This window comes from Deinococcus indicus (assembly GCF_002198095.1).
Taxonomy (GTDB): domain Bacteria; phylum Deinococcota; class Deinococci; order Deinococcales; family Deinococcaceae; genus Deinococcus; species Deinococcus caeni.
Map to the genome: position 1 here is coordinate 163,845 of NZ_NHMK01000020.1, position 52,722 is coordinate 216,566.

Below are 52,722 nucleotides of genomic sequence, written 5' to 3' on the forward strand. Positions count from 1 at the left end.
TTGAGGATCTCCCCCGCTTCCTTCAGGCCCCGCACCCCGTCAAGCAGCGGGGTGGCCAGCGCGAACTGAATGGGTTCGGGCAGGGTGCTCAGGCCGGTCGTGTCCACCCCGCCGGTGTTGCCGGACAGTGTGACGCCCAGGTTCCCGCGCAGGCGGTCCAGACTGGGTTGCAGCGCCTGCCCGGTCTGCGTCAGGAACTGCTCGGCCTGCCTGACTCCGGCTTCGAAGGCCGCCACGGCCGCCGCGTCATCATCCGCGCCGGGCGTCTTCGCAGCGTCGGTCAGGGCCTTGATGCCAGGGGCCAGGATGTCTTTCAGGGCGTCGTTGAAGACCGCCTCGATCAACCCGTCCACCACCCCGCTGTACGCAGATTCCCGGAAGGTGTTGCTGAAGTCCGTCCAGTCCCCGGTGGTCAGGGCCTGCTTCAGGCCGTTCTTGATGCCGCCCAGCACGCCGCCCTCGATGGTCTGCGCGATCTTCAGACCGAAGTCGTCCACGACCTGCTTGACCTCGGGGCCGCCGCCGAAGGTGTCGGCCAGCCAGCCGCGGCTGCGGACGGTCGTCTTCGCGAAATCATCGCCGTTGATCAGGGTGAAGCGCTTATTGAAGTCGTTCCGGAGGCGTTCTGCTTCCGCGTACGCCTTCCGGTGCCCGTTCAGCGCCTCCCCGATCCCGGACACGATCTTCGTGATGGCACCCACCCAGGCGCCCACGTCGGCGGGATTCGCCACGATCCGCGCGATGTCCCCCGCGAGCGCCGCGACCTTCCCGGCCAGGTTGCCCAGGCCGTTCAGGTTCGCGGCCAGATCCTCGTTCCCGGTGGCTTCCGCCAGCCCGCTGAACGCCCCGGCGAGATCCTGCACGTGACCGGCGTACTCCTGCACGTCCATCAGCGTGCCGATCGCGCCGGCCGCCTCACGGGCCGCGCCGGCCGCCTGCCGGAACTGCGCGGCCAGCTCCGCGTTCCCGGCTGCCTCGGCCGCCTGCGCGTAGCGGTCCGCCTCGGTGGCCAGGGCCCGCATCTGCCGGGCTGCTTCCACCCGGTCGGTCTTCCCGACCGCCACGCCCTGATCGATGTCCCCGGCGCGGGTGACGAGGTCGTCGTACGCGCCTTCCTGCTGCCCCACCAGTCCCAGGTCCGGGGTGACTTCCCCCTTGATCAGGCGGATCAGTTCGAGCAGGCTCTGCAACTGCGACTCGGTGAGTTCCCCGGCCGCGCGGGCGGCCTGCAGGCCTTCCGTGATCGCGTTCTCCTGCATCGGGTCACCCAGGGAATCACGCAGGGCGTACAGCTGATCGGTGAGTTCCACGAAGCGGTTCTCCGGCAGGGGGGTAGCAAATGCGCCTTTCGCACCGCGTTCCCAGCCGTCCACCACGCCGTCTTCCGTGATCTGACTCAGGGCGTCCAGGTACCCCTGCGCGCCCTGCACGCCCTCCTCCAGGCTGGTGCGGACACTGGCCGGCAGGCGCTGACCGATCTCACTGGCCAGCAGGTCCGCCACCTCCCCCATCAGCGCCTGCACCTGGGCGGGGTCGGTGGTTTCGTTCAGCAGCGTCCCCAGGTCACGGGCGCTCGCCACCTCCTTCAGATCTGGGGCGTCCCCGGTCGACACGAACCCGGTGCTGCCGGGCAGGTACCCGGCCGCGTACGGATCGGCGTACTTCGGCAGGTCGGCCCGCAGATCCTTCAGCAGCCCCTGCAACTTGGCCCGCATGGCCGGATCGGTGACCTCCTCGAGGCGGTCCACCACCTGACCGATCTGCTCGTCCACCGTGCCGCTCAGCCCGGCGACGAAGGAGTTGAATTCGTCCCCGAGGTTCAGCGCGGCCCCCAGTTCGTTCAGGCGATCCGTGACCAGCGAGATCGCGTCCGCGACATCCTGACCCTGCTCGAGGCGATCGTACAGGCCGTCCATCGTGCCCGACAGCACGCCAATCGCCCCTTCGGTATCCCCGAGTTCCGCGAGACCATCAGCGGCGGCGAGGCTTTCCTCGGTGACGCGCGAGATCTCCTCCGCCTCCAGTTGCCAGATCACCGCCCGGTCCGCCACGGCCTGCTTCACCGCCGTGACCGTCTCAGCAGCGACCTTCCCTTCAGCGGCGAGTTCCTCGAGGACCTTCATGTACGCGGCCGTCGCGTCCTCACCGGCCGGCAGCAGGGCCAGCGCGTCTTCGAGGGTCACGGTGAATGCCTGACCGGCACGTCCGGCCCGGTCGAAGCTGTCCGTCACGTCCGTGAAGGCGCCGGCAGCCACCTGCGCGTCAATGCCCTGCTGGTAAATCGCCTCCGCGGACTGCCGCGCGTCCTGCACGTACCGGTCCTGCGCGAGACCCGCCTCCCCCGCCGCGCGCGTGAGTTTCTCGAGACCTTCGAGGTAGGCCTGCAGGTCCGCCGCTTCCACCTGTCCCGCCTCGATCTTCTCGCGCATGCCGCCCGCCAGTCCGGCGTACTCGTCCCGCAGGGACCGTACCGCCCGGCGCTGCGCGTCCAGCGCGTCAGCTGGCCGCTGACTCCGGGTGTCCCCAGCGTCCGCCAGTGCCTCCTGGTACGTCCGGTCACTCAGCGTCAGTTGCTCCTGGCGCAGGGCAGGCGTCAGGTCCCGGTTGTTGCGGATGGCGGCGTCCCGGTCCGCTTTCTCCCGGTCGAGAACGCTCTTGCGGGCAGCGTAGATGCGGTCCGCGTAACGCTTCTCCACCGCCAGGCGCTGAGCGGCGCTCTGCCCGGCCGCGCGCAGGTCGTTCTCGCGCATGCGTTCCAGCTCGGTGAGTTCCAGCCGGGCCGCCTCAATCTTCCCCTGTCGGGACAGGCTGTTGATCCGGGCGAGTCGGTCCTGGGCTTCCTTCTCCCGGCGTTCGTTCTCCTTGCGGTCCGCGTCGGCTTCCCGGCTGGCCCGTTCGCGTTCCGCCTGCGCTTTCTTCGCGGCGTCCCCGCTCAGGGACAGCAGTTGACGGTACTTGTCCGTCTCGCCGTTGCGGCGTTTCTCGGCGTCCGCTGCTTCCCGCGCGCCCCGCGTCACGGCGTCCAGGCTCTTGAGGTAGGCGTCCGCCGCGCCGCCCATGTCCCGCAGGGACTGCGCCACGTCCAGTTGCCCTTTGAGCCGGTCGAACGTCTGCCCGTACTGCGAGACGGTCTTGTCGGCGGTCTTCACCTGCGCCTGCACGTACTTCACGGCGGCGGCCGCGCGTTCGCTGCTGTTCGTGAACCTCTCCAGCTCCGCTTCTGCCTTCACGGTCCCGGTCAGGTCACCCGCCTTGCTGGTCTGCTCAATGCGGCCCAGGATCCGGCGGGCCTCGGCGATCAGGGCCTCGTTCGACTTGACGGTCGGGCCTGCCGGGACGGTCAGGTCCGGGCGGGTGACCGGCGCGGCGTTCCCGAGCCGGAACCGGTCGAGGTTCTGCACGCGGCCCTGCGGGTCACGCACCTCCACGTGCAGGTGCGGTCCGGTGCTGTTCTGGCTGTACCACGCACCCCGCGCCCCGCCGGTCGTGCCGAGCAGATCCCCGGCTTTCGCCACGGCGAACCCCCGCTGCTTGATCTGATCGAGGATGGCCTTGTCGATGGTTTTCAGGTGCGCCAGGATCATCTGGTACCCGTCCCGGTCCGTGAGTTTCAGGTACTGACCGTACCCGCCCTTCTCGAACCCCGACGTGACCCGCACCGTCTGATCCGCCCGCAGTGGCGTCCCCTCGGGAGTCCGGACGTCCTTCCCGGTGTGCCCGGCGTAGTCCGCGCTGAGCCCGAACCCGCTGACGCCCAGACCCCGGAGGATGCTGTTCAGATCCCGGAAGTTCCCGAGGTCCTGCCCGGCCGGGGTGACCCGCGCCGCGATCGCCCGCTGAAGGGCGGTCAGGGCGACGCCCATCTGCCCGATCTGGCGCAGACCGTCGAGTTCCACGGCCCGCGCCTTCCCTTCGAGGTGCAGTTTGCGCCACTGCTCGGCGTTCTTCGCGCTGAGGTTCGCGGCCTGCTGCATCTGCGTCAGGAGGGCCTGTGCGCGCTGCACCTCGCTCGCCGTGAGGTCCGCCTGCTTCAGCCCGGTCTGCGCGAGCCAGCTGGGCAGGTCGTACGTCTGCGCGCCGAACGCCGCCTGACCGCTCAGGAGCTTGCCGTACTCGCGGGAGATGCTCGTCAGGTTCTGCAGGAACGACGAGGACCAGTCGAGCATCTTCGAAGCGGCCGGCAGGAACGACTGCCCGGCCTGAATCTGGAAGTTCTTCAGGGACGCGTTGAACTGCTCCTGCGCGCCGGCCGCCCCTTCGAGTTTGCGGGTGGCGGCGTCCGTCATCTTGCCCGCGCGGTCCAGGACGGACACCCGCTGATTCAGGCCGTCCGTGCCGGCTTCCACCAGAGCGTTGTACACGCGCTGACCGTCACTGCCGAACATGATCTCGGAGGACAGCAGCCGCTGCTCAGGCGTGAGTTTCGCGAAGGCGCGCTGCAGCAGCCCCGCAATCTCACCCATGCTTTTCATGTTCCCCTGCGCGTCGAAGAACTCGAGGTTCAGGCGTTTCATCTCGGCTTTCGCGGCGGCGGAGTTCGGCGTGAGGGCCATCAGGAACGTCTTGAAGGCCGTGCCGGCGTCACTCGCGCCGAGGGCCTTGTCGGTCAGGAGGCTGATCACGGCCGTGAACGTCGCGAAGTCCACTCCGCTTGCCCGCGCCTGACTGCCACCGGCGGCGATGGCGTCACTGAAGCTGTCGATCTTGACGGACGTGCCGTTCACGGCGTTCGTGACGACGTCCCCGACGCGCGCCAGGTCTTTCGCTTCCAGCCCGAACGCCTTGGTGGACGCGGCGGCCACGGCGGCCGAGGTGGCGACGTCAGTGTTCACGGCCTTCGCGAGGGTCAGCGCGACCGTCAATCCCCCCCCGATGATCTGCGTGGTGTTGAGGCCCTGACTCCCGAGTTCCTCGACAGCGGCCGCCGCTTTGATCCCGTCGATGCCGAGCTGGGCGAGCTCGTTACTGCGCGCCACTTCGTCCAGGGCGCGCATCTGGCTGGCGGTCGCTTCAGTGGTCGCCTGGGCCGCGAGCATGGCCGTCTGGTAATCCCGGGCGGCGTTGTAGTTCACGATCATGGCCGCCGCGGCGGCCGTGGCAGCGGCTGCGACTGCCGTGAAGGCGAGTGCCGTTTTCGCGTCGTTCAGGGCGGCCTCGCGCTGTGCGGCGTCCTGTTCGTTCCGGGCGTCCGTGAAGGACTGGATGTGTTCAGCGGCGCCCTCGACAGCCCCGCCCAGGGCCTCAGTCGCCACTTCGGTAGCGGCGCCCGCCGTGGCGGCAGCGGCACTCGCGACGGCGTTCTCCTGCAACTGCTTGTTCAGGCCGTCGAGCGCGGCGCTGGTAGAGCTGACCTTCCCGGCGTCCAGAGCGCCGCCGGCCGCGCTGCCCAGGACGCGCCCGCCGAGGGACAGGCCGGCCGGGAGGACGTTGGTGTTCACGCCGCTCTGCGCCGCGTCACTCAGGCCCGCAGCGGCCCGGCGGGCGTCCGCCCAGCGACTGCGGATGCCGGACGCGAACCCGTCCCCGACCATCTGCCCGAGGTACTCCATGACGCGGCTGGGGCTGTGAATGTCGAGTTCCTGGCGGATGGCCGCCTCGATGCCCTCGGCGGTCTCCTCGGCCGTGCGTTTCACCTGCGCCTGATCGGACTTCATGCCGCGGATCAGGCCGGCCATGGTGTCCGACCCGAGTCCCTCTGCGGTGTTCACGGCGGCCGCGCGTTTCGCTGCGATGAGCTGCACGAAGCCCGCCAGGAGGTCACCGCCCACGCCGAACTGGCCCAGGGCTGCCTGGATGCCCTGCGTGACGCCGTCTGCAAGGCCACCCCTTGAGTTGATACCTTCGGCCCGGTCAATGGAACGCTGAGCACCGGCAGCTACCTGCGTCAACCGGCGGTAGGCGTCGGTAGTCCTGTCCACAGCCTGTGCCTGCAAGATCGCCTGACTGTGAATGCGCCGCTGCGCCTCAATCAGTTGCTGATCGCTGATCTGCCGTGCCTGCCACATGTTCCGGTAGGCGACCATCTCGTTTGAGAGGGCAGTGATGCTGACCTGCGAGCGGACTTTCTCTTCCCGCGCTGCCTGCTGCGCGAGGCGGGTGGTGAGGCTCAGCTGGGCCTGCTGTTCCCGGATCCGGGCGGTGCGTTCCTGGGCAGCCACAGCCTCAGCACGACTGGCAGCCGTCTGACTACGGTAGGAGGCGATGGCAGCGGCGTTCTGTTCCTTGATGGCCTTCGCGCTCGCCTGATACTGGGCCCCGAGAACGCGGGCATTCCGCACCTGTTCGTCGGCCTGCTTACCCGTGAGGGTGCCCAGCGCCTCAATATCCTTTTTGACCCGGTCCGTGGCGGAGAGGGCGGCGCGGTCGTCGATGCGAAGCTTCACGCCCTGCTCGCGCTCAACCTGCTGGATCAGTTGATTGAAGTCCGCCCAGAAGCGGGAATCGTCAAGGGTCGGCGACAGCGTGAGGTCGCCGAGGCTGGTGGGGTTCGTCATGTGAGATCACCTCCTGAAACGGGAATGAAAAACCGCCCCCGATACCAGGGGCGGCTTCATTGATGCGAGAGTTAAAAGTCTCAACGACGGTTCAGAACAGAGTCGTGCAACACCTTAAGAGCAGGGATATCCGTCCCAGTAAACGGGCGGATAAGTCGGTTGGCACAGATCTGCACTCGCTAAGTTCCCTGTAGCCACGAAGGCAGTAGCAGCGATGACACAGACGGACAAGATGGTGCGCAGCACTCTCTTCATAGTGAACCTCCTATGTTGTGGAACGAAGACCAGAATATGGTTTTCCATCCTGGGCGGAAGCACATTCAATGTTGCAAAACCGAATCTTATCTGCTATGTGAACGAGGATCATAGGCTATCTTCAGCCAGCGCAATGCGCTCCCACACCTGAATGAGCGGGCGGCCGTCGCGCGCGGCGGGCCAGGACGTCCATACCGGGCCGTGCAGCAGGCCGGCTTTCATGGCCTCGCTCAGTCCGGCGGCCACATCGCGCGGCACCGGGTAGGGCACGGCGCGCGGCGCAGCAGGGCGGGTGCGGTCGGTGAAGTCCGGGAGGATCCGCGCGTTCAGGTCTTTCGGGGCTTCCGCACCCCAGGCAATCGCACCCGCCCAGACCTGCCGCTGCCACTGCCGCTGTTCCGTGGCGGTCAGGGTGGCGAGGGCATGCTGGACGCGGTCGAGGGGCGCGTCGATCCACCGGACAGCCGGGCACGCCAGGGCGAGAGCCGCGAGGGCACCCGCCCAGTCGAAGGGGGGCCGTTATCGCCTCCCTCCTGGTCCGGCGGGATGGGCGCGCGGGTGGCCTGCCACCACGGGCTGAAATGCTCCGGGGCGGTCAAGTCGAGGAAGTCGTCGAGGGTCAGGTCCGGCAGGCGGCGCGCGAGCAGGGTGTAGATCACCTGCGCCTGCGTGTCCAGTTCCAGCTGGCCCAGGCTGCGCACGAGGCCCAGTTCCCGCCAGCTGGGAGCGAGATAGGGCACCAGTAGCGGGCCGAATGCGTCGACATAGTCGGGGTTCGGTTCCCCCAGAGCCGCTTCTGGCGCGGCGACACGGGCAATATGTTTCTCTTGTTGTTGTTCGAAGTCCATCAGCGTCCCCTTCGGGTGATGGGCAGGGTCAGGCCGGCGTGCAGGCTGACCTGGGGGTCCGTGAGGCGGGGTGCGCGGGCCAGCAGCGCGCCGCGCGGGACGCCCCACTGCCCGGCGGTCTGGTGCAGGCGGGCGAGGGTCCGGGCGCGGTTCAGCGGGGCGTACAGGATGAAGCCTTTCGCCTCGATGCGGTCCTCGTGGACGGTGCAGCCCAGCAGGGCCAGCTGGGGGAGGCGGCCACGTTCCCCCAGCACGATCAGCGGTTCTTGCATGGCTCACCTCCCTTCAGTGGTTCAGTTGCCGTTCACGGCCTGCCAGGTGGGCGTGGGGTCATTCAGGTTCGCCCAGAACAGACCGCCGGACAGGTTCGCGCTGACCTGCACCCGCTGGCTGTTACCGGCGGCGGCCTGCCGGGTGGGCGCGCCGATGTTCACGGTGGCGAGCAGCGCGAAGCCGTCGGGGTACACCCAGATGACCCGCTCGCGGTTGTTCGGGCTGATGCTCATGCCGCGCGTGATCAGGCGCTTGACGACCGGATCGTCGATGCCGCCCAGCGTGCGGATCGTGGCGGTCATGTCCTTGCCGTTCACCACGCGGATGGGCGTGATGCGGCCGTGCACGTTGATGGTCTCCTCCTGGTCGGCCAGGGTGGGGTTGCTTTCCTCGGCGATCGGCACTTCGAGCAGGTTGGTGTACGTAGCGGTGGTGTTGATGGGGACGGCGGCGGGCGCCGCCTGGATGGCGACGGCCGTGCCGGCGTTCGTGACGGTGGCGGCGGCGGTGGTGGTGACCTGGGTGGTGCCGAAGGTCAGCACGGTGCCGCTGGGCAGGTCCACGTTGCTGGGGGCGCTGATGGTCATGGTGGTGGCGTTCGCGGCGACGGCGGCTGCGTTGGTCAGGGTGGTGGCCGGGATGATGGTGCTCGCGCCGACGGCCAGCAGGTACGTGACGAGCCTGGTGCCGCTGTACACGTTGGGCGTCTTGTCTGCGGGCAGGGTGGTAGGCAGTTCAGCCATGGTGGGGCTCCTTTACGTGCGCTGCACGTACGTGAGGGCGAACCGCTGGCCCGCGTAGTGCGTGCGGGTCGCGGCGTCGAAGCGGGTGGGCATCCCGTCGGCGGGAATGGCCCCGCCGCGGCGGAGCTTGAGGGTGGGGTGCCGGTCGATCTCCCCGGCGCGGCGCTTGAGGTGCGCGAGGAGCAGGTCGAGTTGCCCCTTCCCGGCGGCGGTGGGTGCGGCGCCGTAGAGCATCACGAGCACCAGCCGCTGCCGCTCCTGGGCACCGTGCAACTGGCGGACCAGGGTGTCGCCGGTGTCGCTGGTCACGGCGTAGACCGTGCCGGTCGGCGGGAGCGGGGTGGGCACCAGGTGGCTGGCCACGGCGCCGGTGTCGTCGCGGGCCAGTGCCACGCCCAGCTGCGCGAGAAGTTGATCGATGGTCAGGTCGGGTCACCTCCGGAGGGTGGAGTTCACTGCAGGGTGGTCAGGGCCGCGCGGATCCGGGCGTGCAGTTCCGGGTCCCCGTGCGCCTTGGAGAGCCAGGGGCGGGCGCCGTATGGGGTGGCGCGGTTGACCGGTGAGGTGGGGGGCTCCGGGAATTCCAGTGCCCAGGCTTCGACGGGAACGGAGGCCACGCTGTTCAGTGCGCCCACGACCCAGGAGCCATCGGTGAGCTGGGCGGCGCCCAGGCAGGCGAGCAGCGCCCCGCTCTGCCTGGCCGGGTACTCGCCGGGGTTGCTGCTGGGGTGCGGCAGGCCAGGATGGTGAAGGCCGCTGCCGGGCTGGTTCAGCTTCTCCTGCAGGAAGACGAGCGTGGTGTTCGCCACGACTTCCAGCGCGGGGTGCAGGTGCCGGCGCAGGCGCTCGCGCGCGTCCGGGTGAAGTTTCAGCGTGGTCATGCGCTGCGGCCTTCGGTGGCGCGGGCTGTGAGAACCCACGCAACCCGCTGGGTGCCTTCGTCTACCACGTCACCGACCGGGGCCAGTGCCAGCGGTCCGGGCAACTCGCCGCCCGACACGAGCAGCAGCAGGCCCGGCTCGTGCAGGGGCGCGCTCCAGTGGACGTACACCTCCCACAGCGGAAGGGCCGTGTCCGCGCCCAGCTCGGCCTTATCCCTGGCGTCCAACTGGAACGCGACGCACGGGTACTCGCCCAGAGGCGTTCCGGGACCCACCACGCCGGGGGACGGGGTCACCACCGGCGGCGTGACCGGCATGCCGGACTCGTCCAGCTCCGGTGGGGGGAGCGCCCCAGGATCAGCGGGCCGCACCTGTGCGCGGAACACCTGGACCCGCTGCCCGAGGCCTGGGTAGATCCGGTCCAGCACCGGGCGGGTGACGTTCTGCAATCGGGCGGTCGTGAGCATCAGAACCTCACGTCCACATTGAGCGACACGCTGCCCCCCTGGACTCGCGCCTGCGCCTCACGGTGAACGTCGGCTTTCAGCGCGCGGGCCCGCTCGCTCCACGCGGCCGCCCGGTGGCGGTCCGCCTGACCCGCCGCCTCGCCGTTCAGCTTCGCCTCGATGCGCCCGACCTTGACCGCGCTGACCGCCGCAGCCTCTTCCAGCGCCTGAGCGGCCAGCTGACCCGCCCGCGCAGCCACGCGGTCCAGGACGTACCCGGCCACGAGGCGCAGGTCGCCGTGCACTTCCAGCGCCTGGTTGAGGTTCGCGGTGCGTTCCGCCGCAGGGATCAGGGCCTCCCAGACGACCCATGCGTCGTCCTGCACCAGGAACTTCACGCGGTCGAGTTGCGTGTCGGTCAGCGGCACGGGTTACGCCTGCGCCGTGAGGGCGTCGAGGGCTTTCTGCGCGAGCTTGTCGCCGATGCCGTCCACCTTCTTCAGCCGGTCGAGCGCGTCGGCGGGGAGCAGGGTCTGCCGGCGGAGCGTGTCGAGTTCGCTGCGTTCCTGCACGACCCGGGCCAGCACCTGCGTGAGCGTCTCCTCGCCCTGGCGCAGCGGGGCCAGCAGACGCTTGGCTTCCTCGGTGACGGTCCTCTCGAACAGGGAGGGTTCCGTCCTGGCTTCCTCGATCTCGCGCAGCAGTCGCCCGATGACTTCCTCCGGGCTGCTCTCGTCCTGCTGGGCGGGGCGCAGCAGTTGCTCGATGCCCATCAGGCGGTTCTGGTAGCGCCGGGCCGAGTCCTGCGCCTCGCTCAGCGCCTCGGTCAGTTCGTCCTCGCTGGCGTCCGACAGGACCGCCCCTTCGGCCGGGGTCAGGCCCAGGGTGCGGGCCAGTTCTTCGGGCACGTCGATGGGGGTCTCGCTGGGGCCGTACGTCCGGCCGTCCAGGCGGATGGTCTGCGGCATCCGCTTCACTGTGATCATGCGCATGAGGTACCTCGTGGGTGGAATGGAACGCGAGTGACCCGGTTCAGGTCACTCGCTGGACGGGGATGGGCTGGCCAGGGCTCAGGTCATGGCCGTGGTCAGGATCACCAGGCGTTCGGGCGCGTCGAAGATCGTCAGGCCGTTGCTGGCGCCCTGCGCGATGGCGTGCATGGGGCGGCTCTGCGGGGTGTACGCGTTCAGCCAGATGCCGGGCCGGCCGTCGCCTTCCACGGTGGGGCCGATGTGCGTGCGGCCCAGGCCGGGGCGGGTCACGACGCTGCCGTCCGTCATGGTGACCATCACGTCGTTCCCGCCGATCACGGCGATCTTCCCGTCCGGCAGCACCTGCTGATCGGCGTAGGTGCGGCCCACCTTGATCTTCACGGTGCGGCGGTACCCGACGAGGGTGTACCCGTCGCGCTGGTCGGTGCTGAGCGTCTGGTTCGGGCCGATCAGGCGGCGCATCGTGACGATCTTGATGTTCCCGCCGGCGCTGGTCTGCTCGCTGGTGACGGCCACGGGACTGCCGGCGCTGTCGATGATCTGGTGCAGGGTGTTCATGGACATGATCCGGGTGCGGGTCGTGCCGAGGATGGCGTCCGCGGCGCGCATGTCCGTCCAGAAGCGGCTGCTGCTGCCGCCGTACGCGTCGTTGCCGGTGCGCGTGGCGAACCGGTTCGCGGCGGGCACGTTGTAGTCGATGGTCCCGCCGCGCAGCGCCAGCTGACCGGTGGTGAGGGCCTCGCCGCGCATCAGCTCGTAGCGGTCCGTGAAGGCCTGACGGATGACTTTCTGCAGCCAGTTCACGACGAACTTCCGGATGTAGTCCAGGCCGTTCCCGGTGATCACGCCGGCGCGGATGTTGATGACCATGGCCTGCAGCTCACGCTGCTGCTGTTCGGTCATGGTGGTCTCGGCCGTCCACTTCGCGATCGGTTTGGAAAAAGCGTCGATCTCCATGCCGCCGACCTGCGCGTACGGGCTGTCCATGCCGGTCTCGCCGGCGGGCGTGGTGATGACTTTCAGGGTGCCGCTCTTCGCTTCGTAACTGGCGCGCAGTTCCTCGGGCAGCACGGCCAGCAGCGCGTACTCGCTTTCCGGGACGGGCTGGTTGGCGAGGTTGAAGTAATCCTGCGGGGTGAGGGTGCTGAGGATGGCGCCGACGGTCAGCGCGTCCCCGCGCGGGCCGAGCACGCCGGTCAGCAGCGTGGCGGCCAGGGTGCGGACGCCCGTGGCGGTCTTGTGCAGGTGGGTCATGGAACTCCTTGGGTGGGTCGAGGGGCGAGAGGGAGCGGCCTTCACTGCAGGTACAGGCGCGCGGCCTTCGCGCGGATGGGCGCGGGCAGCGCGGCGGGACTGCCGCTGCTGTCGGGGAGGAGGGCCTCGTGCACGTTGCCGGCGACGACCAGGCCGTAGCCGCTGATGCTGTCGCTGGTGGCGTCCTCGCGGGCGTCGCTCATCAGCAGCAGCGTGTCGGCCGTGCCGTCGGCGGGGACGATCTTGCCGGCGGCGAGGCTGACGGCCGTGCCGCTGGGGATCAGGCGGCGGCCGGCAGCGCCGAACTTCGCGTCGGTGAAGGCCGCCCAGTTCATGGGGGCGCCCAGGCCGTGCAGGTCGAGGCTGTGGTAGTCCGCGATCCAGGCGGGGGTGGAGAGGGTGCGTTTCTCGCCGCGAATGAGGGCGGCGCTGCCGAGGAGCAGCGCCGTCAGGGGCAGAAGCAGGTTGCGCATGGGGTGGGTTCCTTTCCGGGGAAGCGGAGAGAGAAAGACGAACGGTCGGCCGCGGGGCTTACCTGGGCGCTGCGGGTTGCAGCGGGTCGACGTAGCCACCTCCTTCGCCGGGCTTGAGGATGTCCGTCAGCCAGCTGCCGCCGGAGCCGCCCGCGTTGCCGCCCGCCCCGCTGCCGGCGTCCTGGCGGGCGTAGGGGGCGCCGGCGTTCCCGCTGGTCCCTTCGGCCTGCAGGGCCACGAGGTAGTCATCCCAGTGCTGCTTGGCGTAGGCGGCCAGTTCGTGCTCGGCGCCCTGGGCGTCCTTGACGTACGCGACCTGCACTTTCTTCCCGTCACGTTCGACCTCGCGGCTGGGCAGCAGGGTCAGGCCGTCCGCCTTGACGCGGTCCCCGAGGACCTTGGGCTTGTAGCCGGCGTCGCGCGCGGCCGTGTGGAGGGTGTCCTTGAAGCGCAGGTCGGTCAGTTCGGTGCTGTCCCTGGCGCCCTGATCGAGTCTGGTCTTCACTTCGTCCGGGGTGCCCAGGGCCAGGAAGGCGTCGTAGGCCTTGGCCTCGTCGACGGTGAGGGCGCGGCCGCCCTGCGGCACCTGGTTCGAGGTCAGCGTGTCGATCTTCCGGTTGGCGGCCGCGAGCTTGCTCACGAGGTCCGCGTGGGACGTCTGGGCGTGTTCGCCGGCCAGTTTGGCGCGCCACTCGGCTTCGGACAGTCGGCCGTCGCCGCCGCTGGCGGGGGTGTTCTCGCCTTCACCCCGGACGGTGACGGCAGTGGCGAGCAGCAGGGCGGTCAGGGTGAGCAGGTTCTTCTTCATGGGGTTCCTCCGGTGGGGGGTAGGCGTCCAGGGTCAGCGGGGCGAGCATTTCCACGCGGTGCGCCTCGCCGTACTCGCTGCCCAGGAACGCCGTCCAGTTGCAGTCCAGGGGCGTGGGGAAGTTCGAGTCACTGACGCGCACGGTGTCCTCGTCCGGGTGGATGGGAATGGCCAGCGCCACCTGGTGCAGCCAGCCGGGCGTGCCGCCGGGGATGCTGACCAGCAGCGGCGCGTGCCGTTCGCCGGTGGCGTTGCTGGCCGTGAAGCGGGCGCGCAGGCCCGTCCAGAACTCGGCGGGCGTGCCGGGCAGGGGCGGCTCCGCACAGAAGAGCGTGAAGGCCATCAGGCCCCGCTCGGCGAGACGCACGTAGTAGCGGGGCGCACTGGGGTCAGGCAGGTGCTCGAGCAGCGTGGCGTCCCCGGTGAGGGCGTGCACGCTCAGGTACAGGCACCCCAGTTGCGTGTCCTGCGGTCGGTGGTGGAAGTTCAAGGTCGGGTCTCCGGTGCGCTCAGGGAGCGTTCCTTCTCGATCTGCGCGTCTTCCTGGGCGGGATCGTCGATGTCCTGCCGTTGCCGGGCCGTGGCCCGGCTGATCACGCCGGCCGCGACGTCCTCCCGGTCGGCGCGGCGGTCTTCGGGGCTGGGCGGGATGACGCGGGGCCGGACGGTGCCCTGCACGTCCAGCTGCGCGTACCGGCGCGGCTGGTTCGCCAGGGCGGCGACCAGCGCGAGGAACGTGCTGATCACGCCTTTCACGGCGTTCTGGGCGAGCGTCACGGTGTCCTCGCGGGCCGTGCCGAAATCGGCGAGCGCCACCTCGCGGCTCCGGCCGGACGCCGTGGCGTCCTTTCCCATCAGCACGAAGACCTGCCCCGCCTCGCTGTACATGTTCAGCTGGCTGTGCTCGGCCGCGGTGATCAGGGCGGCCGGGCTGACGGGTTCGAAGCGGCCGTACTCCGCTTTTCCGAGTGGTTCGTCCCCGAGGTACTTCCCCTGCGCGTCCGCTTTCCGGTACGTGGCCTGCCGCCAGAGGACCATGCTGCCGGCGCCGGTGCGGGGCGCCCTATACACCCGGCGGGTCTGCCCGGGCCGGTCCGGGTCCGGGACGACCTCATAGGGCGGTTCGACGTTGATGCCGTAGCGTTCCAGGAACCCGGCCAGTTCGGTGTTCCGGAGGATCATCGTGCTGGTGGTGTTGTACGCCATCTGGTTCTGCAGGAACTGCGGTGTGATCAGGGGATCGGCGGCGAGTTCCAGGTAGTGGACGAGTCCGCCCAGGTCGAGGGCCACGCCCTGGGCTTCCTGCTGGTCGCCGCGCAGGACGCGCAGGTGCGTGAGGCCCGTGTCGTCGGCGACGGTGCTGACTTCCACGCAGTCGCGCTGCGCGGAGTCCTGGTAGGCGTACACGGCGCGGCGGTTCAGGGTGTCCGGGTCCTCCCAGACGCGGGCGTTCTCCGGGTGCTCGAGGCACTCGAGGCGGACGTACCGGGCGATGTCGGTGGGCGTGACGTTCCCCTTGACCCGCAGCGTCCCGTCCTGGCTGGCCTGGAAGAGTCCACTGGCGATCCGGAAGCGCAGCACGCCGCGCCCTTCCCGGCGCGCGTAGGTGAGGGCGCGCCGGATGGCCTGTTCAGTGCTGGCATTCCACCAGCTGCTGGCCAGCGCGTCGGCTTCCTGCTCCAGTGCCGTGCGGGTGCCGTCCGGGGCGGGGCGGTTGGAGGGCTGCATCAGCGTCCAGCTCATGCGGGCGCTGCTGCTGTGCACGTCCCGGCGCACCACTTCCCGCAGGACGTTCGTGCTCGTAAACGACCGCCGCAGGGCCGTCTGGAATTCCGTCACGACGCCCTGCGCGCGGCGTTTGTCCGCTTCGGTGCCCTCGTCCGGGACGCGCACCATCGGGCCGCGCCAGTAGTCGAAGTTCATCTCCCCGCCACCGATCGGCGCGCCGAGGTGATGCCCGCTGTACATGTGCCGCGCCTGCTGCGCCGTGGCGTTCAGGCTGCTTCTGGCGGCGTCGCGCAGTTCGCCCAGGCTGGCGGTGAGCAGGTTCAGGGTCAGGTACTTCATGCTTCACCTCCTCTAGCCGGTCCAGCCGGCCCAGCCGTACGCACCGGTCTCTTCTGGCACTGGTTCGATCTCTTCTTCGAGCATCAGTTCGGTCAACGCCCACACGAGGGCGTCCATCCGGTCAGGGGACTTCTCCCCCGGAACCCAGGTCGTCATCTGCCCTTCCAGATCCGGGAACACACCCACGTGATGCACGAGACCCTGCTCGTACAGCGTGCTGATCGGCTCAGCCCGCGTGTGTTTGCCCCGGCTGGCCCAGACGGGCCTGACGGGCACGCGCCGGTCCACGGTGCTGATGGTGTGCGTGACCATGTCCCCGCCGTTGTTCTTCTCGGGGACGATCGCGTCGGCCCGGTGGTAGTGGTACGCGTCGATGCTGGTCTGCGCCCACTCGCTGGGACTGAAGTTCCCGGACAGGTCACCCAGGACGTACGCGCGCCCGGCGGCGTCCTTCCCGGCGACGATGATCCCGGTCTCGGCACTGTCGCTGCTCTGGCTGGCCTGGGGATCGATCGCCACTACGATCCGGGTGAGGTCCGGCAGGTCCTGGAACGTCAGGCGGAAGCCTTCACGGTTGAACATCGCGTACTTCCACAGCGCGCCAGGTGTGTCCTCGAGGAGTTCCCCGTCCAACTCCTGCCGGCCCAGGCGCGTGCCCTCGTACTTCCGGATCACGTTCCGCCTGAACGTCTCGGACAGGTTCCCGAGGTTCTCGCTGGTACTTCCGCCCGTCAGGACCGTCCCGTCGTCTTTCTTCAGCTCGCGGATCAGGCGGTTCGGTCGGGGCGTGCCCGTCATCACCACGCGCGGATCCTGCCCGAGACGCAACCCGAACAGCAGGTTCGACCAGGTGGTGTCCTCCCCGGTTCCCCGGTCCGCGTCGTTCCACGTGGCGGGCTCATCCCCCCACGCGCCGTGATGCTGCGGGCCGCGGAGTTTGCGGGGCGTTTCGCTGCTGTAGCACTTGAAGCGCGCTCCGTTCTTCAGGTACAGCTCCCCCAGTGAGCGGTTCCAGGAGGTGTCGACGGATCCGCCGCGCAACTCAGCTTCATCCAGCACGCTCAGCAGGCCCGACTCTCCCTCAACCATCACGTCACGGGCGTCCGCTGCGGTCTGCGCGACCAGGGCGAAGCGGCCCCGTGGTGTGTCCCGCGCCCACTGCGCGATGGTTTCCGCGCCGGTCCTGGTCTTCCCAAACCCCCGCCCCGCGAGAATCAACCACACGAACCAGTCCCCGGCGGGTGGCAACTGGTTGAGGCGGGCGGTGGCGAGCCAGGATTGCCGGCGGGTGAGGCCGCTGCGGGTCCTGGGTGCTTTCGGGGTGAGGCGGGCGACGCGTTTCTGGGTGGCCTTAATCCGCGTCACCATCTCCAGCATCGTTCACCTCCCCTGCCCTGAGGACGTCGCGGGTGATGGCGATCTCACTGAGGGCTTTGATGGCTCCGGTGACGGCGCTGATGGTGTCGGCGCTGCTGCCGTCGATGCCGCGGATCATTTCGCCTTGCTTGCGGATGGCAACGGTCAGGGTGAGGTTGAGTTCGTTCGCCCAGTTCTGGGTGATGACGGTGCGGGACAGCTCTGCGTAGAACCGCGCAAGCTCTTCGTCGGTGTTCAGGAGTTTGCGGTAGTTCTGCAGTGTCCTGAGCGCAATTCCGTGGCTTGCGCAAGCTTGCGCGTCTCCCTGGAGGGCGGCGTCGACCAGGGCCCGCGCGGCGCGGAGGTTGTCTCGTTTCGGGGTTGCCATGGGTCACCTCCCTGGGTGGCGCGAAGCTGGGCATGTGCGGCATGACGGACGTGGTCGGGCAGCCAGAATGACGGCATGAATACGGTGGTCAATGGTGTCAGCGTCAACGGCTGGAGTGGGTACCGCTTTACGCGGCAGGAGTTCATGATCCTGTTGGAGACGAACACTTCCTGGATTGCGTTGCCGGTAAACAAGCTGAACGCCGTGGCGTACACGCAGGTCCGTCACCCAGCATTCCTGTGGGCGGCCGTGGCGTGCTTCCTGCTGGGCCTGACGGCCACGACCGACATGCGGCCCTCGATTGGGCAGTACGAGATCGCGGACTGGTACTGGTGGATGTTGGGCTCAGGCGTACTCGTGGCGCTGTACTACCTGTTGACGCGCGCCGCGGTCTTGCTCACATCCGGGTCGTACCACGCGGTCCTGCGGGGTACACCTGATGCGATGCGGGAGGTATTCCGGAGTTCAATGCCCTCTTGAGGGCCACACCCAGCTCCTCAGCTGTGCGGTTCGGTGCGTCAATCTGGGTCACGGTGATCGCCTGCAGGCGTTAGGGTTGAACATGGCAAAAAAGAGAAGGCGTAAATCGCATCTCGACACCTCCGTGACCACCAGAAACGGTTTGAAGGGTCGATGCGGACCTGTTTCCCAGGCAGAATTGCGCGCTAAGTACGGTCATGGTGGCGAGCAAAAACCCGCCCTGATATCTATTTCTATCCAGCGGGATTCTCTGGGCAGTGCAGCCAAAGTAGAAGGCCGCCCAGCGAAAGACCCAAGGTACTCAGGCCTGAAAGTACGAGACAGAGACCTAACGTGATGGAGCTCTCCTGATCACCGGCACTTCCCCCATCTCCGGGACGTTCCCCTGCCAGCACTGGGGCGTGAAGCCCAGCAGGTCCGGCAGGTAGAACGGCTCCCGCACAGGTGGGAACACACGGAGCCTGGGTTCCGGCGGGGGCGGCGGGGACTGAACGAACTTCAGCAGGCGGGCGCGCCGGGCGGCCCGCTGCTGCGCTTTCTTCGACATCAGCGGACCACCTCCCAGGCGGCATGGAAAAGCCCCGCCGGAGCGGGGCTGAACATTCGGACGGTGAACTTACTGTCCTTCTTCCAGGGCGGCCGTGTTGTACCGGTTGGCGAGAATGAAGAACGTCGGTGCCCAGAGGCCCACGAAGATGCCGTACCGCTCTCCGTGCGCTTTGCTGGCTTCGTCTTTCGCCTGGCCGCCGTGGGTGGCCCAGATGATGATCGATCCGATGATGGACGCGGCGCCGACGACAGTTAGGAAGTTCGAGATGCTGCGGTTACTCATGTGTCCCTCCAGGAGTGCACGCTGAGGGGTGTGCCCAGCACCGTGCCGCGCGTCCCTCACCTGGTTTTCAGTGTGCGGGGCGGCGTGCGGGGACTGTGTGTCGGATCGCTCAGGATGAGAGGCGGCATGAAAAAGCCCCACGCGGCGGTGGGGCGGCCCTCCCGCCTTCACCTGGGCGGGTCTGTGTTGTTGGGTGACGTGAGGGTAGCGCGGTGGGCGTCAGGCGCGCGTCACGCTTTTGGCTGATTGAAGAATGACACCAACGTGTCGCCGTTCAGGGTGTGGACGTGAGCAAGCCCCGCACTGGGCGGGGCCGGGTCTTATTGCTCAGCGAGAGAAGGCGTTCCAGTCACCGCTGTACGTCGTCTTCTGCGAAACGATGTCGTAGGTGTACGGGGAAGCCGTTTTCGTTGCGGGGTTGTACGTGTGGAAGCTGACACTCTCGTTCCAGCCGGGCTTCATGACCATGTTGTAGATGCCACTGAAACCTCCCGGGCAGCTCACAGAGCCTTTGATTGACCCGTTGCCTTTGGAGTAAGAGAAGGTGGTTTTCTTGATCTTGACGGTACCGTCAGCGTTTGGCGTCTGAACGGACATCTCGATGAAAGACTTAGTGCCGCCCGTCGTGGTGAAGTTCAGATCCGAGATGCGTCCGTATTCCACGTTAACGATCTGGAGCTTGGAGACATCACAGTTGAGCGCTTTCATGCCGTCGTAGAAGCCCTGAGTTGTGTACATCCCGAACTTACTGATCATATCGGGCGTCACGGTCACCGTGACCGTCTTGTCGGCTTTCAGCGTGCCGAGTTTGCCTTTGCTGAGGTCGTCGGCACTGGTCAGGGTGTATTCGGTGTCAGGCGTGTAGTTTTTGACCGTGCCGCTCCCCGTGAAAGTCAAGGTGAGTGGGTCGGTGGTGGGGGTTGAAGGGGGGTTGCAAGCAGCGAGGGCCAGAGCGGCGAGGGGCAGAAGAGCGAGTGGCTTTTTCATACAGGTCGGGTATAGCAATGTCTTTTTCGCCATCTTGCCTCACTTGCCTCACATGGACTGGCCCACCCGACGGGGGTGTGCTGCAGATCACCGGATTCTATTCAGGGTGTTGGGCAGGGCTTCCGGAGTTGCACCGGCGCGGCAGGCATTCACCTGTCGCGTTCTGCTGGCCCTGACGCGTCCCGGCCGCCACGCCCCGCACTGTCAGGCGTGACGACTGGGTGGAGGTGATCTCCGTCCGGTGACCCTCGAGCGGCCAGCGGTACGGGTGAGGCAGGCCCGAGGCGCAACAAAAAACCACCCCGGAGGGCGGTGTCAGTTACGGTTTTGGGTCAATCCTGCGACTCTACAGATATTGTACGCGCCGATTGCGCAAACGCAAGGGCTTGTGCGTGCACCCTGGCCTGCTTATCCCCCAGCGCGACAGCGAGATCCAGCACAGCAGTGGCGTAGGCCTGCGCCCTGTCACGCGGGTACGCCCATCCTCCCTGCCCGCTGTGATGCAGCAGGCTCGCGATGCCCGCCCCGCGGTGAATCTCGCTCAGCAGCGGGTCCGCGCTGCACATGCTGCCCACGAGGTTGCTGCGGTGCAAGCCGTTCGGGAGGTGCACCATCTCCACCCCGGCCCAGAAGCTGCCGCCCTGACCGGTCCCGCTGGTGCTGTAGTTGCCGATGCCCACGACGCGCATGGTGCTGGCCTTGGCGGGTCCGTAGTGCACCTTGACCCTGTCCGTCTCGCTGGTCTCCCACGCCCGGAGTGCCTGGTACCAGACTTCCGCGTACGCCCGGGCGTCCCGTTGCTGCTGGCGGATGCTGCCCAGCGCCTGCGTGACTTCCTGACGGGCCTGCGGGCTGGCGCGGCGGCGCTGGGCTGTCACAGGAACCACCTATGCTCGCCTGTCGTACTGGTTTGGCAATGAGGCAATCCAGAGTCCCTATCAACGTGCGGCGCATGATTCCTGCCTTGGCCGGTGCGGTTTGCCTCTTGCCGATTCTCGGCGTGCTCCTGTCGCTGAGGCCTACCTGGCTGATTCTCAGCCTTGCCCTGTACATGGTCCTGGCCGTTGGCATCGGCGCACTGGTCGCCACTACGTCCCGACGGATCCCAAGTGCGTTCGACACCACGGCGGATGAGTTTCGAATCCGGGATCATCCTGGCCGTACGACAGAGTTCCGACTGGGGTTGGTGTCGGGGCTCTGCGCCCTGCTTGCCGCCGGCGTGCTGAGCATCTTCTGGCAGAGTTTCTAGGCGGTTCACGCACTGACCTGCACTTCCACGCGGGGGTTGCTCGCGTCGTACTGCGGGAAGTGGTGGTACCCGAACACGAACTTGTCGCCCTTCGGGTACAGGGCATCGACTATTCCCTTGCGGACGTTCTCCGGGTCGTTGTGCGTCCCGTCCGCGAACCAGCACCAGATGTCCACCCGCACCGGCCGCCCCTGCACCGGCTGTGGCAACCCAGCGGGGGCGTGCTCGCGGACGTGGTCCTTCCAGGCGTGGTACTCGTTCATGCGCGTCCAGTTGGGCCGCGCGCCCTTCGTGTAGTACCCGACCAACTTCGGCCGCAGTGGCTTGGTCCGGTCGATCTTCCCGGCGGTCGTGCGGGCGCAGGGCAATGCGGGGATGGTGAAGCGCATCACGGGGTCTCCCCGGGCGTTTCTGCGTGCACGCCTTGGTCATCAGTGATAGGACAGGGGCAATGAGCCTGCCCGTGCAGCAGAACAAGTGGTACTTCGTCCTGACGCTCGTGTACGGGATCGCCGTGCTCGTGGATTGGCTGTTCGTGCCAGATGGGTCCGAGTGGCAATGGGTAAATTTCGGCCTGGGTCAGTTGAAGCTGGCTGCCCTCTTCGGACTGGTGGCCCTGTGGGCGTCGCGCCGCTGGGTGTTCGCCCGCTTGGTCATCGTGTGGGTGGCCCTGGCGGTCATCGGCTGGCCCAAGACGCTGTAACGCCACGCGGTACACGCGCACGCGCTTGCTGTCCAGTTCGCCCAGCTGCTCCAACTGCACCAGGAGCCTGCGGGTGTAGGCGTGCGGCAGGTTCAGCTTCACCGCGTAGTAGTTCGCGGGCCGGCCGGGCCTACGCTGCACCAGCTGCAGCACCTGGCGGGCGTCCTGGTTCATTTGTGCCTGTGAGTGCTGGCCGCTCAGCGCGTACGTTCCGGAGTCGAGGTTCCGCTCATCGCCACTCAGCGTGAATTCCTTCCTCACAGCCTGAACCTGGGCATTTTCGGCTTTCTTCGGGGTGCTGTCGTTAGGGGTCATGAGTCTGGTCCTCCTGCCGTTGGTCTGGTGGGGGTATGTGGTGTCCCGCTGTTGGGGGCGTGGTTTTCCGTGTGGTTGGGGGGGTATGGTGCTTCTTGGATGAGGCGTCTCCAACTGGGGAGTCGGCGTGCCTCGTCCACCATGGGTGGAGCGTCGCTGGTTGGCGCTGGTGTGGTTGTGGGGAGCGGTGTGAGTGGGTCCGTTCTCGAATGCGAGGTGGATGCTGGCCTGCACGTGGGTGTGTGGGGCGTGGGCGATGGCCGCGCTCTTCCCGGCGTGCGGGCATTTGCTGTGGGTGGGGCAGCAGGGGCGTGACTCTGCGTGATTTCGGTCCTGCTGGGCTTCCGTAAGGGTTTGGCAAGGTCAGTTGAACAGTCGCTCACTGGTGTGTCCGTGGGGTGCCGGGTACGGTGGCGGCATGGTGGAAGTGAGTGGTCAGGCTTGGGACGTGTGGTTGCGGTTGGAGCGGCAGGGGTGCGTGGTGGAGACGGAGAAGCACCTGCATCCGAAGTGGGATCGGGTGGTGTTTGTGGTGACGGTCTGTCGGCGGGGTGTTGTAGTGGCGACCGGGTCGGGGCCAACGGAGCGGCAGGCGTTCCTGGCGGCGTTGATTGAGGCGGTGCAGCTGGAGGCAGTGCCGTGTGGGCCTGTGGTGCCGGCGGTTGTGGGTGGTGACAGGGTGGCCTTCCTGGCTTGAGGGCGTGCTGGTGTTCATGCCTGGATTTCCCCGGCGAGGTTCAGGACGGCTTTTTTGAGCCAGTCGGCGGGTTCGCCGGAGGCGATGGTCGCGTGGGTGTGCGTGTCGATCACGAGGGCGTGCGCTTTGGGGTTGCCGCTGGGGTCGCGTTTGATGACGATGCGGAGTTCCTGGGTGTCGGTGAGGTGCTGCTGGGCGTAGGTGAGGCACCAGTCGGTCCAGCCTCCCCGGCCGGTGCTGCTGGCCTGCTGCCGGCTGTCTTCGATGTGCTGCTTCTGGCGTTGCAGTCGTTCGTGCGTGCCGGTGCTGACGTTCTCGGCGATCGCGGCGGCGCGTTGCTCACCGGTCAGGGTGTGCAGGGGGACCTCGGCGCCGGTGTCGGGGTGCTGGACGGTGGCGTGCGCGTCGATGCTGGCGGCCACTTCCGCTGCGGCCTTGACCTGGCTGGTGGTGGGCTTGTCGCTGCCGGTCGCGGTCTTCAGGTACTGGGCGACAGCGACGATCTGTTCGGGTTCCAGGTGCTGAACGACCTTCGCCGCTTCTTTCAGCTCCCGCGCCTGCCGTTCGTTCTCCGGCTGTAAACCGATGGTTGACAGGGCGTGCGTGGTTTCGGCCGCGTCGATGAGTTGCTGGGCGCGCTGGCGGGACCAGCCCCACACCTGCTCGCAGTAATCACCGAAGGTGCGGTGCGCGGCGCGGTACAGGCGCTGGTCGCGGATGGTCAGGAGGGCTTCTCCGACGGTCACGAAGCCGTGCCAGCCGCCACGGATGGTGCTCTCGAGCTGGGTGAGGGTGGTCTGCTCTTGGGTGGTGAGGGGTTCAGGGGTGGGGTGAGTCATCAAGGGTCACCTGGGGGCCGCCAGGTGCGCGGCCCCGTGTGTCTGGTCAGTCGGCGGCGGGGTCGGTGTCGCCCAGGGGGAACGGGAGGTCCTCGCCGGGTTCTTTCGGGTGCAGGGGGATGGTCGGGCGGGGCGGGACGGGGTTCAGGGCGGCGGCGAGGGCTTCCCAGTGCAGGAGCAGGGTGCCCCGCATGCTGGCGAGGTCCTGCTCGGGGGTGGTGGTCTGGTCGTCCCAGTCGCTCGGGTCGATCTGGATGAGTTGCAGCAGGGTGTACACGCCCGCGCGGTCTGCCTGGGCGACGTGCGCGGCCACGCGGTCGTAGGCGGCGTTGCCGGCGGTCGGAGCGGTTGCCTGGGGCGCTTCCCGCGGCGTGTCGGTCAGGAGCGGCTGGGCGCCCAGCTCGGCCATCAGCTGCGTGTGGTCCTGCTCCAACTGCCGGTTCGCGGTGAGTTCTGCGAGGATCTGCGCGTCGGTCTGTTCTTCCAGGGTGGGCATGTCCCCGACCGTGCACTCGAGGCTGCAGCTGGCTTCGAACAGCACGGCGGACGTCAGGCCCGCCTGTTCCAGGGCCTCCTGGGACACGCGGGTGGTGAACTTCGTCTTCGGTCCCTCCGCGACGGTGGTGAGGTTCCCCTGGAGGGTCGTGGTGACCAGGATGCCGGGCAGGTGCTCGCCGGACAGGCGGGGGCAGATCTCGAGTTTCAGGCCGCCCGTGTCGGCCGCGCCGAACAGGACGTGGGCGTGGTCGAGTTCGAACTTCCGTTCGGGCCGGGCGCCGAGCGCGAAGGCCCATTTGATGTCGTGGACCCAGCCGGTCTCGCGGACGTCTTTGGAGGTCAGGCCGAGGAATTCGAGGCTGTACAGGCCGTACGTGCGGTGGGTGGTCATGGGTGGGTTCCTCCAGTGGGGGTCAGCGGGGGCAGTGGTGGTGGACGGGGATCCAGACGGTCACGTCTCGCCCGGCGGGGCTGACGTGGTGGTACAGGCGGGGTTCCTGGCCGCACCTGGCGCAGGTGGCGGACGCGGCGCGGTTGAGTTCGAGGGGACCGTCAGGTGCGGCACCCAGGGCAGCGGCGAAGGTGACAGGGCGGCCAATGCGACGGTCACTGGAGTACACGGGGAGCCTCCACGGGGGCGCCGGGGAGGGCAGGGGTGCGGGCGGCGGCCTGCTGGGCGAGTTCGGACGTGTAGCGGGTCACGAATTCCTTTTTCAGGAAGTCCAGTTGCTTCGTTTCGACGTGCCCGAGGGGTTGGCCGTGCGTGACGGAGTTCAGCAGGCGGCGCTCGAGGCTGCCGGGTTCGGTGATCTGTTCGCCCCGGCGCATGCGGTCCATGCAGGTGTCCCACGCGGCGATGGCCTGCAGGTGGAAGCCCTGCGAGCCGGTGCCGAGATCGATCAGGCGCTGGGGGCTGGGGAAGAACGTGTCCAGGCGGAACGCGGCGCGGCAGGCGTCCGCGAACTGCGTTTCGGTGAGTTCGGCGGTGAGGATGTCGCGGTAGATCTTGACGGTCTGCGCGTTGTGCTTGCGGCTGAAGCGGTCTTCGAGGACTGTCCAGGCGGCGGCGAACTGGGCGTCAGAAAATGGCACGGGTGTCCTCCTGCAGCGCGGCGTACACGTCGCTCGCTCGCTGCGCGGCCTGCTCGTTGGCGGCCTGCGTGGTCTGGGGGCGGGGGGTGAATTTCACGACGTGCGCGGCCCGGAGCGGAAAGAGTCCCTGCCAGCCGTTCTCGATGCTGGTCCGGATCACGTCCACCGGCGGGTGGCCTTCGGCGGCGAGGGCGCGGAGTTTGTTGAACATGCCGGTGGCGGTGCTGGGCGCGGTGGTCAGGCGGCGTTCGCGGCGGTACTGGAGCCACGCGGCCCAGGCGTCCGTGAGCCCGGGCACGGCGGCGAGGTCGGCGGGCAACTCGGGCAGCGGGGCGGCCGCGCGGCGCCGGGCGGCCGGAACTTTTTGCTTGTCCGTGGCGCCTGGTTCACGGCGTGCGGGGTGGGTGGTCTGAACTTCACCGGTGAGGGGCAGGTCCGGAGTTGCCGCGACAGCGGCCTCGCCGTCAGGCGAGCAGGGGTCTTGCGGGAGGTCGGTGGTGGGTGCAACTTCAACCACCGGCGCGGCGCCGTTCCGCGCTTCTGCCCCCTGGGGGGTAGGGGGGTTGTTCTGTTCTTCTTTCCTTTCTTCTTTTCTTCCTTTCTTCAGGGGACTGGGAACGCTGTCCAGTTCGCTGTTTTCCGGATTCCGGGCGGGGTCTTTTTGCAGACCCTTTGCAGTGGCCTTGCGCGGGGCTTGCGCGGCCCTTGCGTCCGCCTTGCCCTGTTCCGTCCAGGCGAGCGCACCTGCCCGGACCTGCGCGGGGGTGAGTCGGCTGGCGGCGTCCGGGGCACAGTGCAGGCCGTCGAGGGTCAGGACCAGGCCCCGGTCCCGCAGTCGCTCGAGGCTGCTGCGGACCGTGCGCGGGTCGATTTCCAGGGCGTACGTGAGCTGGGCGGTGGTGTAGGTGTTGTCCCGGTAGTGGCGGTAGCGGATCAGGCGCTTGAAGACCTTCGCGTCGGCCATGAGCGTCAACTGCTCTTCGGCGTCCAGCGCCCAGTTGGGCAGCATGGTGTCCTCTCCGCGCCGGAGGGTCGTGTGGACGCCGGGAATCTGGACGGCGGTCATGCGGAGTACCGCGCGGCGCGGCGCGCCTCCGTGAGGGCCTGGGCCGCCTCGTCGTTGCTGAGGGTGCTGAGCGCGTCGAGGAGGATGTCCGCCTGCGCCTCGGTCAGTTCGGTGGTCCGGACGGGGAGGGGGCTGTTCAGCAGGTATGCCCAGAGGGCGGCGCGGTCCTCGCTGCCCGTCGCCCCGGCGCGGCCCGCGTGGGCGCACAGGGCTTTGCGTTGCCCGTCGGTGAGCAGCGCTTCGGCGGGGACGGGGGTGGGCTGTTCAGGCTGAGCCTGGGGAGCAGGCTCAGCGTGCTTCAGGCCCAGTGCCTTCAGGTCGGCGTGGCACGCGCGGGCCGCCTCGGTGGTGGTGCGCCAGGGGTACGCGTCGAGGACCTGCTGCACGTCCTCGGCCGGGGCGACCTTCCGGACGCGGGTGGCCATCTCCGCGATGCTGACCGCCCAACGTTGCAGGACTTCCTCCTGCTGCGGATCAAGGAGGGTGCGGACCGGGGTGCCGGCCTCCTGCTGAACTTCGCGGGTCACGTCCACGGTCCGGGCGGGGCGCTCTTCCCGTCCGTTCTCCGCCTGGGCCATCTCCTCGGTCGTGTACAGGCCGCTCATGTCCTGCGGGAACGCCTTACGCAACGCGAGCGCTTCGGCCACCTTGGCGAGCATCAGGTCCGGCATCTTCGTCCACATCGGACCGGGCCGCCCGTCGCGGTTCGTCTGCACGTACGAGTCCCAGCGCGCCACCGCCCATAGCGGCTCGCGGAAGTCACCGCGCAGTACCCCGACCTTCGCCGCAGCGGGGGGCGTGCCTTCCAGCCACACTTCGCGCCACTGGCCGTCCTTCCCGCACCAGAGGGGACCCATCTGCCCGGCGTACTTGCCGCTGCGCTCGGCGATCAGGCGCAGGCCGTCGATGCTGACCTGTACGCCCATGACTTCGCGTTTCTCCTTGGCGTCCCAGCGTTTGATGGCGTAGATCTGCCGGGCGAACGGGTCGAGTCCGGTGCGGTCGCACTGCTGCACGAACAGGTTCAGTTCATCGTCGGTGGCGTTGCGCGCGATGGTCCGCTTGATCAGGTCGATCTGCTCGCGGGTCAGACCCGGCTGCGGGTACGCGAGGGGGAGGTTGGGGCGGGGGTACTCGAGGGCGGTCATGACGGCCGTCCTTTGACGTACCCGTCATCGCCACGCACGGCCGCGCGGGCGTCAAGGGCGCGGACGAGGCGGCCGGCGTGAACGTGCGTGCCGTGCCCCCGGCGGTCGTGGGTGCCCTGCGCGCCCTGGCAGGGGCCGCAGGTGTCCGTGCAGCTGGGCTCCCCGCAGATCTGGCAGTCGGGGAGGATGGGCGCGGCGCGGTACAGGAACGCGGCGATCAGCAGGCAGGCGGCAATGAACAGAGCGGCAGTCAGGATCATGGGCAGCACTTCCTTAGCGGCGCGCGTCGCAGGACGGGCAGAGGGCGTGACCTTCGGGCTTGCGTTCACCGCACGCGCAGCGCAGCGCGTCCCAGTGACCCGCCTCGATGGCGGCCAGTTGGTCGAGTTCCGCCAGGAGTTCCGCCCGGCGCGCCTCGATGCGGGTCAGGGCGGCGGCCCGATCGGCGGGCGTGAGGGGGGCGGCGCTCGTCGCGGCGCGCTGCTCGGCGGCCGTCACGACAGCACCGCCAGCAGCAGGCCCGGCAGGGCCAGCAGGACCAGGGCGACGGGCACGGCGGGGCTCTGGCAGAGTGCCTGCGTGATCAGCAGCTGTAGGAAGGCGGGCAGGAAGCGGTTCACGCGGCGCCCCAGGGGAACGCGGGCGCCGGCAGCAGCGGCAGGGTGCGGGTCTCGCTGAGCAGGGTGCGCTGGGCGGCCGTGCGCAGCAGGTAGTCGGCGCGCTGGGGGGTGGTGGGCTGCCCGTCCACCTGGGCAGTGAGGTGCCCGGCGTGATCGGCGCTGAGGGTGACAGTGTGCGTGGTGGTCATGACGACCACGCGGTCCATCTCGTGCGCGGTGGTGACCGTCCAGGTGCGGGTGATATTGCGGGGCTTGTCCTGTATCATGTGTGGGTCTCCTCTTCCCCCCGTTGAGCCGTTGAGCCGGCTGTGATGCGGGGGGGTCTTTGCTGTTCAGGCGGGTTTGGGTTTGGTGTTTGCGGCCGCTTCGCGCTTCTGGCGGCCCAGTTCAGCGGCGCGATGCAGGATGACCAGCACGCGCTGGGCGGCCTCCGGGTCCTTACGGGTCGTGATGACGGGCTTCTTGGTGGTCATACCTTCCCTCTCTTTCAACTAACTGCTACCAGTAAGTCAGTAGGCTGACAGATGAGTGCGCTGGCGAATTCGCTCAATCGGACGACGTCTATGACGGTTTTGCCGTTTTCCACGATGCTGATATAGCCCTCTCGTTTCGCGTTCTTCACCACCTTTTCGGCAAGCTCGGCCTGCGTCATGCCCAGCGCCTCTCGCCGGGCCCTGATGTTGCGTCCGATGGTTTCCTGCATGAGTCAAGGTTACTGCTAGCAGTAAGTTATGTCAACGCCTTACCGTTACGCGGATTCTAACTTTGGGAACTATTCCTTACCGTAAGGCGTAAGCGGGGCTGTGATGACTTACTACCAGCCACAAGCCCCCCGCACCTACTGGGGAGGAACTGTGGACGCGAAGGCAGCAGGAAAAATCATGCAGGCGCACCGGAAGCGCAAAGGGCTGACGCAGGACCAGGTCGTAGAGCAATCGACCGTCCCGACCCCCCAGTACCTCAGCGCACTGGAAAACGGCAGATACGACGTGCGCAACAGTGAGCACTTCCGAAGCCTGATCAGCGTCTACGGCCTCACCGCAGACCAAGTGGCAGAAATCAGCCCTGATGCAGTGATCACCGTTGCATCACCAGAAATTACGCGGCCTACTCGACATGTCAGTCTCCCGCAGGGACTGCAGGAGGCGGTCGAGTTGCACGGGAAGCGGTACAGCGACCTGCGCGACCCCACCTGGCAGAACTACCTCGCCGGGTTCCGCTGGCGCGAAGGCGAACCCGAAGAACCCGAAGCGTGGCTCGACCTGTACCGCGACCTCATCCGCGCCGGCGTGGTCCCCGGGAGCAACTGACCTTGCGAGACGCCACGCACGCCGCCATTCAGTACGCCCTGAACGAGCACGAGCGGGCCGACTGGACCACCCAACCCGACCGCCTCTGCTGGGCCCTCGGCATCCGGATTATCGCGGGGAAACGCAGCAGCGCCCACGCCGGCCCCCCCGCCATCATCACGCTGGCCCGCGAACACTACGCGCCCCGCCAGCGATTCACCATGCACCACGAAATCGCGCACGTCCTCATCCAACGCGCCGGACTGGAAGACGCCATCCTCGCCGAAGTGGACGACGAAGACGCGCACCGGCACCTGGAAGCCGTCACGAACTACATCGCGTCCCTGCTCGTCATGCCGGACGTCATGATTAACCACGCGCTCGACACGTACGGCCAGCACCCCGAAACCATCCTGACCATCCAGCAGATCGCCCGCGTCAGCCTGGGCGCCGCACTGCGCCGCTTCACGTACGCCCAGCGCGGCGGCGTCACCACCCTCCTGACCAGCGGCGCGTACATCTCGGACCTGGCCAGCACCGACCCGTACAACCGCCTGCACCGCCACCAACGCCTCCCGGACATCGCAGCCGCACTCCCCGGCGCGCAGTTGCTCAGCCTCCCCTCTACCCGCAGACGCACCCTCGCCGTACTGGCCATGTAAAAGGACGCATGACCGAACACACCCCACACCCAAACTGGCGAAAAAGACGACAGAGACCCCACATCCCACCACCCCCACCCGACCAGCCCCTCACCCCACGCGAATGGCTCCGCCACATCCGCACCCACCACGACCTCACCATCGACGAAGTCACCGAACGCATCAACCAGTACCACCCCTGCACCAAAAGCTTCCTCAATCACCTCGAATGCGGCCACATCTCAATCCCCAACCTCAGCCCGGAGAAGAAAGACGCCCTGCAGCGCGTATTCAACCTCACCGAAGAGGAATGGGCGCACGGCACCTCCGGCAACGCCACCATCAAGGACATCGGGTGAGGGGCAGGAAAGTCAACATTCCATTGGCACACGCACGCGCCGTGCTGGCTATCTAATGACGCGTCCTGCCATCGGCTACACGTACATCAAGGTGAAGAAATGAAACTCCCCCCCGCCCGGAAGGCATTAGGAGCGACCGGAAAAGACATTCATCCTCTCGGCAACGATAAAAACTACTTGGTTCTCCATATCACACCGTTCGAGGCGCTCGATTCCGTCCTGCGGTCCGGCTACCTACTTCCTAAAAATCAAGTAGTTCCAGTGCAAGATATTTCCAATCCGGAAATCCAAAATATTCGAGCGGGACTAAAACCTCCGGACCCACCTGGCGGTACTCTTCACGATTACGTCCCATTCTACTTTGGGCACCACTCGCCGATGCTGCTGCAACTCGCCACAGGACGCATTTCGCATTTCAAAGGTGATCAGCGTGACATTGTCTACTGTATCAGCAGTGTTCAGGAAGTCCAGCGAGCAGGCCTCGCTTTCACTTTCACTGACGGGCACGGCATCGTTGCGTTCACACGCTTCTTCACCGATGTCAACGACCTAGACCAGGTGGACTGGTCGGTGGTGCACCAGAACTACTGGCAGGACACTCAAATGGACAACGATCGGCAACGCCGCAAGCAGGCAGAATTCTTGGTGAAGGACAAACTCCCCCTATCTGCCCTACTTGGTTTCGCAGTGGCGGACACCGACATGCAGACTGCTGTCAACGGGCTCTTGGCGCAGTATCCTCAGTACACATTTCAGGTCCCCACAAAGGTGCGGTCTGACTGGTACTACGAGCGTCACCTGACGAGGAGGAGGTGAAAGATGATTAACTCCGGAAAAGGGAACCTGCTTCAGGCTGACGTGGAAGCACTGGTCAACACGGTCAATACCGTCGGGGTCATGGGGAAGGGCATCGCGCTTCAGTTCAAGCGAGCTTTCCCCAAGAATTACAAGGACTACGTGGCGGCTGCCAAGGCTGGCGAGGTCCGCATAGGCCGCATGTTCGTAAGTGAACAGCCGCTCCACCGCCCTCATTACGTCATCAACTTCCCTACCAAGCAGCACTGGCGGGCACCCTCGGAGATAAGGTTCATCGAGGAAGGGCTGGAGGACCTAGTGCGCGTCATTCGTGCACACAACATCCGGTCGATTGCCATTCCTCCGCTTGGTTGTGGGAATGGTGGACTTGACTGGGCAGAAGTGAAACCCCTTGTGGAACAGGCATTTGCCAATCTCCCTGACGTTGAGGTCTTGCTTTTCGCACCTGGCGATGTCCCCGATCCACAGGCCATGCCAATGGCCCCTCGATTTGCCAGAATGACGCCGAGCAAGGCGCTCATGGTGCAGCTAATTGACCGCTATCTGCAACCTGGGTACACCTTAGGCAGGGTTGAATCACAGAAGTTGGCCTATTTCCTCCAAGCGGCCGGTGCAGAGATGCGCCTGGGATTTACCAAGGCACAATTTGGACCCTACGCGCATAACCTCAGCAAGCTACTAGACGACATGGAAGGCGTCTACACTGACGGCCATGGCGATGGAAGTGGGCGTGCACGCATGCGCCTACGTGACGGCGCGCTGGAAGCCTCTCAAACTCAACTGGCCCAGGATCAAACCGCTCAGCAACAACTGCAAGAAGTGTCTCGTCTCATTGTAGGGTTCGAAACCAGTTACGCTCTTGAATTGCTGGCCAGCGTCCACTGGGTCGCGGTTGAACAAGGCGCCGAGACCTCTGAACATGCATTGAAATTGATTCAAGCATGGACGCCTCGCAAAGCTCAGATGATGCAGCCGCATCACGTGCGAGTTGCTTGGCAGCGCCTTGAAGATCAGGGGTGGTTACAACGCCGTGCCGTTTTACCACCTAAAGCCACTCCATCAGCTGCTGAGTAAGATGACCCGTCCCGCGATCGGCTGCACATGCATCAGCACCCACGGTGGGCGTGATGGGTACAGTCAGGCAGACCAGGCGGTGGAGATCACGCAGTCCGCGGAAGCGAAGGGGCATGGCTTCACCGCCTGCTAGCCTGCCCTGTGCTTTCCAGTCACAGCAACCGGCAGACGCAACAACTCCTCACCCAGTACGACGCGCAACTCCGTGAAGCAGCCGAACTGACCGGCGCGACCAACATCACCCGCGATGGTCCCCTCTGGCGCGGTACGTACGGCGAACGCGGCTTCGTCACGTACCGCGACCTCGACCGCCTCACCGGCCTGGCTCTCGACCAGCTGATCGCGCGGACCATCGCGTACTACGCCGCTCAGGCGTCCATCACGTCCTTCGAGTGGAAGACCCGTGGCCACGACCTGCCCGCCGACCTTCCCGACCGCCTCACCGCGCACGGCCTGCAGGCGGAGGAACCGGAGACCGTCATGCTGGGCGAAGCGAGCCTCCTGGCTGCACCTGTCCCACTCCCTGACGGCGTGGCCCTGCGGCGCATTGACGATCAACCCGACCCGATGCCCGACCTGATCCGCGCCGCCGCTGCGCAGGAACGCGCGTTCGGCGTGCCGTTCCCCACCGCCGACCTCGCGCGGCGCCTGCAGGACAAACGGGACCTCATGGAATTCTGGGTGGCCGAAGCGGACGGGGACGTCATCTGTGCCGGAAGGCTGGAACTGGTGCCCGGCACGGCGTTCGCGGGCATCTGGGGCGGCGGAACCGTCCCCGAGTGGCGCGGGAAGGGCATCTACCGGGCGCTTGTCGCGCAGCGGGCGCGGTCCGCTCTGGCGCGGGGTGTGCGGTACCTGCACAGCGACTCCACGGAATTCTCCCGCCCGATCCTGCAACGCAGCGGCCTGCTGCCCGTCACGACCACCACGCCCTTCATCTGGACGCGCCAGTAGACGCAACTCACCTGACATGATGAACGTAGTGACCTCATGACCCCCACCGTCCGCGCGTACCTCCGCGTCTCCTCCGCCGCGCAGGTGGAGAAATACAGCCTCGCCTTCCAACGCGACAAGGCGCTCGCCTGGGCCGCGTACCAGGACCTCGGACCCGTGCAGTTCTACGAGGAACGCGGCGTGTCCGGCAAACTCGACGACCGCCCCCAGCTCGCCGCCCTGCTCGGCGAGATCCAGCCGGGCGACACCGTCATCGTGTACAGCCTCAGCCGCCTCGGACGCGGCGGCGCCGTCCAGATGCTGGGCATCGTCGGCCGCATCAAGGACGCCGGCGCCCGCCTGGTCTCCCTCACCGAGAACATCGACACCGAAACCCCCGCCGGGCGGCTCATGCTCACCATCCTCGCCGCCCTCGCCGAACTCGAAGTCGAAACCACCCGCGAACGCACCGCCGCCGGACGCATCCAGGCCGCCAGCCAGGGCATCTACCCGCAGAGCGGCGCCGTCCTCCCCGCCGGGTACGGACGCGGCCCGGACGGCCGGATCGTCGAAGGGGCGTTCGCCGCCACCGTCCGCGAAGTGTTCCGCCGCGCCGCTGGCGGCGTCCCCTTCAACGCCGTCGCCGACAGCCTCAACCAGGACGGCATTCCCGGCGCGAAAGGCAAACGCTGGTACCTCGCCACCGTGCGCGGCATCGTGCAGGAACCCACCTACCGCACCGGGCAACTCCAGTACCGCCGCCGCAGCCACGAAGACACCCCGCAGGCGTGGCTGCCCATCCCCTGCCCCATTCTCGTCACCGACGCGCAGTGGCACGCCGCGCAACGCACCCCCACCCGCAACCACGTCCGGCGCGACCCCAGCCGCTTCCCCCTCTCCGGCCGCCTCACCTGCGCGTGCGGCACGCCCCTCGTCGGGAACGCCCACAAGAGCGGCGCCGGGCACACCATCCTCTACTACCGCTGCAGCCCCGACCGGCGCGGCACCCCCACCTGCCCCGCCACCGGCAAAGGCAGCAGCCTCTACCCCGTCAGCACCGTCGACGTCGCCGCCCGCCTCGCCCTCGCCGATGCCCTGCGCGACCCCGAGACGCTCACCCGCCTCACCAACCGACCCGACGCCGACCCGCACGCCCCCCAACGCACCCTCCTCGAAACGCGACGGGACGCCCTGATCGACCTGCACCTCGAAGGCCTCATCGACCGCGCCGAATTCACCCGCCGCCGCGACGACCTCCAGGCGCAGATCCAGGCCCTCACCCCCATCAGCACCCCCATCCTCCCCCCACCCGAACTCACCGACCTCGCCGACGGCATCCCCAGCCTCACCGAACACGAGTACATGGCGCTCCTCGATGACCTCGACGTGCACTTCACAACGCACAAAGGCGCGCACGTAGAAGTGCGCGCCCTGAACCTCCCCACCGCCTGAACGCGAGTGGGACAGTTAAACCTCAGCCTGCGTTGGAAAACTGCATTCTGAAGACGAACTTGGTGACGTCGGTTTTCAGGTTGTCGATCATGTCGTTGAACATGTTGGTCGCTTCGAATTTGTATTCGGTGAAGGGGTCGCGCTGGCCGTAGCCGCGCAGGCCGATGCCCTGGCGCAGGACGTCCATGCCGTGCAGGTGTTCTTTCCAGTGCTGGTCGACGACCTGCAGCAGGACGTAGCGGGCGAGGCTGGTCAGCATGGTGTCGCCGAGTTCCTCGCGGCGGGCGTCGTGGGCGTCGGCGACGGCTTTGAGGAGGGTGTCCTGGGCGTCGGCGGGGCTCATGTTGCGCAGCGCTTCGAAGTCGAAGCCTTCGAGCTGGGGGATGGCGTCGAGCATGGCGGCCTGGAGGCCGTCGATGTCCCAGTGTTCGTGGCTGGCGTCGGTGGGGAGGTGCGTGGCGAGTTGCAGGTCGACGAAGTCGGCGATCATGCCTTCGGTGCTTTCTTCGACGTCGCTGTCCGGTCCGAGCAGCACTTCGCGGCGCTGGGCGTAGATGGTGTCGCGTTGTTTGCTCATGACGTTGTCGAATTCCAGCAGTTGTTTGCGGGTGCTGAAGTTGCGGTCTTCGACGCGCGCCTGGGCTTTCTCGATGGCGCCGGTGACCATCTTGGCTTCGATGGGCTGGCTGTCGTCCATGCCGAGGCGGTCCATCATGGCGATGACGCGGTCGTTGGCGAACAGGCGCATCAGGTCGTCTTCGAAGGAGACGTAGAAGCGGCTGCTGCCGGGATCGCCCTGGCGTCCGGCGCGGCCGCGCAGCTGGTTGTCGATGCGGCGGCTCTCGTGGCGTTCGGTGCCGATGATGTGCAGGCCGCCGGCGTCGCGGACTTTCTGGCGGTCGGCGAGGATGTCGGCCTGGACCTGCAGGGCCTGCCGGGCGAAGTCTTCGGTCATGCCGGGGATCTGCATGCCGGCCTGCGCGGCGTTCTCGTCCTGGCGGCTGACGGCCTTGATGAAGGCTTCGGCTTCGGGAGCGAAGCGGCTGACGCCGAAGTTCTGTTCGATGGCCTCGCCGAGGATGAATTCGGCGTTGCCGCCGAGCATGATGTCGGTGCCGCGTCCGGCCATGTTGGTGGCGATGGTGACGGTGCCCGAGCGGCCGGCCTGCGCGATGATGCTGGCTTCCTGCGCCTCGAATTTGGCGTTCAGGACGCTGTGTTTCACGCCGGCCTGGGTGAGCAGGTCGCTGAGCTGTTCGCTGGTGACGATGCTGGCCGTGCCGATCAGGACGGGGCGGCCGGTGGCCTGCATCTCGATGACTTCCTGCACGACGGCGTTGTACTTGCCCAGGCGGGTGCGGTACACGAGGTCCTCGGCGTCCTTGCGCAGGATGGGTTTGTTGGTGGGGATGACCAGCACGTCGCTGCCGTAGATGTCGAGAAATTCCTTCTCCTCGGTCTTGGCGGTGCCGGTCATGCCGGAGAACTTGTTGTACAGGCGGAAGAAGTTCTGGTACGTGATGGTGGCGAGCGTCTGGTTCTCGTTCTCGATCTTCACGCCTTCTTTCGCTTCGATGGCCTGGTGCAGGCCCTCACCGTAGCGGCGGCCGGGCATGGAGCGGCCGGTGAATTCGTCGACGATGACGACTTCGCCCTCGGCATTCACGATGTAGTCCTTCTCGCGCTGGTACAGTTCGCGGGCGCGGATGGCCTGGGTGATCATGTGGGCCTTGTCCATGTTCTCGGGGCTGTACAGGTCCCCGAGGCTGAGCAGGCGTTCGATCTTGCTGATGCCGCCCTCGGTGAGGTGGACCTGTTTGCCTTTCTCGTCGATGGTGTAGTCGCCGGTGGGTTCGGTGCGGACGCCGGGTTCGGCGGGTTCGCCTTTCTGGAGGCGGCGGATCAGTTTGGCGTACACGTAGTACAGGTCGGTGGCTTTCTCGGCGGCGCCGCTGATGATCAGGGGCGTGCGGGCCTCGTCGATCAGGATGGAGTCCACCTCGTCCACGATGGCGAAGTTCAGGGGGTGTTCGGCGCGCAGGGAGAGGGCCTCGCGGCTCTGGGCCATGTTGTCGCGCAGGTAGTCGAAGCCGAGTTCGCTGTTCGTGACGTACGTGATGTCGCAGGCGTACGCGGCCTGCTTCTGCGCGGGTTGCAGTTCGCGGCTGGCGAGGCCGACGGTCAGGCCCAGCGTGCGGTACAGCAGGCTCATTTCTTCCATGCCGACCCGCGCGAGGTAGTCGTTGGAGGTCACGAGGTGCGCGCCGCGTCCTTCCAGGGCGTTCAGGGCGAGGGCCAGCGTGGCGACCAGGGTCTTGCCCTCGCCGGTGCGCATCTCGGCGATGCGGCCCCTGTGCAGGGCGTAGCCGCCGATGAGCTGCACGTCGTAGTGGCGTTTGCCGATGGAGCGCCGGCCCGCCTCGCGGATGAGCGCGAAGGCGGGGATGACCACGTCGTCCAGGGTCTCGCCGCCCTCCTGAACGCGGCGGCGCAGTTCCATGAAGGCTGCGGCGAGATCTTCCACTTTCATGGTTTCTTCTTCCAGCGCGTTCACGGGTTGCACGACCGTCTTCACGATCTGCGCCACGTCGCGCTGGTTGTTATCGAATAATTTGTTCAGGACACGGAACATGACAAGCGAGTATAACGCGCGGCGCGCCCCGCACACGTTCGGATTTCAGTGAGGCGCGCATAAGCAACTTGAGTACAGACGGCTCAGACACCATGAACGCCCGCTCCAGGGGTGGCCGGACGCCCTTCCTCATGTGCGGCCCGTATGCTCTGCGCATGACCCTGCGTGTACTGCCCGCTGCCCTGCTGCTTCCCGTCCTGATGGCGTCCTGCGCGCCGGTCGCGTCCCTGCTCGCCACGCGCGAGGAGCAGGGCCCCCCGCCGCGTCAGGCGGGACCGCTGACGGTCGGTGAGACCTGGACGGTGGGCGGCCCCATCGACGGCCGCAGCGTGGCCGCCACCATCGGCATTCAGGATCTGGTGGACGTGCCGGGCGGGACGGCCAGCGTGAACGAACGCGACCGGCTCGACGCGTTCGCGGCCGGGCGTGAGGGCTTCGGTCTGGCGCGCTACGACCCGGACCGCCGGTACCTGACGTTCTCGTGGGTGGGCACCGGGAACACCACCTACGTCTGCGAGGTCACGACCCTGCTGAGCCTCCCCTACCAGGGTCGCCTGACCACGCAGCGCGGCGGGCAGACCGTCGCGACCGGCACCTGCGAGGCGAACGTCAGCCGGTAACGGCCAGCAGGAACGGGCCCGGATTCAGCGCGAATCCGGGCCGTTTCCGTTCCCATCCGGAAGGGCCGGTCAGCGCCAGAGGTACGCCTCGTTCCACGCCTCGCCCCGGCGGATGAACGGCGCGCGGCTGCCCAGCACGCGGTGGCCGCCCTTGACGGCGGCGCGCACGATCACGCGCGGGTCCAGGGCGGGGTGCAGCGTGCGGGCGAACGCCACGTCGTCCCGCACGTCCAGCGAGCCGCCACTGGCGACGGAATCGGTGCCCAGCGCGACCTCCACCCCGGCCGCCGCGAAGGCCGCCCAGGGGAATACCCCGCACTCCAGGTGGTGGTTGCTGCGCGGGCAGGTCACGACGGCGCTGCCAGCGCGGGCCACGCGGGCGATGTCGTCCGGGGTGACATTCACCATGTGGATCAGGGTGGGTCCGGCTTTCAGGGCGCCCAGTTCATCCAGGTAACGGACGGGGGTCAGTCCGGGTTCCGGCGCGCGGCCCATGACTTCCGCGAAGGTGTCGGGGTAGAAGGCTGCCAGCCGGTTGTCCCAGATGGGGCCGCCGCCGCGCGTGTACAGGTCGTGCTCGGCGGGGTGTTCGGCCACGTGGATCTGCACGGGCAGGCCCTCGCCGGCGGCGTAGTCGCACAGCAGGCGCATCAGGCGGTGGCTGACGGTGTGCGGCGTGTGCGGGGACAGGCCCACGCGCGGCCCGCCGGGGCGTTCCAGGCGGCGCCAGCGTTCCACGCGCTCGCGGACGGTGCGGAAGGTGTCGTCCGCCCGGTCCGGGAAGGTGCCCAGCGCCTCGTAGTACAGGACGCCGCCCAGGTCCTCGCGGGCCAGCAGGGCGTCCATGACCTCGGGGGCGTGCATGTACACGATGTCGCCCACGCCGCCCGAGCCCAGGTCACGCAGGGTGTCCGCGCCGTGCAGGGCGGCCTCCACGCTGCGTTTCTCGCGTTGCGGGACGACCACCTCGGGAATCCAGCGGAAGTACGGCAGGGCCGTGAACTCGTAGCGGCTCATGTCCAGGTGCGTGTGGGCGTTCACGGGCGGCGGGGCGATCACGCCGCCCACCGTTTCCTCGCGGGCGTGCGGGTAAGAGGCGCGCAGCGCGGCCGGGTCGCCCGTCGCGGCGACCATGCCGCCGGCCACGACCACGCCGCCCGGCGACTGCGCGCCCCCCATGCCGGTGAACAGCACGTCGCAGATGAGCAGGCGGGGCGCGAGCGGGTCGGAACGGTCGGTCATGGGCGGCATGCTACGCCGCGCGGGGCGGGCGTGGCCGCCACGGGCTCACAGCAGCGCGCGGATGCGGGCCTCCAGTTCACGGGCCACGGCGTCCGGCCCCTGCGCCAGCGTGTGCGCGCCCAGCTGCCAGCGGCCGCGCTGCTCGAACTCGCTGGTGAACAGGCTGGCCACGCCGGTCGCGCGGCGGTCCACCTCCAGGATCACCTCCAGGCCGCCGCCCGTGTGGAACAGCATCATCTCGACCTCGGCAATGCGGTACTGCCCGTGCGGGGGGCGGAAGGCGAGTTCCTGCGCGACGCGGCCGTGGTGGTGTTCGATCTCGCTGCCGCTCAGGCTGAAGCCCAGGCGCTGCGCGGCCAGGATCAGCGTTTCCGCCTCGCGGCTGGGCAGGATCTGCAGGTGGTCCTGATCGCCGGGATCGGCCGCGCCGGCGATGTCGGCGTCCGTGGCGAGCCACACCTGCGTGCCGGGCAGCGACAGCGGCGTGTCGAGCGGGACGCTCAGGCTGAACGGGAACTCGCGGGTCTCGCCGGGGCGCAGGTCGAAGGCCGGCACGACCGCCTGCCGGGTCAGCTGGTGCGTGACGTGGGTGTCCTCGTGCCGGTAGCGGGTGGCGAGGCCCAGGTTGATGCGTTCGATGCGCTGCTCGACGCTGCCGCCCTGCACGACCAGCACGCCGGTCAGGGTGTCCCCGGCGCGCAGGCTGGGGTTGTTCACGCGGGCGTCGACCTTCGCGCCGCCCACACCGATGGCGGCCATCATCTTCTTCAGGAATCCCATGCTGCCCGGTACGGGGCGTGGGCGGCGCGGGTTCCCGGTACGGCTGATACGGACTGCCGTTTGTTTCGTTGACAGAGCGGAAGACCACCGATCTGCCAACTCCACGTCCGGAATCCGTTTCTCTCCTACTCTGCGGGGCAGCTCTACGAGTCGCTCCGCTCGGATTGAACGGCTTTATAAGCCATTCAATCGGAGTCCGCATGAAAGGGTCAGGCTTTCTTGCGGGCGGGGGTCTTGCGGGCCGGCGTCTTGGCGGCTGCGGCCTTGCTGGGGGCGGGCTGGCCTTCGGGGGCCGGTTCCGCTCCGGCAGGCCCGGTGGCCGGTTCGGCGTGGCGGGCAGCCATCATGGCGGCCCCGATGATGCCGGCCTCGTTCAGCAGGGTGGCGGGCACGACGCGGCTGCGCCCGACCGTCAGGTGGTCCTGCCACTTGTCGGCCTTCTTGCTGACGCCGCCGCCGATGATGAACAGGTCCGGACTGAACAGCAGTTCCAGGTGTTGCAGGTACGTGCTGGCGCGTTTGCTCCACTGTTTCCAGTTCAGGTCGTCGCGTTCGCGGGCGCGGTCGGACGCCCAGCTCTCGGCGTGCCTGTCGCGCAGCCACAGGTGCCCGAGTTCCGTGTTTGGAATCAGCACGCCGTCGTGGATCAGGGCGCTGCCGATGCCGGTGCCGAAGGTCAGGACCATCACGGTGCCCTGCACGCCCTGCCCCGCCCCGAAGCGCGCCTCGGCCAGTCCGGCGGCGTCGGCGTCGTTGATCAGGTGGACCTCGTGGCCGGTCGCCTCGCTGAACAGCGCGTCGGCGTCCAGGCCCACCCAGTCCGGGTGGACGTTCGCGGCGGACAGCGTGTGGCCGCGCTGCACGATGCCGGGGAAGGTCACGCCGACCGCGCCGGGCAACCCGAAGTGCTCCACGAGTTCCTTCACGACGCCCTGAACGTCGCCGGGCGCGGCGCCCTCGGGGGTGGGGATGCGGCGGCGTTCGCCGGCCAGCCGGCCGGTGCGGGTGTCCACGGGTGCGCCCTTGATGCCGCTGCCGCCGATATCGATGCCCAGGATCACGCTCATGCGGCCCAGCGTACCGCAGCGCGCCCACCCGGTGCGCGCCCCCCCCGCCAGTGGCCCCGGCAACAGTGGCCCTGCCAGCAATGTCCCCGGCAGCAGAGCGGGCCGGGCCGGGGGCGGATGGCCGGACCGCCGCGCCGGGGCACCACCGTTTGAACGGGGTGTAATTTTGAACCCGTGGCAGTATCCTGTCTGGATCATGGATTCCACCTCGCTGCGCGAACGCCAGAAGGAGCGCCGCCGCGCCCGCATCTACACCGTCGCCATTGACCTGTTCAAGCGGGGTGGCTTCCAGACCACGACCGCCACCGACATCGCCAAGGCCAGCAACGTGTCACGCGGCACGTTCTTCAACTACTACCCCTACAAGGAGGCGGTGCTGCTCGACTACGGCAGCGAGGTCATGAACCGCCTGCGCGACCACGCCGAGGCCCGCCTGCACGACGGCGCCGCGCCCCTGACGGTGCTGTACGAGGTCTGGGACCGCCTCGCCGACGAGAACACCCGCGAACGCGACCTGTTCCCCCCGCTGGCGTACGAGGTCATGAACCCCAACCCCGAACGCGCCCGCACGGCGTACCAGGCGCTGCCGCTGAGCAAGGTCATCGAACTGATCCTGCGGCCCATGCACCAGGCGGGCATGATGCGCACCGACCTGAGCCTGCAACGCATCAGCAACCTGATCGCCGACACGTACCTGATGGTCGCGCTGCGCTGGAGCGCCTACGGCACCGACCGGCCGCTGCAGGAAGAGATGCGTCTGGCCCTGAGCCTGCTGCTGGAAGGAGCCGTGAAACGCGAGCCTCCCCGCTCCTGACGCCCAGTTTGGGCCACTGCGGGGCGCCCACCCTGAAGGCGCAGGCCCTGGTCGTGCCCTTCCGGAGAGTGTGCCGCGCGATACACTGCGGCGCATGAAGGCCCTCCCCCACTCCCTGCGGGCCGGCGCGTGAGCCAGCCGGAACTGCGGATCGGCACGGCCCGGCACGCCTTCCCGTTCAGCCGGGGCCTGCTCGCCGAATCGCTCGTGAACGCCGGGGCCGACACGGTCGTCGCCGCCGCCGCCGCCCGCCGCATCGAGCAGCAGCTGCGGCTGGCGCGGCGCACGCTGGTCAGCCCGTCCGAACTGCAGGCCCTGATGGTCGAGGTCGCCCACGACCTGGCCGGACCCGAGGTGGCCCGCGCCGCCGGCACGCAGACGCCCGCCTTCGTGGACATCCTGGTGATCGCCAAGAAGGGCGACCTGCCGTTCAGCCGGGGCGTGCTGGCCCGCACCCTGGAAGACGCGGGGCTGTCCGGCAAGGACGCCTACGCCACCGCCAGCAGCGTGGACGTGCGCCTGCGCCGTCAGGGCGTGCGCCGCCTGAGCGCCGAGGAGATCGACCGACTGACCGAGGACGCCCTGGCCGAGCAGTACGGCGAGCACCTGCGCCTCACGTACCGCTACCTGCAACACAACCGCGGCAAGATCGGCGTGATCAGCGGCGGCAGCGGCGTGCCCAGCCCGTTCAGCAAGGGCATCCTGGTGCAGTCCATGCTGGCGGCCGGGGTGCCGCCGGACGTGGCCCGCAAGGTCGCGCGGGTCACGCAGCGGGACCTGCGCGGCACCGAGGACCGGCTGGTGCGCCGCGCCGCGATCCGCGAGAAGGTCGAGGCGCTGCTGCGTGACGAGGTCGGCCCGGACGTCAGCGCCCGCTACCGGCTGCTGCGCGTCATCCGCCGCCCGCCGCGCCCGGTGATCGTGCTGCTGGGCGGCGTGAGCGGCACCGGCAAGAGCTTCCTGGCAGCCGAGATCGCGTACCGGCTGGGCATCACGCGGGTGGTCAGCACCGATTCCATCCGCGAGGTCATGCGCGCCATGGTGTCCCCGGCGCTGCTGCCCACCCTGCACGCCAGCACCTTCAGCGCCTGGGAGGCGCTGCTGCCGCCCGGCACGCCCCGCCCCGAGCGGCCCAGCCGCGAGACGCTGATCGCCGGGTTCCGCGATCAGGTGGGGCAGGTCAGCGTGGGCCTGAGCGCCGTCGTGCAGCGCAGCGTGCAGGAAGGCACCAGCCTCGTGCTGGAGGGCGTGCATCTGGTGCCGGGCTACCTGCAGGCCGGGTCGTTCGCGGGCGCGCTGGTCGTGCCGATGCTGGTCACGCTGCCCGACGCCGAGGAGCACCGCCGGCACTTCGAGAGCCGCAACGAGGAGACCGGCGCGAGCCGCCCGCTGCACCGCTACATGCAGTACTTCCGCGAGATCCGCGACATGCAGGACGAACTGGAGACGCTGGCCGCCGCGTACGACGTGCCGCTGCTCGACGGCCTGACCCTCGACGAGAGCGCCGAGCAGGCCGTGGACGTGGTCCTGCGCCGCGTGATGGTCGCCCTGACGCCCGCCGAGCGCCGCGACCTGCTGGGCGACGACGCCGACGAACTGCTCGTCGACAACCGCGAACGCGGCTGAGCCGCGCGCCGGGCAAGCACAGCCCCGCCCGGTCCACGTGGACGGGGCGGGGCTATTCGGTTGGGACGTATCAGCGGACGCTGAGGCGCACGTCCACGTTGCCGCGCGTGGCGACGCTGTAGGGGCAGACCTCGTGCGCGGCGTGCATCAGGGCCAGCGCCTGCTCGTCGGTCAGGCCGGGGAAGTGCCCTTCGAGTTCCACGTCGAGCGCGAAGGCCAGTCCGGTCTTCTGGAGGCCCACGCGGGCGGTGACGGTGCTGTCGTCACTCAGGGTGATCTTGGCGCGGCGGGAGGCGACGCCCAGGGCGCCCTGGAAGCAGGCGGCGTACCCGGCGGCGAACAGCTGTTCGGGGTTGGTGCCGGGGCCGTCGTCGCCACCCATGCCGGCGGGCACGCTGAGGTTCAGGTCGAGGCGGCCGTCGCTGCTCTTGGCGGTGCCGGCGCGGCCGCCGGTGGCGGTGGCTTCTGCGGTGTACAGGTTGCTCATGCGGGTCAGCATGCACCGTTCCTCTCATGAAGATGGCGAGGCCCGCTACAGAAGCGCCCGCCCCGTACCCGGCCGCGACCGGGTGTTCCTGACGGCGTGACGGTTCCGGCCGGGACAGGGCTCCACCGGAGTCCGGATCACCAGACGCGCACGCGGGCGTAGGCGCGGTCGGCGTACCCTTCGTGGTCCGGGCGGTAGGGCCGCACGTACGGGAAGCGCGTGACGAGCAGCGGGTCGGTGCGCAGCAGGTCCTGAAGGCGGCGTTCCGTGGCGGCCAGCGTGTTCATGACGGCCGGGTAGCCGGCGGTGGCGAGGCTGACCTCGCGCGGGCCGGGCGGCAGGCGGTGGACGCGCAGGTGCTCGTCCGGGACGGGGTCGCCGTTGATCAGGCCGTACCCGGACGGCCCGGTCGAGTTGGCCAGCGTGGCGTGCGCGACCAGCAGCGGCGCGATGACGGCCTGCGCGGGGTCGCTGGCCTGAAGCTGCGACGGCGTGAGGCGCCCGGCGCCCTGGGCCAGCAGCGCCTCGACGATCAGGGCGCGGGCCTGCCCGGCGGCCGTCAGGGACGGCAGGGCGGCGCTCAGGCCTCCCTGCGCGCCTTCCAGGCCGGGGTCGTCCCAGAGTGCGCCGACCGGCCCGACCTGCCAGACCTCACGGCGCGCGCTGCTGACGGCAGCGAACGCGAAGCCCACCTGCAGGCGTTCGCCGCCGCTCAGGGCGTGGCGCAGGGCCAGGGTCAGGGCGGCGCTCAGGTGGTCGGTGGCCTCGCGCAGCGTGGCGGCGGGCGGCAGGTCGCGCAGGCCGGCCAGCCCGACGGTCGCGGCGAAGCGGGCGGGCGGCAGGCCGCGCGGCTGGGTGCCGCCGGACGTGGCGCCGAAACTGAATCCGGCGAGCAGGGCGACGTGGTGCGGCGTGACGAGCAGCAGGTCCGCTCCCTGTTCCGGGGGGCCCGCGCGGGAGCGGACGCTGGATTCCACCACGCTCAGGGCCATGTGGGTATTTTATGAGACTTCATGTGAATTTTTCGTGTTCCGTGGTGGGATGCCCCCAACGGGCGGACTGGGCCGGTCAGGGCATCAGCCGGTCGACCTGCCAGCCCGCCCCTGCCTGCCGGTAGCGGAACCGGTCGTGCAGGCGACTGGCGCGGCCCTGCCAGAATTCCCATTCCTGCACCTGCACCCGGTAGCCGCCCCAGAAGGCCGGGCGGGGAATCACGGTGCCCGGCGGGTACCGGGCGTCCAGCGCCGCGAAGGTGGCGTCGAGCGCGGCGCGGTCCCGGATGGGCGCGCTCTGCGGGTCGCTGGCGTGCGCGGCGAGTTGCGACTCGCGCGGGCGGGCGTGAAAGTACGCGTCGCTCTCGGCTTCCGGCACGCGGGTCACGGGGCCGGAGGCGCGCACCTGCCGTTCGTGCTCGGCCCAGTGGAACAGCAGTTCCGCCTGCGGGTTGGCGCCCAGGTCGCGGCCCTTGTGGGATTCGTAGTTGGTGTAGAAGGTCAGGCCGCGTTCGTCCGCGCCGCGCAGCAGCACGGTGCGCACGGCCGGCCGCCCGGCCGCGTCGGCGGTGGCGAGGCTCAGCGCGTACGGTTCGCGCAGGCCCGCGTCGATGGCCTCCTGGAGCCAGCCCCGGAACTGCTCCAGCGGATCGGGGTTCAGGTCCGCGCGGCGCAGTTCGGCGCGGGTGTACGACAGTCTCAGTCCGGTCAGGTCCGTCACGCGCGGCCTCCCTTCGCCCGGCCTTCCGGGCGGCGCAGCGGCTGGCACTGCGGGCAGTGGTGCGTGCCGCGCTGGGCCAGCACGGACTTCTCGATGGTGGTCCCGCAGCGCGGGCAGGGCTCGCCGCCACGCCCGTACACGGCGTGCGAATGCTGGAACAGCCCGGACAGGCCGTCATGCTGGCGGTAGTTGCCGGCGCCGCTGCCCAGGCTGCTGCCGCCCGCCTCGACGGCGCGGCCCATCACGTCCCGCACCGCCGCGTACAGCCGCGCGGCCTCGTCGCGCGTCAGGTGCGACTGCGCGGGGTGCAGGCCCGCCTGCCACAGGCTCTCGTCGGCGTAGATGTTCCCCACGCCACTCACGGGCTTCTGCGACAGCAGCCAGGGTTTCACGGCGCCCGCCTGCGCGGCCAGCGCCGCGAACTCCTCCTCGCGGAAGTCCTCCGAGAGCGGCTCGGGGCCCATCGCGGCCAGGGTCGGCATGCCGGCGTACTCGCCGGGCCGCACGACCGCCATCTTCCCGAAACGCCGGGGGTCGTCGAAGAACAGGTCGCCGCCGTCCGTGCGGATCGTCACGCGCGTGTGCCGCCCGCCCTCCAGCCGGAACCCGCCGGTCATGCCCAGATGCACGATGAATTCTAGGTCGTGCGGCCCGTCGCCGTCGTGCGGGGCGAGGTTCAGCATCAGGTACTTCCCGCGCCGCGACAGGCCCGTCACGCGCCGCCCGACCGCGAGGTGCGTGTCGCGGTACTTGTGCGGCGCGTCGTGCTCGACGTGCAGGATCGTCCGGCCGCGCAGCAGCGGCTCGATCTTGCGGCGCGTGGTTTCCACTTCCGGCAGTTCAGGCATACGCCCGAGCATAGGCCGCGCCGCCCGGCGGAACTGCGGTGTTCGTTTCAGGACGGCGCCCTCAGGGGAAGTACACCTGCTCGGCCCGCAGGACGCGGGTGCCGTTCAGGTGCAGCGCCACGACCCGCTCGCTGAACGGCCAGCAGCCCTGCGGCGCGAAGCCCTTCCAGGCGGACACGAACGTCTCCAGCGGCACGGCCTGCACGCCGTCCGGGCGGTCCAGGCACGCCAGGGCGAACGCGGTGCGGGCGTCGGTCTTCAGGGTCCGCAGCAGGGGGTTCACGTTCCGGACGTACAGCCCACTCGGGTTCGCCTCGAAGTACGCCTGCGCGGACGGGTAGTCACCGAGCGCCACGACGCGGCGGGCGTCGGCGTCGGTGTCCGAGAACACGTCCACGTAATCCAGGGTCAGGGTGGCGACGCGGCCCTGCACCTGCACGCCCCGCAGCACGGCGTACTGCGTGGTCGTGGCGGCCAGGGCGGACGGGGTCAGCAGGGCCGCCAGGAGCGGCAGGGCAGGCAGCAGGCGCATACCGCCAGCGTACCGGTCGGGGGCGCCGCCGCGCTACCCTGCGGGGCGTGAATACGCTGCTCCTGACCGGCTTCGAGCCGTTCCACACGCACCCCGTCAACCCGAGCGCCGAGGCGACCCGGACGCTGGACGGTACGCAGGCGGGCAACCTGCGGGTCGTGTCGGCGCTGCTGCCGGTCGAACCGCACGCCGCCTGCGCGCGCCTGACCGAACTGCTCGGCACGCAGCGCCCGGCGGCCGTCCTGCTGACCGGACTGGCGAGCGGACGACCACAGGTGACGCTGGAGCGCGTGGCCGTGAACGTCATGGACTTCCGTATTCCCGACAACGCCGGGCAGCAGCACCGGGACGCCCCGGTCCAGGCAGGCGGCCCGGACGCGTACCTGAGCACCCTGCCGCTGCGGGCCGTGCTGGCCGCGTGGCACGGGGCGGGCATTCCCGGTCAGCTGAGCGACACGGCCGGCACGTTCGTGTGCAACGCGGTCATGTACCACGCCCTGCACACCCTGCGCGCCCTGGGCCGCCCGGACGTGCCGTGCGGGTTCCTGCACCTGCCCGCCAGCGCCGGGGTCGCCCTGGCCGAGGCGAAAGCCGTACCGTACCTCCCGCAGCCGGAACTGACCCGCGCGGTCGAGGTGGCCGCCCGGACGGTGGCGGCGTCGGTCAGCGGCGAGGCGTAGGCCGCCGCAGCGCCACTCCCGCCGCTCTACGGGAACGGGGCGCGGCCCGGCTGCCAGCCGCCCGCCTCGCCGCCCGCCCAGTGGCACTCACCTGTGGGCTTCGCGGCCAGAGCGGCCTTCACGGCGTCCAGCGGCACGCGCCGGGCGAAGCGGGTGCGGGCGTGCCACGCAGCCAGCGCGGCGTCCGGCTGGGCGGGGCGCAGGCCGCGCAGGGCGGCGGCGGCGCGGTTCACGGCCAGATCGAACAGGGCGGGCGGAACGGCGCCGTTCCCGTGCGTGCCGTCCGGGGTGGGATCGGTCAGGAAGGGCCGGTCGGCGGGCATGTCAGGCGAGGCGCGGCTGCTGCGCCAGCCGGCGGATCTGCGCGGCGCGGCTGCCGGTCAGGGTCGCATTCAGGCGGATCAGCGCGGCGACGGTCATGGGCGGCTCACCCCCCGCCGCGTCAGGATCGGCAGTGGGAACGGTCAGGGTCAACGTGTGGGCGGGGAGGGACTGCGCGGCGCCCACCTCCCAGTCGCCCAGGCGGGACAGGCCCGCGTCGTCCGGCGGGGCAGGCGTGCCGGTGGCAGCGGCAATCCGCATCCACAGGTCCCGCTTGGAGGCGCTCAGGTGCGCGGCGATGGCCGCCACTCGCGGGTGAGGTTGGCCCTGAACGCTGTCCAGCGCGGTCAGCAGGCCAGTCTCGGGGTCGTGGTTGGCGCGGTCCAGCAGGTCCGCGAGGGTATCGGGCGTGTCGGTCATGGAAAGGGTCCTCAGGGCAGGCGGAAGGTGTCGCCGTCACGGGTCAGGCGGCCCAGGTCCAGCAAGCGGGCCGTGACGGCGCGGGCCTGCTCGTCGGTCAGGGGACTGGCGGCCCGCAGGTCATCGAGCGTGAACCGCCCACCCTTGCGGTGCGCGAGACGGTACACCATGCGCTCCTGAATGTCCGTGCGCGGCGTCCCCGACTGCCGACGCGAGAAGGCCCACCACACCAGCACGCCCACCAGCAGCCCCACCGTCAGGGCCAGCGGAATCAGCTGCGCGGCCAGCGCCGGGTCGCCCACCTGCTGCCCCAGCGCCTGCAACTGCGCCTGCCCCTGCGCGACCTGCTCGGGCGTGCCGCTTTCACGCAGGCGGCGCAGCGCCCCACGCGCCCGCAGGTACGCCATGACGCCCCCCAGATCGCCCCGCACGAAAAAGGCGCTGTAGGCGATCAGGGCAGCCGAGAGGCCCGCAATGAGCGAGAGAGCGGTTTTGATCACGTTCACCCCCCCATGCTAGTGCAGAGGCCAGCGCCACCGCTGTCGGGCAGGGCACCATACCGAAAGACAGCCGGCAGCCTTCCCCTGACCCGGAGACTCCCCACAACAACCCAGCGCCCAGGAGGTCCTTCATGAAACAGACTTCAGTGCCACGAAGACGGCGCACGTCGTCCAGCGTCGCGCCGCCCTTGCCGAAGCCCGTGCTCGTCTTCACGAACTCCGCCCCGGCCCGCACCACCGCCGCCGTCGCCTCTCGCTTCTGCTCATCACTCAGGAAGCACCTCAGGGTGGACACCTTCCGCACCGCGTCCGGAATCGCGCGGCGCACCGCGCGCACATCCGTCTCCACCGCGTCCCAGTCCCGCTCAAGCGCCGCGCCGATGTGAATCACCCTCTCCACCTCGTCCGCACCCGCCTCCACACTCAGCCGCGCCTCCACCGCCTTCACGTCCGACCCCGCCAGTTCCCCCTTCACCAGCCCAATGAACACCGGATTCAGGCACACCGCGAAGAACGAATGTTCACGCGCCCCGGCGCACAAGTTCACGATGTCCGCGCGGGTGGCGGTGGGCTTCAGGAGGGGATGGGGGTGGACGAAGACAGCTTCACGCCCCCCAGAATACCCCCCCAGCCTAAGAAAGATTGACCCGAAAGGAGGAGAGGGGACGAGGGAGATGGCGAGTCGTCGCCCGCCCGGAGCGACAGAAGGTGGGACAGAGAACGGGCGTAAGAGGCCAGTTTCCTGAGCCGAGGGGTCGTACTTGCCAAATGGTGGGAAAGTGCGCCGGACCTGTGGGCGTGGTTTTGGCGCGTCCTGCGTGGTTGGGTGGAGCAGGATTTGAGATGCTGGCCTGTTGGATTAGAGAAAAGGCCCAAATTGCCGTCTGGAATGTTGCAGCGGCTTGCTGCCGAAGCTGAGAGCGGTGAGGAGGTGGAACTGCTCCTTGCCGCCATAGTTGTTCCGTAGCTGCCAAAGCAAAGAATCCGCCGTGTGGCGGACTCTCTGAGAGAAGGATTGGTATGGGCGGCTTCGGACTAATTGGCGATCTTAACAGTGAATTCCAAAAGTTCTGGCCGTCGTAATCTGATAATACAGCCTTCGGGAACTCCAATCTCTAACATTACTCCACGAATAATGCTCACGATCTCTAGATTGTCCTCACAATTTCCTACATCAACATCAATATTTGAGTAACCCAGGCCAACTCCTGCTCCGCCCACTGCGGCACGGTTATCGTAATCGAATAATTCCTCAAGCTTCTCTTCAATTTCGTTCCTAACATCTAATCCCATACCTTCGCTGTGCGGGATTATGATTTCTATAAACCCAGATTCGTTTATGGGCATATTGTATTCAAATCGTCTGCATAGGCTTGGATCTTTGCTTGAGCGGCAGCTTGTTTAGAGGGCTTACTGCTGATTGGCGGTGTACTTGGGTCATTGAGGAGTGCATTACCTTATTTAGAATAGTATTCGTACCACACTTGTTCTGCACCTTTATTCGCCGCAACACTGTTCTGGACGGCTTTCACCTCAGAAGTGAGGCCAGGATTTGAGTCAAAAACGTGATGTCCTTTACCAAGGCGTCCCTTTAGAATCTGTTCAGGCGTGCCTGAACCACTTGCTCGATCAACATAAACAACCTCACTAACGGCATTCTTAAAGACATAAGTTATATATGTCTTGTCTGCATTATGAACCAACCACCCATCCTGCCCCACGTAATACGTGTGGGCTTCGCTGACGGTGAGGTTGAACATCTCGCGCGTCTGCCCAACGGTGGTGACGTTGGCGACGAGGCCGGTGGTGCCGTCGGCCTGCTTGATCGTATCGCCGATCTTGAGATGCCCCGCGCCCACCCAGTTCCGGCTGAGGTCGCTGTGGCCTTCCGGCGCGGGCCTGGGCTGGGCATCCACGGGCTGCGCGACGAAGAAGGGTGCCCTGGCGTCGTCTCGATGAACTCCAGCTTGTTATCCGGGCTCTGACCTGACTGGTGGGCACGATGGACTGCCATCCGTTGCCGTTCCGGGGAAGAACGGGATGTTCCTGCCGTTCTCGGTCGTCCGCGTCGGGTGGCGGGAGCCTCTCGTTCCGGTCAGCGGCGCACGCGTCGGACCGCCTGCCGCAGGCGGGTCAGGGTGTCCGGGGTGGGGTGCGGGGCGTAGCGGGCGGCGTGGTAGGCGTTCAGAATGTCCTGAAGGGCGGCGTGCAGGTGCGGGTGTTGCGTGGCGGCGCGGGTCATGTACGCGGTGGGGGTTTCGCCAGGGGCGCGGGGCAGGTGCAGGCGCACGCTCAGGTCGTGCAGGGCGCGGCTGGCGGGGTCGGTGGGGCGGACGCGGCGGCGGGCGAGCAGCAGGGCGGGCAGCAGGGTGAGGGCGATCAGGGTGGGCAGCAGCAGCAGGTACGGGGCGCTGCCCACGCCGCCCAGTCCGGCGCGGGTCAGCAGGTCGCTCTGGCGGCCTCCGTCGTAGTCGACGACGAGGTCGTTCCAGCGGTTCTGGATGGCGTCCAGGCGCAGTTGCAGGCGTTTGAGGGTGCCGGGTGCGGTGGGAGCGGCGGCCTGTGGGCGGGTCAGGGCGGTGCTCAGGCCGGCGCTGACGCGGGCGGGCGCGACGACGGCGGTGGGGTCCACGCGGACCCAGCCCTGGCCGGGCAGCCAGATTTCCGTCCAGGCGTGGGCGTCCTGCTGGCGCACGATCAGGTACGAGCCGTTCTGCTCGCCGCCCTGGTAGCCGCCGACGACACGGGCGCTGAGGCCGGCGGCGCGCATGAGGACGGCGAAGGCGCTGGCGTAGTGTTCGCAGAAGCCCTGGCGGGAGCTGAACAGGAAGGCGTCCACGCGGTCCTGTTCGGGCAGCAGTGGTGGGTTCAGGGTGTACGTGAAACCCCCGGTGCGCAGCAGGTCCAGGCCCGCCTGCACGCGCGCCTGGGGGTTCAGGTTGCGCCAGCGGGCGGCCAGGGCGACGGCGCGGGGGTTCTGTCCGGCGGGGAGTTGCAGGTCGAAGGCCAGTCGGTCTGCGTCCTCGCGCACGCCCAGGCGGGCGGCGCGGCTCTGGAGTTCCACGCGGCGGCGGGTGGTGACGGGTCGGGGGGTGACGGCCTGGAAGGCGTTGGTCAGGAACGCGCCGTCCGGGACGGTCAGGGGCACGTCCAGCGCGAGCAGCCAGGGGTTGCCGCTGGGTTCCAGGGTCAGGGTGTAGTTCAGGGGCGGGCCGGTCACGTCCACGCTGGGGGTGACGCCGGGCGCGCGGACCTGCCGCCAGGTGCGGCCGTCGTACGCCTCGTAGACCGGGCCGCGCCAGTAACGCTGGTCGGGGGTGGGCAGTGCACCCTGGAAGTCGGCGCGGAAGGCGACGGCGCTGTTCTGCGCGAGGTTCGAGTACTCGCCGGCGCTGATCTCGTTGCTCAGGCCGGTGGTGGCCTGCCCCTGCACCGGCAGTTGCCACAGCGGCCCGGCCGGGCGGGGGAACAGCACGAACAGCACCAGCGCCAGCGGGGCTGCCAGGGCCAGCAGGCGACCGGCGCCCAGCAGCGAGTCGCGCAACGGGCCGCGCAGGGGGCCGGCCAGTGAGGCGGGCAGTGGGGTGCGGGCGGCCGGGCGGGTCGCTTCCCGGCGGCCGTCCTCACGGGTGGCCGGGGCGATCCAGGCGGGCGCGGCGGCCAGCAGGAACGCGGCGCTGAGCAGCGTGTGCAGCGCCGCGAGCGGTCCCTGGCTGTAGAAGTAGTGCGTGCTGGTCATGAACAGGCCCAGCAGGATCAGGATGCGTCCGTCGCGGGGCGAGCGGCTCTCGGCGGTTTTCAGGGCGATCAGCAGGCCCAGGAAGGCCGTTCCGGCGTCGCGGCCCAGCAGGGTGCCCTGCGTGGCGATCAGCGCGGCGGCGCCGCCCACGGCCAGCAGCGCCAGCAGCCACACGGGCAGCGGGGTCAGGGTCCGGCCGGGGCGCGGTGGCACGCGGGCCAGGGCGTGCGCCAGCAGCAGCACGATCGGCAGCGTGATCCACACGGGTTGCCGCAGCGCGCCGGGCGCCAGCGTGACAGCCAGAGCCAGCAGGGTGGGCGGCGTGGCCTGCGT

Annotated in this window: 65 protein-coding genes (2 of these 65 running past the window's edge); 16 read left to right on the forward strand and 49 right to left on the reverse strand. The window is 68.4% G+C overall.

Annotated features, from left to right (window positions below; genetic code table 11):
- From CBQ26_RS22865 to CBQ26_RS13745, 17 genes are all read right to left on the reverse strand, one after another.
- Nucleotides 1-6,494, reverse strand: the 5' portion of a protein-coding gene (locus CBQ26_RS22865; protein ID WP_088249178.1) for a phage tail tape measure protein. Its footprint begins 103 nt before the window's first position; only the first 6,494 of its 6,597 coding nucleotides appear in the window; it begins with the start codon at nt 6,492-6,494; its stop codon lies beyond the left edge, outside the window.
- 363 nt (nt 6,495-6,857) lie between these two features.
- Nucleotides 6,858-7,007: a hypothetical protein gene (locus CBQ26_RS22565; RefSeq protein WP_244898045.1), complete on the reverse strand. Its 150-nt coding sequence runs from the start codon at nt 7,005-7,007 to the stop codon at nt 6,858-6,860.
- 149 nt (nt 7,008-7,156) lie between these two features.
- Nucleotides 7,157-7,597: a hypothetical protein gene (locus CBQ26_RS13675; RefSeq protein ID WP_088249180.1), complete on the reverse strand. Its 441-nt coding sequence runs from the start codon at nt 7,595-7,597 to the stop codon at nt 7,157-7,159.
- Nucleotides 7,597-7,869 carry a hypothetical protein gene (locus CBQ26_RS13680; protein WP_088249181.1) on the reverse strand — a complete coding sequence of 91 codons (273 nt, stop codon included), beginning with the start codon at nt 7,867-7,869 and terminating at the stop codon, nt 7,597-7,599. Before CBQ26_RS13680 ends, CBQ26_RS13675 begins: the two co-directional genes overlap by 1 nt.
- A gap of 21 nt (nt 7,870-7,890) precedes the next feature.
- Complete coding sequence (locus tag CBQ26_RS13685; protein WP_088249182.1) at nt 7,891-8,613, reverse strand: hypothetical protein; 723 nt, start codon at nt 8,611-8,613, stop codon at nt 7,891-7,893.
- Nucleotides 8,614-8,625: 12 nt separating this feature from the next.
- A complete protein-coding gene (locus CBQ26_RS13690; protein ID WP_216360366.1) occupies nt 8,626-9,006 on the reverse strand; it encodes a hypothetical protein in 381 nt (126 codons plus the stop codon).
- Nucleotides 9,007-9,065: 59 nt separating this feature from the next.
- Nucleotides 9,066-9,494, reverse strand: coding sequence for a hypothetical protein (locus CBQ26_RS13695; protein WP_088249184.1), 429 nt, complete (start codon nt 9,492-9,494; stop codon nt 9,066-9,068).
- A complete protein-coding gene (locus tag CBQ26_RS13700; RefSeq protein ID WP_088249185.1) occupies nt 9,491-9,961 on the reverse strand; it encodes a hypothetical protein in 471 nt (156 codons plus the stop codon). Before CBQ26_RS13700 ends, CBQ26_RS13695 begins: the two co-directional genes overlap by 4 nt.
- Complete coding sequence (locus CBQ26_RS13705) at nt 9,961-10,368, reverse strand: hypothetical protein (RefSeq protein WP_088249186.1); 408 nt, start codon at nt 10,366-10,368, stop codon at nt 9,961-9,963. The genes CBQ26_RS13700 and CBQ26_RS13705 overlap by 1 nt, the downstream gene beginning before the upstream one ends.
- Nucleotides 10,369-10,371: 3 nt before the next feature.
- Nucleotides 10,372-10,908 (reverse strand): hypothetical protein, encoded by a 537-nt coding sequence (locus tag CBQ26_RS13710; RefSeq protein WP_143342120.1) that lies wholly within the window; start codon nt 10,906-10,908, stop codon nt 10,372-10,374.
- A 102-nt stretch (nt 10,909-11,010) separates the two neighbouring features.
- Nucleotides 11,011-12,186, reverse strand: coding sequence for a major capsid protein (locus CBQ26_RS13715; RefSeq protein WP_088249188.1), 1,176 nt, complete (start codon nt 12,184-12,186; stop codon nt 11,011-11,013).
- A 41-nt stretch (nt 12,187-12,227) separates the two neighbouring features.
- Nucleotides 12,228-12,659 (reverse strand): hypothetical protein, encoded by a 432-nt coding sequence (locus tag CBQ26_RS13720; protein ID WP_088249189.1) that lies wholly within the window; start codon nt 12,657-12,659, stop codon nt 12,228-12,230.
- Nucleotides 12,660-12,717: 58 nt separating this feature from the next.
- Nucleotides 12,718-13,467: a hypothetical protein gene (locus CBQ26_RS13725; RefSeq protein WP_088249190.1), complete on the reverse strand. Its 750-nt coding sequence runs from the start codon at nt 13,465-13,467 to the stop codon at nt 12,718-12,720.
- Entirely contained in the window at nt 13,403-13,957 is a 555-nt protein-coding gene (locus CBQ26_RS13730; protein ID WP_088249191.1) for a hypothetical protein, read from the reverse strand. The genes CBQ26_RS13725 and CBQ26_RS13730 overlap by 65 nt, the downstream gene beginning before the upstream one ends.
- Nucleotides 13,954-15,534, reverse strand: coding sequence for a hypothetical protein (locus CBQ26_RS13735; protein ID WP_088249192.1), 1,581 nt, complete (start codon nt 15,532-15,534; stop codon nt 13,954-13,956). The genes CBQ26_RS13730 and CBQ26_RS13735 overlap by 4 nt, the downstream gene beginning before the upstream one ends.
- Before the next feature lie 12 nt (nt 15,535-15,546).
- Entirely contained in the window at nt 15,547-16,902 is a 1,356-nt protein-coding gene (locus CBQ26_RS13740; protein ID WP_088249193.1) for a terminase large subunit domain-containing protein, read from the reverse strand.
- Nucleotides 16,886-17,278 carry a hypothetical protein gene (locus CBQ26_RS13745; RefSeq protein WP_088249194.1) on the reverse strand — a complete coding sequence of 131 codons (393 nt, stop codon included), beginning with the start codon at nt 17,276-17,278 and terminating at the stop codon, nt 16,886-16,888. Before CBQ26_RS13745 ends, CBQ26_RS13740 begins: the two co-directional genes overlap by 17 nt.
- A 75-nt stretch (nt 17,279-17,353) precedes the next feature.
- Between CBQ26_RS13745 and CBQ26_RS13750 the strand changes: the two genes are divergently transcribed.
- Complete coding sequence (locus CBQ26_RS13750) at nt 17,354-17,758, forward strand: hypothetical protein (protein ID WP_088249195.1); 405 nt, start codon at nt 17,354-17,356, stop codon at nt 17,756-17,758.
- Nucleotides 17,759-18,086: 328 nt separating this feature from the next.
- On the opposite strand, the gene CBQ26_RS21405 is transcribed toward CBQ26_RS13750, so the two are convergent.
- The 4 genes from CBQ26_RS21405 to CBQ26_RS13765 all read right to left on the reverse strand — a co-directional run bounded on the left by CBQ26_RS21405 (nt 18,087) and on the right by CBQ26_RS13765 (nt 20,455).
- Nucleotides 18,087-18,305 carry a hypothetical protein gene (locus CBQ26_RS21405; protein ID WP_143342121.1) on the reverse strand — a complete coding sequence of 73 codons (219 nt, stop codon included), beginning with the start codon at nt 18,303-18,305 and terminating at the stop codon, nt 18,087-18,089.
- 69 nt (nt 18,306-18,374) lie between these two features.
- Nucleotides 18,375-18,590, reverse strand: coding sequence for a hypothetical protein (locus tag CBQ26_RS13755; protein ID WP_088249196.1), 216 nt, complete (start codon nt 18,588-18,590; stop codon nt 18,375-18,377).
- Between the two features lie 327 nt (nt 18,591-18,917).
- Entirely contained in the window at nt 18,918-19,577 is a 660-nt protein-coding gene (locus tag CBQ26_RS13760) for a hypothetical protein (RefSeq protein ID WP_143342122.1), read from the reverse strand.
- Nucleotides 19,578-19,909: 332 nt separating this feature from the next.
- On the reverse strand, nt 19,910-20,455 hold the full coding sequence (locus CBQ26_RS13765; protein ID WP_088249198.1) for a hypothetical protein: 546 nt from the start codon (nt 20,453-20,455) through the stop codon (nt 19,910-19,912).
- A gap of 74 nt (nt 20,456-20,529) precedes the next feature.
- Between CBQ26_RS13765 and CBQ26_RS13770 the strand changes: the two genes are divergently transcribed.
- Nucleotides 20,530-20,826, forward strand: coding sequence for a hypothetical protein (locus CBQ26_RS13770; protein WP_143342123.1), 297 nt, complete (start codon nt 20,530-20,532; stop codon nt 20,824-20,826).
- A gap of 5 nt (nt 20,827-20,831) precedes the next feature.
- On the opposite strand, the gene CBQ26_RS13775 is transcribed toward CBQ26_RS13770, so the two are convergent.
- The gene (locus CBQ26_RS13775; RefSeq protein ID WP_143342124.1) at nt 20,832-21,215 is read right to left on the reverse strand and encodes a RusA family crossover junction endodeoxyribonuclease; all 384 of its coding nucleotides are present in this window, start codon (nt 21,213-21,215) and stop codon (nt 20,832-20,834) included.
- A 62-nt stretch (nt 21,216-21,277) separates the two neighbouring features.
- On the opposite strand from CBQ26_RS13775, the gene CBQ26_RS22220 reads away from it, so the two are divergent.
- Both CBQ26_RS22220 and CBQ26_RS13785 read left to right on the forward strand, forming a co-directional pair.
- Nucleotides 21,278-21,529, forward strand: coding sequence for a hypothetical protein (locus tag CBQ26_RS22220; RefSeq protein ID WP_088249201.1), 252 nt, complete (start codon nt 21,278-21,280; stop codon nt 21,527-21,529).
- A gap of 733 nt (nt 21,530-22,262) precedes the next feature.
- Nucleotides 22,263-22,541, forward strand: coding sequence for a hypothetical protein (locus tag CBQ26_RS13785; protein WP_088249202.1), 279 nt, complete (start codon nt 22,263-22,265; stop codon nt 22,539-22,541).
- A gap of 14 nt (nt 22,542-22,555) precedes the next feature.
- Here CBQ26_RS13785 and CBQ26_RS13790 read toward each other — a convergent pair whose 3' ends face one another.
- From CBQ26_RS13790 to CBQ26_RS13830, 12 genes are all read right to left on the reverse strand, one after another.
- Nucleotides 22,556-23,380 (reverse strand): hypothetical protein, encoded by an 825-nt coding sequence (locus CBQ26_RS13790; protein WP_088249203.1) that lies wholly within the window; start codon nt 23,378-23,380, stop codon nt 22,556-22,558.
- A gap of 46 nt (nt 23,381-23,426) precedes the next feature.
- Entirely contained in the window at nt 23,427-24,269 is an 843-nt protein-coding gene (locus CBQ26_RS13795; RefSeq protein ID WP_088249204.1) for a hypothetical protein, read from the reverse strand.
- A gap of 22 nt (nt 24,270-24,291) precedes the next feature.
- A complete protein-coding gene (locus CBQ26_RS21410; RefSeq protein ID WP_143342125.1) occupies nt 24,292-24,498 on the reverse strand; it encodes a hypothetical protein in 207 nt (68 codons plus the stop codon).
- Entirely contained in the window at nt 24,485-24,970 is a 486-nt protein-coding gene (locus tag CBQ26_RS13800; protein WP_088249205.1) for a hypothetical protein, read from the reverse strand. Before CBQ26_RS13800 ends, CBQ26_RS21410 begins: the two co-directional genes overlap by 14 nt.
- Complete coding sequence (locus CBQ26_RS13805) at nt 24,957-26,036, reverse strand: hypothetical protein (protein WP_088249206.1); 1,080 nt, start codon at nt 26,034-26,036, stop codon at nt 24,957-24,959. The genes CBQ26_RS13800 and CBQ26_RS13805 overlap by 14 nt, the downstream gene beginning before the upstream one ends.
- Nucleotides 26,033-27,184, reverse strand: a complete 1,152-nt coding sequence (gene bet, locus CBQ26_RS13810) for a phage recombination protein Bet (RefSeq protein WP_088249207.1) — start codon at nt 27,182-27,184, stop codon at nt 26,033-26,035. Before bet ends, CBQ26_RS13805 begins: the two co-directional genes overlap by 4 nt.
- Complete coding sequence (locus tag CBQ26_RS13815) at nt 27,181-27,444, reverse strand: hypothetical protein (RefSeq protein WP_143342126.1); 264 nt, start codon at nt 27,442-27,444, stop codon at nt 27,181-27,183. The genes bet and CBQ26_RS13815 overlap by 4 nt, the downstream gene beginning before the upstream one ends.
- A 13-nt stretch (nt 27,445-27,457) precedes the next feature.
- Nucleotides 27,458-27,682 (reverse strand): hypothetical protein, encoded by a 225-nt coding sequence (locus CBQ26_RS13820; protein ID WP_088249209.1) that lies wholly within the window; start codon nt 27,680-27,682, stop codon nt 27,458-27,460.
- Nucleotides 27,679-27,804, reverse strand: coding sequence for a hypothetical protein (locus CBQ26_RS22870; RefSeq protein ID WP_280522596.1), 126 nt, complete (start codon nt 27,802-27,804; stop codon nt 27,679-27,681). The genes CBQ26_RS13820 and CBQ26_RS22870 overlap by 4 nt, the downstream gene beginning before the upstream one ends.
- Nucleotides 27,801-28,070: a hypothetical protein gene (locus CBQ26_RS13825; RefSeq protein ID WP_088249210.1), complete on the reverse strand. Its 270-nt coding sequence runs from the start codon at nt 28,068-28,070 to the stop codon at nt 27,801-27,803. The genes CBQ26_RS22870 and CBQ26_RS13825 overlap by 4 nt, the downstream gene beginning before the upstream one ends.
- A 66-nt stretch (nt 28,071-28,136) precedes the next feature.
- On the reverse strand, nt 28,137-28,277 hold the full coding sequence (locus CBQ26_RS21960) for a hypothetical protein (protein WP_172418087.1): 141 nt from the start codon (nt 28,275-28,277) through the stop codon (nt 28,137-28,139).
- A 14-nt stretch (nt 28,278-28,291) separates the two neighbouring features.
- Nucleotides 28,292-28,507, reverse strand: coding sequence for a helix-turn-helix domain-containing protein (locus tag CBQ26_RS13830; protein ID WP_088249211.1), 216 nt, complete (start codon nt 28,505-28,507; stop codon nt 28,292-28,294).
- A 103-nt stretch (nt 28,508-28,610) separates the two neighbouring features.
- Here CBQ26_RS13830 and CBQ26_RS13835 point away from each other — a divergent pair, with 103 nt between their 5' ends.
- From CBQ26_RS13835 to CBQ26_RS13865, 7 genes are all read left to right on the forward strand, one after another.
- Nucleotides 28,611-29,114: a helix-turn-helix domain-containing protein gene (locus tag CBQ26_RS13835; RefSeq protein ID WP_088249212.1), complete on the forward strand. Its 504-nt coding sequence runs from the start codon at nt 28,611-28,613 to the stop codon at nt 29,112-29,114.
- Between the two features lie 2 nt (nt 29,115-29,116).
- A complete protein-coding gene (locus CBQ26_RS13840) occupies nt 29,117-29,755 on the forward strand; it encodes an ImmA/IrrE family metallo-endopeptidase (protein WP_172418088.1) in 639 nt (212 codons plus the stop codon).
- Nucleotides 29,756-29,763: 8 nt separating this feature from the next.
- Nucleotides 29,764-30,093 carry a helix-turn-helix transcriptional regulator gene (locus CBQ26_RS13845; protein ID WP_088249214.1) on the forward strand — a complete coding sequence of 110 codons (330 nt, stop codon included), beginning with the start codon at nt 29,764-29,766 and terminating at the stop codon, nt 30,091-30,093.
- A 99-nt stretch (nt 30,094-30,192) separates the two neighbouring features.
- The gene (gene darT / locus CBQ26_RS13850) at nt 30,193-30,909 is read left to right on the forward strand and encodes a type II toxin-antitoxin system toxin DNA ADP-ribosyl transferase DarT (RefSeq protein WP_088249215.1); all 717 of its coding nucleotides are present in this window, start codon (nt 30,193-30,195) and stop codon (nt 30,907-30,909) included.
- A 3-nt stretch (nt 30,910-30,912) separates the two neighbouring features.
- On the forward strand, nt 30,913-31,983 hold the full coding sequence (gene darG / locus CBQ26_RS13855; protein ID WP_088249216.1) for a type II toxin-antitoxin system antitoxin DNA ADP-ribosyl glycohydrolase DarG: 1,071 nt from the start codon (nt 30,913-30,915) through the stop codon (nt 31,981-31,983).
- A 141-nt stretch (nt 31,984-32,124) separates the two neighbouring features.
- Entirely contained in the window at nt 32,125-32,937 is an 813-nt protein-coding gene (locus CBQ26_RS13860) for a GNAT family N-acetyltransferase (RefSeq protein WP_088249217.1), read from the forward strand.
- Nucleotides 32,938-32,973: 36 nt separating this feature from the next.
- Complete coding sequence (locus CBQ26_RS13865; protein ID WP_088249218.1) at nt 32,974-34,368, forward strand: recombinase family protein; 1,395 nt, start codon at nt 32,974-32,976, stop codon at nt 34,366-34,368.
- A 22-nt stretch (nt 34,369-34,390) separates the two neighbouring features.
- Here CBQ26_RS13865 and secA read toward each other — a convergent pair whose 3' ends face one another.
- Nucleotides 34,391-37,000 (reverse strand): preprotein translocase subunit SecA, encoded by a 2,610-nt coding sequence (secA, locus tag CBQ26_RS13870; protein WP_088249219.1) that lies wholly within the window; start codon nt 36,998-37,000, stop codon nt 34,391-34,393.
- A 155-nt stretch (nt 37,001-37,155) separates the two neighbouring features.
- Here secA and CBQ26_RS13875 point away from each other — a divergent pair, with 155 nt between their 5' ends.
- Nucleotides 37,156-37,620: a hypothetical protein gene (locus tag CBQ26_RS13875; RefSeq protein ID WP_088249220.1), complete on the forward strand. Its 465-nt coding sequence runs from the start codon at nt 37,156-37,158 to the stop codon at nt 37,618-37,620.
- Between the two features lie 69 nt (nt 37,621-37,689).
- Here CBQ26_RS13875 and CBQ26_RS13880 read toward each other — a convergent pair whose 3' ends face one another.
- The 3 genes from CBQ26_RS13880 to ppgK form a co-directional block, all read right to left on the reverse strand.
- The gene (locus CBQ26_RS13880) at nt 37,690-38,862 is read right to left on the reverse strand and encodes an amidohydrolase family protein (RefSeq protein WP_088249221.1); all 1,173 of its coding nucleotides are present in this window, start codon (nt 38,860-38,862) and stop codon (nt 37,690-37,692) included.
- Nucleotides 38,863-38,907: 45 nt separating this feature from the next.
- Nucleotides 38,908-39,642, reverse strand: coding sequence for a sporulation protein (locus CBQ26_RS13885; RefSeq protein ID WP_088249222.1), 735 nt, complete (start codon nt 39,640-39,642; stop codon nt 38,908-38,910).
- Nucleotides 39,643-39,851: 209 nt separating this feature from the next.
- Nucleotides 39,852-40,709: a polyphosphate--glucose phosphotransferase gene (gene ppgK / locus CBQ26_RS13890; protein ID WP_088249223.1), complete on the reverse strand. Its 858-nt coding sequence runs from the start codon at nt 40,707-40,709 to the stop codon at nt 39,852-39,854.
- Nucleotides 40,710-40,905: 196 nt separating this feature from the next.
- On the opposite strand from ppgK, the gene CBQ26_RS13895 reads away from it, so the two are divergent.
- Together CBQ26_RS13895 and CBQ26_RS13900 are read left to right on the forward strand one after the other, a co-directional pair.
- Nucleotides 40,906-41,523 carry a TetR/AcrR family transcriptional regulator gene (locus CBQ26_RS13895; RefSeq protein ID WP_088249224.1) on the forward strand — a complete coding sequence of 206 codons (618 nt, stop codon included), beginning with the start codon at nt 40,906-40,908 and terminating at the stop codon, nt 41,521-41,523.
- 129 nt (nt 41,524-41,652) lie between these two features.
- Nucleotides 41,653-43,149: a 2-phosphoglycerate kinase gene (locus CBQ26_RS13900; RefSeq protein WP_088249225.1), complete on the forward strand. Its 1,497-nt coding sequence runs from the start codon at nt 41,653-41,655 to the stop codon at nt 43,147-43,149.
- Between the two features lie 70 nt (nt 43,150-43,219).
- Here CBQ26_RS13900 and CBQ26_RS13905 read toward each other — a convergent pair whose 3' ends face one another.
- From CBQ26_RS13905 to CBQ26_RS13925, 5 genes are all read right to left on the reverse strand, one after another.
- Nucleotides 43,220-43,636 carry an organic hydroperoxide resistance protein gene (locus CBQ26_RS13905; RefSeq protein WP_088249277.1) on the reverse strand — a complete coding sequence of 139 codons (417 nt, stop codon included), beginning with the start codon at nt 43,634-43,636 and terminating at the stop codon, nt 43,220-43,222.
- Between the two features lie 137 nt (nt 43,637-43,773).
- On the reverse strand, nt 43,774-44,628 hold the full coding sequence (locus CBQ26_RS13910) for a hypothetical protein (RefSeq protein ID WP_088249226.1): 855 nt from the start codon (nt 44,626-44,628) through the stop codon (nt 43,774-43,776).
- 76 nt (nt 44,629-44,704) lie between these two features.
- Entirely contained in the window at nt 44,705-45,349 is a 645-nt protein-coding gene (gene pdxH, locus CBQ26_RS13915; protein WP_088249227.1) for a pyridoxamine 5'-phosphate oxidase, read from the reverse strand.
- Nucleotides 45,346-46,197, reverse strand: coding sequence for a DNA-formamidopyrimidine glycosylase (locus tag CBQ26_RS13920; protein WP_088249228.1), 852 nt, complete (start codon nt 46,195-46,197; stop codon nt 45,346-45,348). Before CBQ26_RS13920 ends, pdxH begins: the two co-directional genes overlap by 4 nt.
- 61 nt (nt 46,198-46,258) lie before the next feature.
- Nucleotides 46,259-46,729 (reverse strand): hypothetical protein, encoded by a 471-nt coding sequence (locus CBQ26_RS13925; RefSeq protein ID WP_088249229.1) that lies wholly within the window; start codon nt 46,727-46,729, stop codon nt 46,259-46,261.
- Nucleotides 46,730-46,776: 47 nt separating this feature from the next.
- On the opposite strand from CBQ26_RS13925, the gene CBQ26_RS13930 reads away from it, so the two are divergent.
- On the forward strand, nt 46,777-47,409 hold the full coding sequence (locus CBQ26_RS13930; RefSeq protein WP_088249230.1) for a pyroglutamyl-peptidase I: 633 nt from the start codon (nt 46,777-46,779) through the stop codon (nt 47,407-47,409).
- 26 nt (nt 47,410-47,435) lie between these two features.
- Here CBQ26_RS13930 and CBQ26_RS13935 read toward each other — a convergent pair whose 3' ends face one another.
- The 3 genes from CBQ26_RS13935 to CBQ26_RS13945 are packed head-to-tail and all read right to left on the reverse strand — an operon-like array spanning nt 47,436 to nt 48,656.
- On the reverse strand, nt 47,436-47,732 hold the full coding sequence (locus tag CBQ26_RS13935) for a hypothetical protein (protein ID WP_088249231.1): 297 nt from the start codon (nt 47,730-47,732) through the stop codon (nt 47,436-47,438).
- 1 nt (nt 47,733) lies between these two features.
- Nucleotides 47,734-48,150 carry a hypothetical protein gene (locus tag CBQ26_RS13940; protein ID WP_229844340.1) on the reverse strand — a complete coding sequence of 139 codons (417 nt, stop codon included), beginning with the start codon at nt 48,148-48,150 and terminating at the stop codon, nt 47,734-47,736.
- Nucleotides 48,151-48,161: 11 nt separating this feature from the next.
- Nucleotides 48,162-48,656 (reverse strand): hypothetical protein, encoded by a 495-nt coding sequence (locus CBQ26_RS13945; protein WP_078303098.1) that lies wholly within the window; start codon nt 48,654-48,656, stop codon nt 48,162-48,164.
- A gap of 125 nt (nt 48,657-48,781) precedes the next feature.
- On the opposite strand from CBQ26_RS13945, the gene CBQ26_RS23170 reads away from it, so the two are divergent.
- Complete coding sequence (locus CBQ26_RS23170) at nt 48,782-49,036, forward strand: hypothetical protein (RefSeq protein ID WP_191300925.1); 255 nt, start codon at nt 48,782-48,784, stop codon at nt 49,034-49,036.
- A gap of 649 nt (nt 49,037-49,685) precedes the next feature.
- On the opposite strand, the gene CBQ26_RS21415 is transcribed toward CBQ26_RS23170, so the two are convergent.
- The 3 genes from CBQ26_RS21415 to CBQ26_RS13960 all read right to left on the reverse strand — a co-directional run.
- The gene (locus CBQ26_RS21415) at nt 49,686-49,997 is read right to left on the reverse strand and encodes a hypothetical protein (RefSeq protein WP_143342128.1); all 312 of its coding nucleotides are present in this window, start codon (nt 49,995-49,997) and stop codon (nt 49,686-49,688) included.
- Between the two features lie 110 nt (nt 49,998-50,107).
- A complete protein-coding gene (locus CBQ26_RS13955; protein ID WP_088249232.1) occupies nt 50,108-50,566 on the reverse strand; it encodes a polymorphic toxin-type HINT domain-containing protein in 459 nt (152 codons plus the stop codon).
- A 179-nt stretch (nt 50,567-50,745) separates the two neighbouring features.
- A protein-coding gene (locus CBQ26_RS13960) for a transglutaminaseTgpA domain-containing protein (protein ID WP_088249233.1) crosses the window boundary here: on the reverse strand, nt 50,746-52,722 show its 3' portion. Its footprint extends 975 nt past the window's final position; 1,977 of the gene's 2,952 nt are visible here — the last part of the coding sequence; its start codon lies beyond the right edge, outside the window — the gene reads right to left on this strand; it ends in the stop codon at nt 50,746-50,748.

Excerpts from the sequence above, each read along its gene's own strand:
- CBQ26_RS13675 (WP_088249180.1), bottom strand. The coding sequence starts at position 7,597 with ATGGACTTCGAACAACAACAAGAGAAACATATTGCCCGTGTCGCCGCG.
- CBQ26_RS13680 (WP_088249181.1), bottom strand. The coding sequence starts at position 7,869 with ATGCAAGAACCGCTGATCGTGCTGGGGGAACGTGGCCGCCTCCCCCAG.
- CBQ26_RS13685 (WP_088249182.1), bottom strand. The coding sequence starts at position 8,613 with ATGGCTGAACTGCCTACCACCCTGCCCGCAGACAAGACGCCCAACGTG.
- CBQ26_RS13695 (WP_088249184.1), bottom strand. The coding sequence starts at position 9,494 with ATGACCACGCTGAAACTTCACCCGGACGCGCGCGAGCGCCTGCGCCGG.
- CBQ26_RS13700 (WP_088249185.1), bottom strand. The coding sequence starts at position 9,961 with ATGCTCACGACCGCCCGATTGCAGAACGTCACCCGCCCGGTGCTGGAC.
- CBQ26_RS13710 (WP_143342120.1), bottom strand. The coding sequence starts at position 10,908 with ATGCCGCAGACCATCCGCCTGGACGGCCGGACGTACGGCCCCAGCGAG.
- CBQ26_RS13715 (WP_088249188.1), bottom strand. The coding sequence starts at position 12,186 with ATGACCCACCTGCACAAGACCGCCACGGGCGTCCGCACCCTGGCCGCC.
- CBQ26_RS13720 (WP_088249189.1), bottom strand. The coding sequence starts at position 12,659 with ATGCGCAACCTGCTTCTGCCCCTGACGGCGCTGCTCCTCGGCAGCGCC.
- CBQ26_RS13725 (WP_088249190.1), bottom strand. The coding sequence starts at position 13,467 with ATGAAGAAGAACCTGCTCACCCTGACCGCCCTGCTGCTCGCCACTGCC.
- CBQ26_RS13735 (WP_088249192.1), bottom strand. The coding sequence starts at position 15,534 with ATGAAGTACCTGACCCTGAACCTGCTCACCGCCAGCCTGGGCGAACTG.
- CBQ26_RS13740 (WP_088249193.1), bottom strand. The coding sequence starts at position 16,902 with ATGGTGACGCGGATTAAGGCCACCCAGAAACGCGTCGCCCGCCTCACC.
- CBQ26_RS13745 (WP_088249194.1), bottom strand. The coding sequence starts at position 17,278 with ATGGCAACCCCGAAACGAGACAACCTCCGCGCCGCGCGGGCCCTGGTC.
- CBQ26_RS13750 (WP_088249195.1), top strand. The coding sequence starts at position 17,354 with ATGAATACGGTGGTCAATGGTGTCAGCGTCAACGGCTGGAGTGGGTAC.
- CBQ26_RS21405 (WP_143342121.1), bottom strand. The coding sequence starts at position 18,305 with ATGTCGAAGAAAGCGCAGCAGCGGGCCGCCCGGCGCGCCCGCCTGCTG.
- CBQ26_RS13755 (WP_088249196.1), bottom strand. The coding sequence starts at position 18,590 with ATGAGTAACCGCAGCATCTCGAACTTCCTAACTGTCGTCGGCGCCGCG.
- CBQ26_RS13760 (WP_143342122.1), bottom strand. The coding sequence starts at position 19,577 with ATGAAAAAGCCACTCGCTCTTCTGCCCCTCGCCGCTCTGGCCCTCGCT.
- CBQ26_RS13770 (WP_143342123.1), top strand. The coding sequence starts at position 20,530 with ATGATTCCTGCCTTGGCCGGTGCGGTTTGCCTCTTGCCGATTCTCGGC.
- CBQ26_RS13775 (WP_143342124.1), bottom strand. The coding sequence starts at position 21,215 with ATGCGCTTCACCATCCCCGCATTGCCCTGCGCCCGCACGACCGCCGGG.
- CBQ26_RS22220 (WP_088249201.1), top strand. The coding sequence starts at position 21,278 with ATGAGCCTGCCCGTGCAGCAGAACAAGTGGTACTTCGTCCTGACGCTC.
- CBQ26_RS13785 (WP_088249202.1), top strand. The coding sequence starts at position 22,263 with ATGGTGGAAGTGAGTGGTCAGGCTTGGGACGTGTGGTTGCGGTTGGAG.
- CBQ26_RS13790 (WP_088249203.1), bottom strand. The coding sequence starts at position 23,380 with ATGACTCACCCCACCCCTGAACCCCTCACCACCCAAGAGCAGACCACC.
- CBQ26_RS13795 (WP_088249204.1), bottom strand. The coding sequence starts at position 24,269 with ATGACCACCCACCGCACGTACGGCCTGTACAGCCTCGAATTCCTCGGC.
- CBQ26_RS13805 (WP_088249206.1), bottom strand. The coding sequence starts at position 26,036 with ATGACCGCCGTCCAGATTCCCGGCGTCCACACGACCCTCCGGCGCGGA.
- bet (WP_088249207.1), bottom strand. The coding sequence starts at position 27,184 with ATGACCGCCCTCGAGTACCCCCGCCCCAACCTCCCCCTCGCGTACCCG.
- CBQ26_RS13815 (WP_143342126.1), bottom strand. The coding sequence starts at position 27,444 with ATGATCCTGACTGCCGCTCTGTTCATTGCCGCCTGCCTGCTGATCGCC.
- CBQ26_RS13825 (WP_088249210.1), bottom strand. The coding sequence starts at position 28,070 with ATGATACAGGACAAGCCCCGCAATATCACCCGCACCTGGACGGTCACC.
- CBQ26_RS21960 (WP_172418087.1), bottom strand. The coding sequence starts at position 28,277 with ATGACCACCAAGAAGCCCGTCATCACGACCCGTAAGGACCCGGAGGCC.
- CBQ26_RS13830 (WP_088249211.1), bottom strand. The coding sequence starts at position 28,507 with ATGCAGGAAACCATCGGACGCAACATCAGGGCCCGGCGAGAGGCGCTG.
- CBQ26_RS13835 (WP_088249212.1), top strand. The coding sequence starts at position 28,611 with ATGACTTACTACCAGCCACAAGCCCCCCGCACCTACTGGGGAGGAACT.
- CBQ26_RS13845 (WP_088249214.1), top strand. The coding sequence starts at position 29,764 with ATGACCGAACACACCCCACACCCAAACTGGCGAAAAAGACGACAGAGA.
- darT (WP_088249215.1), top strand. The coding sequence starts at position 30,193 with ATGAAACTCCCCCCCGCCCGGAAGGCATTAGGAGCGACCGGAAAAGAC.
- darG (WP_088249216.1), top strand. The coding sequence starts at position 30,913 with ATGATTAACTCCGGAAAAGGGAACCTGCTTCAGGCTGACGTGGAAGCA.
- CBQ26_RS13865 (WP_088249218.1), top strand. The coding sequence starts at position 32,974 with ATGACCCCCACCGTCCGCGCGTACCTCCGCGTCTCCTCCGCCGCGCAG.
- secA (WP_088249219.1), bottom strand. The coding sequence starts at position 37,000 with ATGTTCCGTGTCCTGAACAAATTATTCGATAACAACCAGCGCGACGTG.
- CBQ26_RS13875 (WP_088249220.1), top strand. The coding sequence starts at position 37,156 with ATGACCCTGCGTGTACTGCCCGCTGCCCTGCTGCTTCCCGTCCTGATG.
- CBQ26_RS13880 (WP_088249221.1), bottom strand. The coding sequence starts at position 38,862 with ATGACCGACCGTTCCGACCCGCTCGCGCCCCGCCTGCTCATCTGCGAC.
- CBQ26_RS13885 (WP_088249222.1), bottom strand. The coding sequence starts at position 39,642 with ATGGGATTCCTGAAGAAGATGATGGCCGCCATCGGTGTGGGCGGCGCG.
- ppgK (WP_088249223.1), bottom strand. The coding sequence starts at position 40,709 with ATGAGCGTGATCCTGGGCATCGATATCGGCGGCAGCGGCATCAAGGGC.
- CBQ26_RS13895 (WP_088249224.1), top strand. The coding sequence starts at position 40,906 with ATGGATTCCACCTCGCTGCGCGAACGCCAGAAGGAGCGCCGCCGCGCC.
- CBQ26_RS13905 (WP_088249277.1), bottom strand. The coding sequence starts at position 43,636 with ATGAGCAACCTGTACACCGCAGAAGCCACCGCCACCGGCGGCCGCGCC.
- CBQ26_RS13910 (WP_088249226.1), bottom strand. The coding sequence starts at position 44,628 with ATGGCCCTGAGCGTGGTGGAATCCAGCGTCCGCTCCCGCGCGGGCCCC.
- CBQ26_RS13920 (WP_088249228.1), bottom strand. The coding sequence starts at position 46,197 with ATGCCTGAACTGCCGGAAGTGGAAACCACGCGCCGCAAGATCGAGCCG.
- CBQ26_RS13925 (WP_088249229.1), bottom strand. The coding sequence starts at position 46,729 with ATGCGCCTGCTGCCTGCCCTGCCGCTCCTGGCGGCCCTGCTGACCCCG.
- CBQ26_RS13935 (WP_088249231.1), bottom strand. The coding sequence starts at position 47,732 with ATGCCCGCCGACCGGCCCTTCCTGACCGATCCCACCCCGGACGGCACG.
- CBQ26_RS13940 (WP_229844340.1), bottom strand. The coding sequence starts at position 48,150 with ATGACCGACACGCCCGATACCCTCGCGGACCTGCTGGACCGCGCCAAC.
- CBQ26_RS23170 (WP_191300925.1), top strand. The coding sequence starts at position 48,782 with ATGAAACAGACTTCAGTGCCACGAAGACGGCGCACGTCGTCCAGCGTC.
- CBQ26_RS21415 (WP_143342128.1), bottom strand. The coding sequence starts at position 49,997 with ATGCCCATAAACGAATCTGGGTTTATAGAAATCATAATCCCGCACAGC.